Origin of the sequence: Stenotrophomonas sp. STM01, assembly GCF_014852135.1 — a bacterium.
GTDB classification, from domain to species: domain Bacteria; phylum Pseudomonadota; class Gammaproteobacteria; order Xanthomonadales; family Xanthomonadaceae; genus Stenotrophomonas; species Stenotrophomonas capsici.
Map to the genome: position 1 here is coordinate 1252328 of NZ_JACVBA010000001.1, position 55644 is coordinate 1307971.

Annotated in this window: 58 protein-coding genes (2 of these 58 only partly in view); 35 read left to right on the forward strand and 23 right to left on the reverse strand. The window is 68.6% G+C overall.

Features of this window, described 5'->3' with window-relative positions; all coding sequences use genetic code 11:
* Positions 1 to 398, forward strand: the 3' end of a protein-coding gene (locus tag IB227_RS18600) for an AraC family transcriptional regulator (RefSeq protein ID WP_192286619.1). 538 nt of this gene lie to the left of the window's left edge; 398 of the gene's 936 nt are visible here — the last part of the coding sequence; the start codon falls outside the window, past its left edge; the stop codon is at positions 396 to 398.
* Positions 399 to 546: 148 nt separating this feature from the next.
* Here the strand turns inward: IB227_RS18600 and IB227_RS05860 are convergent, their stop codons facing one another.
* Genes IB227_RS05860 through IB227_RS05870 form a run of 3 tightly spaced genes read right to left on the reverse strand, consistent with a single transcriptional unit; the run spans position 547 to position 2767 of the window.
* The gene (locus tag IB227_RS05860; RefSeq protein ID WP_192286620.1) at positions 547 to 1983 is read right to left on the reverse strand and encodes an NAD(P)(+) transhydrogenase (Re/Si-specific) subunit beta; all 1437 of its coding nucleotides are present in this window, start codon (positions 1981 to 1983) and stop codon (positions 547 to 549) included.
* A complete protein-coding gene (locus tag IB227_RS05865; RefSeq protein ID WP_192286621.1) occupies positions 1980 to 2468 on the reverse strand; it encodes a hypothetical protein in 489 nt (162 codons plus the stop codon). Before IB227_RS05865 ends, IB227_RS05860 begins: the two co-directional genes overlap by 4 nt.
* Entirely contained in the window at positions 2465 to 2767 is a 303-nt protein-coding gene (locus IB227_RS05870; protein WP_132864909.1) for an NAD(P) transhydrogenase subunit alpha, read from the reverse strand. The genes IB227_RS05865 and IB227_RS05870 overlap by 4 nt, the downstream gene beginning before the upstream one ends.
* 134 nt (positions 2768 to 2901) lie before the next feature.
* On the opposite strand from IB227_RS05870, the gene IB227_RS05875 reads away from it, so the two are divergent.
* The 3 genes from IB227_RS05875 to IB227_RS05885 are packed head-to-tail and all read left to right on the forward strand — an operon-like array spanning position 2902 to position 4240.
* Positions 2902 to 3450, forward strand: a complete 549-nt coding sequence (locus IB227_RS05875) for an RNA polymerase sigma factor (protein WP_192287283.1) — start codon at positions 2902 to 2904, stop codon at positions 3448 to 3450.
* Positions 3447 to 3809, forward strand: coding sequence for a hypothetical protein (locus tag IB227_RS05880; RefSeq protein ID WP_192286622.1), 363 nt, complete (start codon positions 3447 to 3449; stop codon positions 3807 to 3809). Before IB227_RS05875 ends, IB227_RS05880 begins: the two co-directional genes overlap by 4 nt.
* A 5-nt stretch (positions 3810 to 3814) precedes the next feature.
* The gene (locus IB227_RS05885; RefSeq protein ID WP_225591599.1) at positions 3815 to 4240 is read left to right on the forward strand and encodes a DUF3106 domain-containing protein; all 426 of its coding nucleotides are present in this window, start codon (positions 3815 to 3817) and stop codon (positions 4238 to 4240) included.
* Positions 4241 to 4367: 127 nt separating this feature from the next.
* On the opposite strand, the gene IB227_RS05890 is transcribed toward IB227_RS05885, so the two are convergent.
* Both IB227_RS05890 and IB227_RS05895 read right to left on the reverse strand, forming a co-directional pair.
* Positions 4368 to 5471, reverse strand: coding sequence for an NAD(P) transhydrogenase subunit alpha (locus IB227_RS05890; RefSeq protein WP_192286624.1), 1104 nt, complete (start codon positions 5469 to 5471; stop codon positions 4368 to 4370).
* A 66-nt stretch (positions 5472 to 5537) separates the two neighbouring features.
* A complete protein-coding gene (locus tag IB227_RS05895) occupies positions 5538 to 7868 on the reverse strand; it encodes a DUF1631 domain-containing protein (RefSeq protein WP_192286625.1) in 2331 nt (776 codons plus the stop codon).
* Positions 7869 to 8172: 304 nt separating this feature from the next.
* Here IB227_RS05895 and IB227_RS05900 point away from each other — a divergent pair, with 304 nt between their 5' ends.
* Genes IB227_RS05900 through IB227_RS05915 form a run of 4 tightly spaced genes read left to right on the forward strand, consistent with a single transcriptional unit; the run spans position 8173 to position 11015 of the window.
* Positions 8173 to 8748, forward strand: coding sequence for a nitroreductase (locus tag IB227_RS05900; RefSeq protein WP_132864915.1), 576 nt, complete (start codon positions 8173 to 8175; stop codon positions 8746 to 8748).
* A complete protein-coding gene (locus IB227_RS05905) occupies positions 8745 to 9683 on the forward strand; it encodes a 5'-3' exonuclease H3TH domain-containing protein (RefSeq protein ID WP_313254232.1) in 939 nt (312 codons plus the stop codon). Before IB227_RS05900 ends, IB227_RS05905 begins: the two co-directional genes overlap by 4 nt.
* Positions 9680 to 10231, forward strand: a complete 552-nt coding sequence (locus IB227_RS05910) for an NUDIX hydrolase (protein ID WP_192286626.1) — start codon at positions 9680 to 9682, stop codon at positions 10229 to 10231. The genes IB227_RS05905 and IB227_RS05910 overlap by 4 nt, the downstream gene beginning before the upstream one ends.
* Positions 10224 to 11015, forward strand: coding sequence for an N-formylglutamate amidohydrolase (locus tag IB227_RS05915; protein ID WP_192286627.1), 792 nt, complete (start codon positions 10224 to 10226; stop codon positions 11013 to 11015). Before IB227_RS05910 ends, IB227_RS05915 begins: the two co-directional genes overlap by 8 nt.
* A 101-nt stretch (positions 11016 to 11116) precedes the next feature.
* Here IB227_RS05915 and IB227_RS05920 read toward each other — a convergent pair whose 3' ends face one another.
* Both IB227_RS05920 and IB227_RS05925 read right to left on the reverse strand, forming a co-directional pair.
* Positions 11117 to 11836, reverse strand: coding sequence for a hypothetical protein (locus IB227_RS05920; protein WP_192286628.1), 720 nt, complete (start codon positions 11834 to 11836; stop codon positions 11117 to 11119).
* Positions 11837 to 11936: 100 nt separating this feature from the next.
* On the reverse strand, positions 11937 to 13340 hold the full coding sequence (locus IB227_RS05925; RefSeq protein WP_192286629.1) for an MFS transporter: 1404 nt from the start codon (positions 13338 to 13340) through the stop codon (positions 11937 to 11939).
* A 77-nt stretch (positions 13341 to 13417) separates the two neighbouring features.
* On the opposite strand from IB227_RS05925, the gene IB227_RS05930 reads away from it, so the two are divergent.
* Positions 13418 to 14332, forward strand: coding sequence for a LysR family transcriptional regulator (locus IB227_RS05930; protein ID WP_192286630.1), 915 nt, complete (start codon positions 13418 to 13420; stop codon positions 14330 to 14332).
* A gap of 63 nt (positions 14333 to 14395) precedes the next feature.
* On the opposite strand, the gene pip is transcribed toward IB227_RS05930, so the two are convergent.
* On the reverse strand, positions 14396 to 15340 hold the full coding sequence (gene pip, locus IB227_RS05935) for a prolyl aminopeptidase (RefSeq protein ID WP_192286631.1): 945 nt from the start codon (positions 15338 to 15340) through the stop codon (positions 14396 to 14398).
* Positions 15341 to 15487: 147 nt separating this feature from the next.
* Complete coding sequence (gene prmC / locus IB227_RS05940; protein WP_318639524.1) at positions 15488 to 16330, reverse strand: peptide chain release factor N(5)-glutamine methyltransferase; 843 nt, start codon at positions 16328 to 16330, stop codon at positions 15488 to 15490.
* Positions 16331 to 16623: 293 nt separating this feature from the next.
* Between prmC and ahpC the strand changes: the two genes are divergently transcribed.
* The 5 genes from ahpC (at position 16624) to IB227_RS05965 (ending at position 21743) form a co-directional block, all read left to right on the forward strand.
* Positions 16624 to 17187 carry an alkyl hydroperoxide reductase subunit C gene (ahpC, locus tag IB227_RS05945; RefSeq protein WP_132864922.1) on the forward strand — a complete coding sequence of 188 codons (564 nt, stop codon included), beginning with the start codon at positions 16624 to 16626 and terminating at the stop codon, positions 17185 to 17187.
* A gap of 222 nt (positions 17188 to 17409) precedes the next feature.
* A complete protein-coding gene (ahpF, locus tag IB227_RS05950; RefSeq protein WP_192286633.1) occupies positions 17410 to 19005 on the forward strand; it encodes an alkyl hydroperoxide reductase subunit F in 1596 nt (531 codons plus the stop codon).
* A gap of 84 nt (positions 19006 to 19089) precedes the next feature.
* Positions 19090 to 19998, forward strand: a complete 909-nt coding sequence (locus IB227_RS05955) for a LysR substrate-binding domain-containing protein (protein ID WP_132864924.1) — start codon at positions 19090 to 19092, stop codon at positions 19996 to 19998.
* A gap of 320 nt (positions 19999 to 20318) precedes the next feature.
* Positions 20319 to 20744: a nucleoside diphosphate kinase regulator gene (gene rnk, locus IB227_RS05960; RefSeq protein WP_132864925.1), complete on the forward strand. Its 426-nt coding sequence runs from the start codon at positions 20319 to 20321 to the stop codon at positions 20742 to 20744.
* A 33-nt stretch (positions 20745 to 20777) separates the two neighbouring features.
* Positions 20778 to 21743, forward strand: coding sequence for a transaldolase (locus IB227_RS05965; protein ID WP_192286634.1), 966 nt, complete (start codon positions 20778 to 20780; stop codon positions 21741 to 21743).
* A gap of 181 nt (positions 21744 to 21924) precedes the next feature.
* On the opposite strand, the gene IB227_RS05970 is transcribed toward IB227_RS05965, so the two are convergent.
* The 4 genes from IB227_RS05970 to IB227_RS05985 are packed head-to-tail and all read right to left on the reverse strand — an operon-like array spanning position 21925 to position 24068.
* Positions 21925 to 22434 carry an NAD(P)H-dependent oxidoreductase gene (locus IB227_RS05970; protein WP_192286635.1) on the reverse strand — a complete coding sequence of 170 codons (510 nt, stop codon included), beginning with the start codon at positions 22432 to 22434 and terminating at the stop codon, positions 21925 to 21927.
* A 3-nt stretch (positions 22435 to 22437) separates the two neighbouring features.
* Positions 22438 to 23088: a peptide-methionine (S)-S-oxide reductase MsrA gene (msrA, locus tag IB227_RS05975; RefSeq protein ID WP_192287284.1), complete on the reverse strand. Its 651-nt coding sequence runs from the start codon at positions 23086 to 23088 to the stop codon at positions 22438 to 22440.
* A gap of 31 nt (positions 23089 to 23119) precedes the next feature.
* Positions 23120 to 23386: a DUF2007 domain-containing protein gene (locus IB227_RS05980; RefSeq protein ID WP_192286636.1), complete on the reverse strand. Its 267-nt coding sequence runs from the start codon at positions 23384 to 23386 to the stop codon at positions 23120 to 23122.
* Positions 23387 to 23399: 13 nt separating this feature from the next.
* The gene (locus tag IB227_RS05985; RefSeq protein ID WP_192286637.1) at positions 23400 to 24068 is read right to left on the reverse strand and encodes a glutathione S-transferase family protein; all 669 of its coding nucleotides are present in this window, start codon (positions 24066 to 24068) and stop codon (positions 23400 to 23402) included.
* Positions 24069 to 24170: 102 nt separating this feature from the next.
* On the opposite strand from IB227_RS05985, the gene IB227_RS05990 reads away from it, so the two are divergent.
* The gene (locus tag IB227_RS05990) at positions 24171 to 25922 is read left to right on the forward strand and encodes a glutamine--tRNA ligase/YqeY domain fusion protein (protein ID WP_192286638.1); all 1752 of its coding nucleotides are present in this window, start codon (positions 24171 to 24173) and stop codon (positions 25920 to 25922) included.
* 79 nt (positions 25923 to 26001) lie between these two features.
* On the opposite strand, the gene IB227_RS05995 is transcribed toward IB227_RS05990, so the two are convergent.
* From IB227_RS05995 to IB227_RS06005, 3 genes are read right to left on the reverse strand one after another with little or no spacing between them, the layout of a single operon-like run.
* Positions 26002 to 27078 carry an ABC transporter substrate-binding protein gene (locus IB227_RS05995; RefSeq protein ID WP_192286639.1) on the reverse strand — a complete coding sequence of 359 codons (1077 nt, stop codon included), beginning with the start codon at positions 27076 to 27078 and terminating at the stop codon, positions 26002 to 26004.
* A complete protein-coding gene (locus IB227_RS06000) occupies positions 27075 to 28454 on the reverse strand; it encodes a sensor histidine kinase (RefSeq protein ID WP_192287285.1) in 1380 nt (459 codons plus the stop codon). The genes IB227_RS05995 and IB227_RS06000 overlap by 4 nt, the downstream gene beginning before the upstream one ends.
* Positions 28447 to 29136, reverse strand: coding sequence for a response regulator transcription factor (locus tag IB227_RS06005; RefSeq protein ID WP_132864932.1), 690 nt, complete (start codon positions 29134 to 29136; stop codon positions 28447 to 28449). The genes IB227_RS06000 and IB227_RS06005 overlap by 8 nt, the downstream gene beginning before the upstream one ends.
* A gap of 222 nt (positions 29137 to 29358) precedes the next feature.
* On the opposite strand from IB227_RS06005, the gene IB227_RS06010 reads away from it, so the two are divergent.
* The 10 genes from IB227_RS06010 (at position 29359) to IB227_RS06055 (ending at position 39848) form a co-directional block, all read left to right on the forward strand.
* Positions 29359 to 30504: a porin gene (locus tag IB227_RS06010; RefSeq protein ID WP_192287286.1), complete on the forward strand. Its 1146-nt coding sequence runs from the start codon at positions 29359 to 29361 to the stop codon at positions 30502 to 30504.
* A 31-nt stretch (positions 30505 to 30535) separates the two neighbouring features.
* Positions 30536 to 31873 (forward strand): CitMHS family transporter, encoded by a 1338-nt coding sequence (locus IB227_RS06015; RefSeq protein ID WP_192287287.1) that lies wholly within the window; start codon positions 30536 to 30538, stop codon positions 31871 to 31873.
* 31 nt (positions 31874 to 31904) lie between these two features.
* Positions 31905 to 32645 (forward strand): acetoacetyl-CoA reductase, encoded by a 741-nt coding sequence (gene phbB, locus IB227_RS06020; protein WP_192286640.1) that lies wholly within the window; start codon positions 31905 to 31907, stop codon positions 32643 to 32645.
* A 185-nt stretch (positions 32646 to 32830) separates the two neighbouring features.
* Positions 32831 to 35143, forward strand: coding sequence for a TonB-dependent receptor (locus IB227_RS06025; RefSeq protein ID WP_192286641.1), 2313 nt, complete (start codon positions 32831 to 32833; stop codon positions 35141 to 35143).
* Positions 35144 to 35346: 203 nt separating this feature from the next.
* Positions 35347 to 35907, forward strand: a complete 561-nt coding sequence (locus IB227_RS06030) for a nucleoside deaminase (protein WP_192286642.1) — start codon at positions 35347 to 35349, stop codon at positions 35905 to 35907.
* A 131-nt stretch (positions 35908 to 36038) separates the two neighbouring features.
* A complete protein-coding gene (rlmM, locus tag IB227_RS06035) occupies positions 36039 to 37088 on the forward strand; it encodes a 23S rRNA (cytidine(2498)-2'-O)-methyltransferase RlmM (RefSeq protein WP_192286643.1) in 1050 nt (349 codons plus the stop codon).
* A gap of 87 nt (positions 37089 to 37175) precedes the next feature.
* On the forward strand, positions 37176 to 37556 hold the full coding sequence (locus IB227_RS06040; RefSeq protein ID WP_225591601.1) for a hypothetical protein: 381 nt from the start codon (positions 37176 to 37178) through the stop codon (positions 37554 to 37556).
* 112 nt (positions 37557 to 37668) lie between these two features.
* On the forward strand, positions 37669 to 38583 hold the full coding sequence (locus IB227_RS06045; protein WP_192287288.1) for an SMP-30/gluconolactonase/LRE family protein: 915 nt from the start codon (positions 37669 to 37671) through the stop codon (positions 38581 to 38583).
* A gap of 31 nt (positions 38584 to 38614) precedes the next feature.
* On the forward strand, positions 38615 to 39337 hold the full coding sequence (locus IB227_RS06050) for a hypothetical protein (protein WP_192286645.1): 723 nt from the start codon (positions 38615 to 38617) through the stop codon (positions 39335 to 39337).
* A 106-nt stretch (positions 39338 to 39443) separates the two neighbouring features.
* Positions 39444 to 39848 (forward strand): EF-hand domain-containing protein, encoded by a 405-nt coding sequence (locus IB227_RS06055; RefSeq protein ID WP_192287289.1) that lies wholly within the window; start codon positions 39444 to 39446, stop codon positions 39846 to 39848.
* A gap of 110 nt (positions 39849 to 39958) precedes the next feature.
* On the opposite strand, the gene IB227_RS06060 is transcribed toward IB227_RS06055, so the two are convergent.
* Positions 39959 to 41137, reverse strand: a complete 1179-nt coding sequence (locus IB227_RS06060; RefSeq protein ID WP_192286646.1) for a UbiH/UbiF family hydroxylase — start codon at positions 41135 to 41137, stop codon at positions 39959 to 39961.
* Complete coding sequence (ubiH, locus tag IB227_RS06065) at positions 41134 to 42345, reverse strand: 2-octaprenyl-6-methoxyphenyl hydroxylase (RefSeq protein ID WP_192286647.1); 1212 nt, start codon at positions 42343 to 42345, stop codon at positions 41134 to 41136. Before ubiH ends, IB227_RS06060 begins: the two co-directional genes overlap by 4 nt.
* A gap of 115 nt (positions 42346 to 42460) precedes the next feature.
* Between ubiH and IB227_RS06070 the strand changes: the two genes are divergently transcribed.
* The 10 genes from IB227_RS06070 (at position 42461) to IB227_RS06115 (ending at position 52277) form a co-directional block, all read left to right on the forward strand.
* Positions 42461 to 43042 carry a hypothetical protein gene (locus IB227_RS06070; RefSeq protein ID WP_192286648.1) on the forward strand — a complete coding sequence of 194 codons (582 nt, stop codon included), beginning with the start codon at positions 42461 to 42463 and terminating at the stop codon, positions 43040 to 43042.
* 13 nt (positions 43043 to 43055) lie between these two features.
* Entirely contained in the window at positions 43056 to 43610 is a 555-nt protein-coding gene (locus IB227_RS06075) for a cob(I)yrinic acid a,c-diamide adenosyltransferase (protein ID WP_192286649.1), read from the forward strand.
* A gap of 62 nt (positions 43611 to 43672) precedes the next feature.
* Positions 43673 to 44596, forward strand: a complete 924-nt coding sequence (locus IB227_RS06080; protein ID WP_192286650.1) for a histone deacetylase family protein — start codon at positions 43673 to 43675, stop codon at positions 44594 to 44596.
* A 97-nt stretch (positions 44597 to 44693) separates the two neighbouring features.
* Positions 44694 to 47066: an LPS-assembly protein LptD gene (gene lptD, locus IB227_RS06085; protein ID WP_192286651.1), complete on the forward strand. Its 2373-nt coding sequence runs from the start codon at positions 44694 to 44696 to the stop codon at positions 47064 to 47066.
* Complete coding sequence (locus IB227_RS06090) at positions 47063 to 48412, forward strand: peptidylprolyl isomerase (protein ID WP_192286652.1); 1350 nt, start codon at positions 47063 to 47065, stop codon at positions 48410 to 48412. The genes lptD and IB227_RS06090 overlap by 4 nt, the downstream gene beginning before the upstream one ends.
* A gap of 3 nt (positions 48413 to 48415) precedes the next feature.
* Positions 48416 to 49396: a 4-hydroxythreonine-4-phosphate dehydrogenase PdxA gene (gene pdxA / locus IB227_RS06095; protein ID WP_192286653.1), complete on the forward strand. Its 981-nt coding sequence runs from the start codon at positions 48416 to 48418 to the stop codon at positions 49394 to 49396.
* A complete protein-coding gene (gene rsmA / locus IB227_RS06100; protein WP_192286654.1) occupies positions 49393 to 50205 on the forward strand; it encodes a 16S rRNA (adenine(1518)-N(6)/adenine(1519)-N(6))-dimethyltransferase RsmA in 813 nt (270 codons plus the stop codon). The genes pdxA and rsmA overlap by 4 nt, the downstream gene beginning before the upstream one ends.
* Positions 50206 to 50254: 49 nt before the next feature.
* Entirely contained in the window at positions 50255 to 50638 is a 384-nt protein-coding gene (gene apaG / locus IB227_RS06105; RefSeq protein WP_132864950.1) for a Co2+/Mg2+ efflux protein ApaG, read from the forward strand.
* Positions 50638 to 51648, forward strand: coding sequence for a symmetrical bis(5'-nucleosyl)-tetraphosphatase (locus tag IB227_RS06110; protein ID WP_132864951.1), 1011 nt, complete (start codon positions 50638 to 50640; stop codon positions 51646 to 51648). Before apaG ends, IB227_RS06110 begins: the two co-directional genes overlap by 1 nt.
* 26 nt (positions 51649 to 51674) lie before the next feature.
* Complete coding sequence (locus tag IB227_RS06115) at positions 51675 to 52277, forward strand: DUF1287 domain-containing protein (protein WP_192286655.1); 603 nt, start codon at positions 51675 to 51677, stop codon at positions 52275 to 52277.
* A gap of 238 nt (positions 52278 to 52515) precedes the next feature.
* Here IB227_RS06115 and IB227_RS06120 read toward each other — a convergent pair whose 3' ends face one another.
* The 5 genes from IB227_RS06120 to IB227_RS06140 form a co-directional block, all read right to left on the reverse strand.
* Positions 52516 to 53007, reverse strand: coding sequence for a dihydrofolate reductase (locus tag IB227_RS06120; RefSeq protein WP_192287290.1), 492 nt, complete (start codon positions 53005 to 53007; stop codon positions 52516 to 52518).
* Positions 53008 to 53054: 47 nt separating this feature from the next.
* Positions 53055 to 53849, reverse strand: coding sequence for a thymidylate synthase (locus IB227_RS06125; RefSeq protein ID WP_192286656.1), 795 nt, complete (start codon positions 53847 to 53849; stop codon positions 53055 to 53057).
* Positions 53846 to 54751, reverse strand: coding sequence for a prolipoprotein diacylglyceryl transferase (gene lgt / locus IB227_RS06130; protein ID WP_192286657.1), 906 nt, complete (start codon positions 54749 to 54751; stop codon positions 53846 to 53848). The genes IB227_RS06125 and lgt overlap by 4 nt, the downstream gene beginning before the upstream one ends.
* A 64-nt stretch (positions 54752 to 54815) precedes the next feature.
* Positions 54816 to 55307 carry a TPM domain-containing protein gene (locus tag IB227_RS06135; RefSeq protein WP_192286658.1) on the reverse strand — a complete coding sequence of 164 codons (492 nt, stop codon included), beginning with the start codon at positions 55305 to 55307 and terminating at the stop codon, positions 54816 to 54818.
* Positions 55307 to 55644 carry the 3' end of a TPM domain-containing protein gene (locus IB227_RS06140; protein ID WP_192286659.1) on the reverse strand. Its footprint extends 544 nt past the window's final position, so only the last 338 of its 882 coding nucleotides appear in the window; its start codon lies beyond the right edge, outside the window; it ends in the stop codon at positions 55307 to 55309. The genes IB227_RS06135 and IB227_RS06140 overlap by 1 nt, the downstream gene beginning before the upstream one ends.

Here is a 55644-nt window from a genome sequence, read left to right on the forward strand (position 1 = left end):
TGCTGCGCCTGCTCAAGGTGCAGCACCTGATCCGCTGCAACGTCGACGACCGGCTGGATCTTTCGCGACTGGCGGCGATCGCCAACTATTCGCCCACGCACCTGATCCGCGTCTACCGCGAGGTGTTCGGCGAAACGCCGAGCGAGTACGCCATCCGCCTGCGCCAGCAACGTGCGTGGGAGCTGGTCCAGGGCACCGGACTCTCCGTCTGCGAGATTGCCGAATCGCTCGGCTTCGAGAGCGAGAGCGCGTTCTGCCGGGCGTTCAAGCATGCCTTCGGTTGCACCACGTCCGAAGCGCGACGCCGCCAGGACGCCGGCCCGCTGCAAACCGCCCGACCACCATCCTGCGCGGATGCGGCATCTCCCGACCAACGGGCACCTGCCCTGGCGCCTTGACGCGGGCACGCTGCCTCACCACCGCCATGCGCGCCACATCACCGCGCGCCGGCCGACGCAGCGCGCATGCCGGCGATCGTGCTCCGGATGTTGCCGGCCACGCTGCACCGGATCGACCGCCAATGTTCCGGATGATGAAATGGCGGGCTCAGTGCCCGCCGTCGAGCGCCTTCAACTCACTGACCAGCGCGCTTGCCGCTTCGGCACCGTCGCCGTACAGCATGCGTGTGTTGTCGGCGTAGAACAGCGCGTTTTCGATGCCGGCAAAGCCGGTGCCCTTGCCGCGCTTGATGACGATGGTGTTCTTCGAATTGACCACGTCCAGGATCGGCATACCGTAGATCGGGCTGCTGGGATCGGTCTTGGCCACCGGGTTGACCACGTCGTTGGCACCGATCACCAGCGAGACGTCGGTGGTGGCGAACTCGGGGTTGATGTCGTCCATGTCGGCGATCAGGTCGTAGGGCACGCCGGCCTCGGCCAACAGCACGTTCATGTGCCCTGGCATGCGTCCGGCTACCGGGTGGATGGCGAACTTCACCTTGACCCCGCGCTCGATCAGCCGCTGCGCCAGCTCCCAGATCTTGTGCTGGGCCTGCGCCACCGCCATGCCGTAGCCGGGCACGATCACCACGCGCTCTGCGAAGGCCATCATCGCCGCCACGTCGGCCGCTTCGATCGGCTTCTGGCTGCCGCTGATCTCCGCGCCCTGGCCGCCGCCACCAAAGTTGGAGAACAGCACGCCACTGATCGGCCGGTTCATCGCCTTGGCCATCAACCGGGTCAGCAGGATGCCGGCCGCGCCGACCATCATGCCGGCGATGATCAATGCCTCGTTGCCGAGCACGTAGCCCTCGAAAGCCACCGCCAGGCCGGTGAAGGCGTTGTACAGCGAGATCACCACCGGCATGTCGGCACCGCCGATCGGCAAGGTCATCAGCACGCCCAGCGCCAGCGCCACCACGAAGAAGCTGATGATCGCCACCGGCTGCAGGCTCACCGCCGCCCACGCGCCCAGCCCCACCATCGCCACCGCCATCAACAGGTTGAACGCCTGCTGGCCGGGGAAGGTGACGCGCTTGTCCAGCCGGCCGTCCAGCTTGGCCCAGGCAATGATCGAGCCCGACAGCGATACCGCGCCGATCGCCGAGCCGATCACCGCCAGCGCCAGCACCGTCGCCGACGGCTGTCGTGCGGCAAGCGCGGCGATGGCCTCGGCACTCCAGTGGCTGGTATCGCGACCGGCAACATCGGAAAAACGCAGCAGTTCAACCGCGCCGATGGCCGCCGCCGAGCCGCCGCCCATGCCGTTGTACAGCGCCACCATCTGCGGCATGTCGGTGATGGCCACCTTCTTGGCCGACACCCAGGCCAGGCCGGTGCCCAGCAACAGCGCTACCGCGATCAGGCCCAGGTTGTGCAGCCCCGGCAGCAGGAAGGTGGCGGCGGTGGCGATCAACATGCCCGCTCCGGCCCAGTGGATGCCGCTGCGCGCGGTCCTGGGCGAGGCCATGCGCTGCAGGCCGAGCAGGAACAGCGTCGCAGCCACCAGGTAACTCACCTTCACCAGCACCGTCATGCTCATGCAGCCTTCTCCAGAACCGTTGTGTCTTGAGCGGCAACCTGCCGGTCACGGCGATGGTGTTCCCGCATCTCGATGGCCGTCTTCAGCAGGCCGATCATGCCCAGCCCGAACGCCACCAGCCCCAGCGACAACTGCGACAGCGCCGTCGACGCGGCCAACGCGGTACCCGCCAACCCGAGAAGGATCGGCAGCAACGCCTGCACGGTCAGCAGCCACAGCATCCAGTGGCCCTTGCGCGGGTCTTCCCAGACCTTGCGCGAGACTTCGTTCTGGGTACGGGTCGGATCCTGCAACGAGGACATGCCGATGCCCACGCCGGCGTACAACAGCGCGTTGTTCAGCGCCTCCAGCAGCCCGCCCAGGCCCTTGAAGAACGGCGATGCGACGTAGTACAGCGCAACCAGCATGGCCGGGTACTGCAGGTAGCTCAGCCACTGGAACACCTGCCGGGCGTCGAACCGGCGGGACGGCGATGACCCGGTCACCGGCCCTTCCCGTCCGGCTTCTTGGAACTCTTGAACATTTCCAGCATGCGCTCGGTGACCACGTAGCCACCGGCGGCGTTGCCCGCGCCCAGGGCCACGGCGATGAAGCCGATGGCCTTCTCCAGCGTGGTATCGGCGTGGCCGAGCACCACCATGGCACCGATCAGCACGATGCCGTGGATGAAGTTTGAACCGGACATCAACGGCGTGTGCAGGATCACCGGCACCCGCGAAATGATCACGTGGCCGGCGATCGCCGCCAGCATGAAGATGTACAACGCCACGAACCCGTCGCTCATTGCTGCTCTCTCCAGGGCTGGAACCGCCCGCACGGCATCATAACCACGGCGACCGAGCGGATGCGACGGTTGCGCTGTCAACCAATGCCCGGCCCGTGCGTTTACACCGTCAGACCCCGCCGGAACGCTACCCTGTGCTGGTGACCAGCCCGCCCCTGACGTCCACTGCCACGCCTGCCTCGCTGGAAGCCTTCCTCGCCGGCGTGGGGCCGCGCGCCTTCCGCTTCGCCGAGGCCGGGCTGCGCCAGCGCGAGGATGCGCTGGACGCCGTGCAGGACGCGATGGAGCGCATGCTCGGCTACGCTGACCAACCGCCGGAAGAATGGACGCCGCTGTTCTGGAGCATCCTGCGCCGGCGCATCATCGACCTGCAGCGGCGCCGCAGCTTCCGCCTGAAGTTCTGGGCCCCGCAGGACGACCAGGACCAGGACAGCGCGATCGACTGGGCCGACGAAGCCGCCGGCCCGGCCCGGCAGCATGAGCAGCAGCAGGACTATGCGCGGCTGGTGCGGGCCCTGCGGCAACTGCCGGCGCGGCAACGTGAGGCCTTCAGCCTGCGGGTCCTGCAGGAACTGGACGTTGCCACCACCGCCAGGGCGATGAGCTGTTCGGAAGGCTCGGTAAAAACCCACCTGTCGCGCGCGCGCGACGCATTGCAGAAACAACTGGAGGCCTCGCGGTGAACCGCCTGCCCACATCGCCGGATGATTTCGACCGCTCCCTGCGGCAACTGCAGCAGCAGGCCGAGGGCGCGCTGTCGCCCGCCACGCTCGCCCGGCTGCGCCAGGCACGGCAGCAGGCCGGGACGGCCAGCGCGCCCTGGCGTCGCCGTGGCCTGTGGCTGGCCACCGCCTGTTCGGCGGTGCTGGCCGTGACCTTCGCGCTACGCTTCAACGGCACCGATGCACCGGTGGCCGCACCGGCCACAGCCACGGCAGCGGCCACGGTCGACAGCGACGATGCGATCGATGCGCCCCTGCCGTTCGATGAGAGCCCCGAGCTGTACCTGTGGCTGGGCTCGGACAACCTGGCGATGGAATGACCCTGATGAACGCCCTGATCCCCCGCGTGTTGCCCCTGCTGCTGGTCCTGGCCGCGATCCCGGCGCTGGCCCAGCAATCCCCGCCATTGCCCGAATGGGACCAGCTGACGCCGGCCCAGCGCGAAACCCTGATCACGCCGATGCGTGACCGCTGGAACGCCTCGCCGGACCGCCGCCAGCGCATCTATGACCATGCCCGCAGCTGGCAGCAGATGACCCCGGAACAGCGTGAGCAGGCGCGCCGTGGCATGCACCGCTTCGAACACATGTCACCGCAGCAGCGCCGCGAGGCACAGGCGCTGTTCGCCAGGATGCGCGGCCTGGACAGGACCCAGCGCCAGCAGCTGCACGACCAGTGGGTGAAGATGACGCCCGAGCAACGCCGGCAATGGGTGGAAGCCAATCCGCCACCGGCCCGTCCGCAGCGGTAGAAGCGTCAAAGGCCCGCCCTCATCCGCCCCTTCGGGGCACCTTCTCCCGCTTGCGGGAGAAGGTGCCCCGAAGGGGCGGATGAGGGGGCTTTGGATTTCCGCCTCCCCCCACCCCGCGAGACCCACCTCACACCGGCGGGATCTCGCCGCCCGCCGGACGCTGCGGCCACACCGTCCTGATCAGCAGTTCGTCGCTCCAGTCCAGGCGCAGCGCGCCCTCCTTCAGGAACAGCGACACGAAGTTGTAGACGTTGCGCGCATACATCTCGCTGGCATGGATGGCCCCCATGCTGGCCAGGTCCAGCGGACCGGCCACGGTGACGCCCCCCACCTCGACGGTCTCACCCGGACGGGTGGCCTCGCAGTTGCCACCGGTCTCGGCGGCAAGATCGACGATCACGCTGCCCGGCCGCATGCCGGACACCATCGCCGCGGTGATGATCTTCGGCGCCGGGCGCCCGGGTACCGCGGCGGTACAGATCACCACATCCACACCCTTCAGGTGCTCGGCCAGCCGCCGCTGCTGCTCGGCACGCTCGTCCTCGGTCAGCTGGCGCGCATAACCGCCCTCGCCCGCCGCACTGACACCCAGGTCCAGGAACTTGCCGCCCAGCGATTCGATCTGCTCGCGGGTTTCCGGGCGCACGTCGAAGCCCTCCACCGCCGCGCCCAGCCGCTTGGCGGTCGCCACCGCCTGCAGGCCGGCCACGCCGGCACCGACCACCAGCACCTTGGACGGGCGGATCGTGCCGGCGGCGGTGGTCAGCATCGGGAAGAAGCGCGGGGTCAGCTGCGCGGCGATCAGCGTGGCCTTGTAGCCGGCCATGCCGGCCTGCGAGCTGAGCACGTCCATGGCCTGCGCGCGGGTGGTGCGCGGCAGGCGCTCCAGCGGGAAGCACTGTACCTGCTGGGCCTGCAACGCCGCCGTGCGTGCCGGCTCGGCCTGTGGATGCAGCATGCCGACCAGCACCACGCCGGCCTTGAAACGCTCGATCATCGCCACCGGCGGTGGCTGCACACACAGCACCAGGTCGGCGGTCTCCACGGCTTCGTCCAGTGTCGCCCCCGCTTCCAGATAGGCCTGGTCGGTGAAGCCGGCGGCCACACCGGCACCAGGCTGCACCTGCACGCTGGCGCCGGTGGCCAGCAGCTTCCTGACCGTCTCCGGCGTGGCGGCGACACGCCGCTCGCCCTGGGCGGTTTCCTTCAGAACACGTACATCAACGGCCATTCCAGTCCCCGATGCGCAGTGGATCAACTGCCCGGATCGTAGCAAAGCCCCGAACGTGCGCGGCGATCAGCCGACCGCGGCCGGCTGCGGCTCCAGGCGGTCGATCACGCCCTGCATGGCGCTGTCGAAGGCGCCATCGTCCACGTGCGGACGCAGGCGGCCCAGCCGCACCATCACCGCCAGTTCTTCCGGCGAGGCCACGCAGAAGCGGATGCCGCGGCGGTTGACGAACAGCAGGCGCGAGGAAATCGGGCTCACCCAGGACAACTTGCCGGCCTGCAGCTTGCCGTCCTTGTCGATGAAGTCCAGCCAGGTGCCGATCTCCATCCGACGGAAGCGCTCGGCATCACTGTCGTCGAAGTCCTCGGCCTTGGCCGTGCTGCCGAAGTCGATGGCCGGGGCTTCCTGCGCCGGCGGGGTCGGCAGCGCCACCTGCGGCAGTTCGGGCAGTGCGCGCTCCAGCTCCGGCCGCACTTCGGCGATCGACTGCAGGGTGTCGTGCAGGGCATCGATGGCCGCCGTCCCCGCATCGCCATGGACACCGACGCTGGCGAACACCTTGCGCAGCCCCGGCTGGCAGGACTGCAGCCACGGCTTGCCGACGATATGGCGGCGCGCCTCGGCCACTTCCTCCAGCACCTCGTCGGCCAGCTTCAGGGCCTCGGTGACGCCCTCGCCCTCTTCGCCTTCGCGCAGCAGGGTCAGGGTCAGGTGGTGGTTCCATGGCTGGCGCAGGAAATCGTCGATGGCCTTGGGCAGGCCCTGGTCGGCGACCCGACGTTCCAGCTCGAGGGCGGCGCGGCTGCGCGCGACCTCCAGTTTCTCCTGGCCACGCTGCGTTTCGGCGGCGCGGCGCTCGGCGATCTCGATGCGGCGGCGGTGCTGGGCCAGGAATTCACGGAACTCCTCCTCCAGCGTCAGGAAGATGGCCAGGTTCTCGTTGAACTCGGCCGTCAGCCTCTCGATGATTTCCTCGACCTTGCCCATCAGCGCGCGCTCGGACTGGCTCTCGCCCGCGTTGCCCTCGCAGGCCTCGGCCAGCGAGTTGAGCAGGCGCCGCGCCGGGTGGGTCTTCTGCACGAACATGCGGCGGTCGAGCATGGCGACCTTGACGAACGGCACCACCAGCCGGCCGATCAGCTCGCGCGAACGGCCTTCCAGGTCACGTTCGTCGAGCATCACGTCGAACAGCATGCCAACCAGGTCGATGGCATCCTCGTCCTGCGGATCCAGGTGCGCCTGCGCCGGGTCCACGCCCAGCCGGGTCGCGCCGGCCAGCACTTCACTCTTGAGCCGCTGCGCCAGTGATTCGCCGTCTTCGCCGACGGCCGCGCGCAGGGTGGCACTGGGCGTGGCCTGCAGCAGCGACAGCACCGACATCATCTCGCGCTGGTTCAAGGCGCGCTGCAGGCCTGGCTCACCGCCGTGGCCGGCGGCAGCGCCGCCGATGCCACTGGCGGCTGCGCCGCGCGCCTGCCGCGACTGCACCAGCAGCTCATGCAACGCCTCGAGCACCATGCCCTGTTGGGTGGCGCCATCGACCTCGAATCCGCCACCGCCCTGCGCGTATCCCTCGCCCGGGGCTTCGCCCATGCGGCCGAGGTTGGCGCGCTGCTGCGCGAAGCGCTCGGAGAAGCGTCGTGCCCAGCCCGGCGCCCCGCCCTGCGGGTCGAAGCCATCCTCGTCCGGGGCATCAGCGTCCGGTACCGCCGCCGGCCGCCGCGGCGGCTGGCGGCGCGGCGCACCCAGTTCAGGGGCTGCGCCGGCCTGGGCCAGGCGCTCGTCCAGTGCCTCGTACAACTTGCCGATACTGCCGGCCAACTCCCGTTCGCACAGCTTGAACAGCACCAGGCGCACTTCCGGGGTCAGGTCACACGGGGCGAAGGCCTCGTGCAGGGCGACGCCGATATGTTCGGGACTGATCGGATTGGTGTCGGCATTGAGTTCCTGACCGCCGGCAACCCAGCCCAGGCGATGGTCCAGCCGCGCCAGCACCTGCTTGTACTCGCGCAGTAGCACGGTGGCCAGGTTGCGCACCGCCAGCCGCGACTCCAGGACGTGTTCGGGCACCAGCGCCAGCCCACCCTCGCCGGCACCGGCCATGACGCTTTCCGCCGACTGCGGCGCACCCGATTCCAGCGCGGCCCAGGCCTGCTGCAGGTGGCTGGAGAAAAGACGGGAAACCTCGTCGCGGCGGCGGCGCAGCTCGCGCATGCCGTCGAGGAAGGCCATCTGCGAGGCGCCGGCACTTCCGGCCCGATCGAACAACGCATCGTCGAACCCGGCCAGGACCTTGTCGAACAGCTTGGACAGCGCCGGCAATGCCGCTTCACGCGCCACGGCCAGAAGGTTCTGGTTACGACCGGGCTGGCCCGGGACTTGCGGGTTGGACATCATGCGCAAAGGCTCCACACCCGTGAAGGCGCTGGACTTTTGATAGACGGGTTAGGACAAGCGGACGCGGCCCCTGTTTCCGCCCGTGGATGGTAGGGCGAGTAGCTGAACAGGGTCAGTGATGCAGTAAGCACTTCAAACCTCATGACCGGCATCCCGGTACGGCCGTCTATGCTAAGCGGGCCGCGGAATATTGGCGAATTTCACCGCCCTTCCAAGGCGATGATGGCAATCACAGTTTGCGCTACCCAAGGTGTCATCGTCCCGCCGTCTATAATCCCCGACCGTGTTTTGCCCCCGGTGAGTCATGTCCGACAACTGTTTCCTGCACGCCTTGAACCAGCGCGTTTCGGTTCCGTCCAAGCAACTGGGCGAACCCGCCCCGGACCCGGCCACCCTGCTGCGCATGCTTGAAGCCGCCGTGCGCGTACCCGACCACGGCAAGCTGGTCCCGTTCAGATTCCTGCAGATCCGCGGCGATGCCCGTCACGCTTTGGGCGCGTTCCTCGCCCGGCGCAGCCGTGAGCGCGACCCGCACGCCGCCGAAGCGGTGATCGAGAAGGACCGCCTGCGCTTCTCGCATGCGCCGCTGATCGTGACCGTCATCGCCCGCCTGCAACCCGACCACAAGGTGCCGGTGCAGGAACAACTGCTGACCGCCGGTTGCGTCTGCTTCGCGCTGCTGCAGGCCGCGCAGGGGTTCGGCTTCGGCGCGCAGTGGCTGACCGCCTGGATGGCCTATGACGCCGCAGTCGCCGACCACCTTGGCCTGGGCCAGGACGAGCACATCGTCGGCTTCATCCATGTCGGCACGCCGAAGCTGCAGGTGCCCGACCGTGACCGCCCGGACCCGGCCGCGCTGCTGCAGGACTACCGGCCGTGAGCACCGCCCCGGCCAGCGCGCCGCTGTACCTGGTCGACGCCAGCCTGTACGTGTTCCGCGCCTGGCATTCGATGCCGGACGAGTTCCAGGACAGCCAGGGCTGGCCGGTCAATGCCGTGCACGGCTTTGCCCGCTTCCTGCTGGACCTGCTCGAACGCGAACGCCCGCGGCATATCGCCGTGGCCTTCGACGAGGCACTGGACAGCTGCTTCCGCCACCGCATCTACCCGGCCTACAAGGCCAACCGCGACCCCGCCCCGGATGAACTGCGCCGCCAGTTCGCGCACTGCAAGGCGTTGTGCGCGGCGCTGGGCCTGGACGTGCTGGCCGACCGCGAGTACGAGGCCGACGACCTGATCGGCACCGCGCTGCACGCCGGCCGCGGGCATGGCCTGCGCGGGGTGATCGTCTCAGCCGACAAGGATCTCTCGCAGTTGCTGCTCGAGCACGACGAGCAATGGGACTACGCGCGCAACCAGCGCTGGGGCGCGGCCGGGGTGAAGGCGCGCCACGGCGTGCACGCGCACCAGATCGCCGACTACCTGGCGCTGTGCGGCGATGCGGTGGACAACATCCCCGGCGTGTCCGGCATCGGCACCAAGTCGGCGGCGGTGCTGCTGTCGCACTTCGGCAGCCTCGACGCCCTGCTCGAACGCATCGACGAAGTGCCGTTCCTGCGCCTGCGCGGTGCGGCGACCATGGCCGTGCGCTTGCGCGAGCAGCGCGAACTGGCCCTGCTGTTCCGCCAGCTGACCACCATCGCGGTGGACGCACCGCTGGCCACCGCGCGCCCCGGCTTCACCCGCGGCAACGCCGACGCGGACATGCTGGGCGGGCTGTGCGATGCACTGCGCTTCGGCCCGATGACCCGGCGCCGGTTGCTGTCGGCCGCGGGCATCGAAACGTCCTCTCCTTCCGCCAACGAGTTCGCATGAACCAGAACACCGCAGCCCCCCGCGTCGTCTACGAAGGCAAGTACCAGCGCATGGTCGTGCGCGGCACCTGGGAGTACAGCGAGCGCACCCACGCTGGTGGCCTGGCCGCGATCATCATCGCAGTCACCCCGCAGGACGAGGTGCTGTTCGTCGAACAGTTCCGCGTGCCGCTGCAGGCACGCACCATCGAGATGCCGGCGGGCCTGGTCGGCGACATCACCGCCGGCGAGTCCATCGAGGAGTCGGCGGTGCGCGAACTGGAAGAGGAAACCGGCTGGACCGCCGACCATGCCGAAGTGCTGATGATCGGCCCGACCTCGTCCGGCGCCAGCAGCGAGAAGATCGCCTTCGTGCGCGCCTCCGGCCTGCGCAGGGTCGGCGACGGCGGTGGCGACGACAGCGAGGACATCACCGTGCACAGCATCCCGCGTGCGCGTGCCGCGGCATGGCTGGTGGAGAAGATGGGCGAAGGCTACGAGCTGGACGCCAAGCTCTGGGCCGGCCTGTGGATGATCGAGCACCACCTCGACGGGAGGCCGCGTGGCTGATTCCGGAGAGCAGGCATTGCAGCCGCTGCTTGATGCCGGCGACCCGGCGATCTTCACCGTGCACCACCCGCACGGGCGCTCGCCGTTCGTGCTGCTGGCCGATCATGCCGGCCAGCAGGTGCCCGCGGCCTTGCACGACCTCGGCCTGCCGCAGACGGAGCTGGACCGGCATATCGGCTGGGACATCGGCATCGCCGGTACCACCCGCGCACTGGCCAAGCGGCTGGATGCCTGGGCGATCGATCAGACCTATTCGCGCCTGCTGATCGACTGCAACCGCCCGCTCGCCTCGCCGACGCTGATCCCCGAGGTCAGCGACGGCACGCTGATCCCCGGCAACGCCGGGCTGAGCGCCGCGCAGCGCCAGCAACGCATCGACGCCATCCATGCGCCCTACCACGCGCGCATCAGCGCCGAGCTGGACCGCCGCCGTGAGGCCGGCATCCCCACCGTGCTGGTGATGATGCACAGCTTCACCCCGGCGATGAACGGTTTCCAGCGCCCGTGGCACGCGGGTGTGCTTTACCACCAGGACACCCGCTTCGCACATGCACTGCTGCAGGCGTTGCGCGCCGAAGGCGACCTGGTGGTTGGCGACAACGAGCCGTATTCGGTCAACCGCAACAGCGACTACGCCGTGCCGGTGCATGGCGAAGGCCGCGGACTGGTGCACGTGGAGCTGGAGATCCGCCAGGACCTGATCGCCGATGCCGCCGGCCAACAGGCCTGGGCCGAACGGCTGGAACGCATCTTCCGCGCGTTGCAGCCCAGCCTGACCAGGTAGGAGCGCGTTCAAGGGCGAAGCAGGTGCGTCGTCAGATGTGGGGCTGACCGCGACCGGATGACCTGCCGGCTTCGCGGCCGAGGCCGCTGCTACGGGTGCGTTCAACGCGTGTAGTGGCGGGTGACCTCGAAACGCGCGCCCGGACGCGGCACCGGGCCTTCGGCCAGTATGTCCACGCGCAACACGCCAGCAGCCTCATCGCGGTAGCGATAGTTGACGCGGATGCCGTTGGAGGTGGTGACCTCCACGCGCAGCCCATCCGGCACATCATGCAGGCGGGCTTCCACGCCCGGGGCAATGCTCACCGCCGCACCCGACAAGGGCAGCATCACCACGTCAGTGGTGTCCTTGCGCCCGAACAGCACCGATTCACGGCTGTGGTACAGCACCAGCGTGTCTTCCAGCGGCGCGGCGAATTCCATCTCCGGGCGCAACATCGATGCCGGCGTCGCATGGCCCGCACCGGCAGCACCCGGACCGCTCGGACCATGGCCGCCTCGACCACCGCGGCCACCGCCCATCCCGCCGCCATCGGGGCCACCGCCCATGCCACCGGGTGGACCTCCACCCCCGCGGCCGCCAGGACCACGCGGACCCGCTTCCGCATCCGGCCCCGCATCACCTGTACCGGTTGGACGATCCGCGCCGCGCGCCGGCGAAGCCTGCCCCGCGGCCTTTTCCGCGGCCTTCTGTGCCTGGTGGTTGCCCGAGGCATCGGCCTTCCATTCCACCGGCGGATCACCGGCCACCTGCTGCGCTGCCGCCGGTGCGATCACCAGCACGCAGGCAAGCACCCATCCACCCTTTGCATGCAACACCACGATGCAGATCCTGTCCGGGAACACCGGCGACCATGCTGCACGGCGACCGACGGCGTGATGTGTCAAGGCCGACACATCACGCCAGCGACCGCTGCACCGTTCAGCCGGCCGATGGTGTCCCGTCGCAGGCCGGTTGGGGTCGCCGCGCCAGCATCACCAGCACCACGCCAAGCAGCGCGAATGCAGCTGCGCCGAACTCGGCGCGCACCAGGCCGGCCAGGGCCGGTGCCGTCCCCGCCTCGCCGCCCGCGGCGTTGGCCAGCATCACCAGCACCGCCAGTCCCAGCGCACCGCCAATCTGCTGGGCGGTGGCGGCCATGCCCGAGGCCACGCCCTGCTGTGCCGCCGGCACGCCCTGCCCGGCCACGATCCACATCGCCGTCCAGGTCATGCCCTGGCCGATGCTCAGCAGCACCACGCCCGGCAGCAACGGCCAGAAACCCGCTCCCTGCGGCAGCAATGCCGCAACCAGCGCGATACCCGCCGCGCCCAGTCCCAACCCCCATACCAACACCTGCTCCACCCGCAGCCGCTGCAGCGCGCGCTCGGCGATCCGGATGCCGAAGGTGCACACCGCGGTGGCCGGCAGGAATGCCAACCCGGCCTGCAACGGGCTCCAGCCATAGCCATCCTGGAAGTACAGCGCCAGGAAGTAGTACTGCACGCCATAGCTGCTCATGAACAGGAAGGTCAGCCCCATCGCCAGGCGCAGGCCGGGCAGGCGCAGCAGGCTGAACTGCATCAGCGGGTCACGGCTGCGTCGCTCGATCCACACGAAGACCGCCAGCAACACCGCCGCCAATGCCAGGTAAAGCACGGTGCGCGGTGCCAGCCAGCCCCATTCCGGCCCCTGCACCAGGGTGGCCACCAACAGACTGCCGCCGACGGTGACGGTCAGGCACCCGGCCAGGTCGAACGAACGCCCGCGCGGCATTTCGCCGTCACGTGGCAGCCAGGCCCCGCCCAGCACCGCGCAGGCCGTGGCGAACGGCACGATCACCCACAGCACCGAGGACCAGCCGAACACCTGGGTCAGCACGCCGCCCAGCAGGGTGCCCAGCGCCAGCCCGAGCGCGCTGGCCATGCTCCAGATCGCCAGCGCACGGTTGCGCACCGGGCCTTCGGCATACAGCGTGTTGATCAACGCCAGCGTGGCCGGGAACAGCAATGCCGCGCCCACGCCCTGCGCCGCCCGCGCGGCGACCAGCATACCGACGCTGCCGGCGAACCCGCCCAACAGCGAGGCCAGCGCGAACACGATCATGCCCAGCCGGTAGATGCGGCGCCGCCCCAGCAGATCGGCCGCGCGCCCACCCAGCAGCAGGCAGCCACCAAAGGCCACGGTGTAGCCGCTGACGATCCATTGCAGTTGTTGGGCGTTGACCTGCAACGCCCGGCCCATGTCGTGCAGGGCGACGAAGATGATGGTGGCGTCCAGCGCGATGATCAGCTGGGCCATCGCCAGCAGGCTCAGCGCCAGCCGGGGGTATCGAAGAGGGGGCATGACGGCCTCGCTCAAAAGGGGCTGGCAGTGTCATTGATGCGCATTAATTCATAAACCACCTCATGTCGATTTCTGCGATGATTTTTCGCATGAATGACATTCCCTTCGATCTCAACGCGGTGCGGATGCTGGTGCAGGTGGCCGAGGCCCGCAGCTTCACCGTGGCCGCCGGGCAACTGGGGCTGAGCCAGTCCGGGCTGTCACGGGCGATCAGCCGCCTGGAGGCCGGGCTGGGGGTCAAGCTGCTGCAGCGGAACACCCGCAACGTCGGCCTGACCCCGGACGGCCGCCAGTTCATCGACCAGGTCACGCCGCTGCTGTGCGGGCTGGAAGATGCGCGCCGCCAGCTCGGCGACCGCCCATGCACGCCCTCGGGCACGCTCAAGATCACCGCCCCGTCGATGTTCGGGCGCAAGGTGCTGGTGCCCCTGGCCGGGCAGCTGATGGCCAGGTACCCGCAGCTGCAGATCGAGGCGGTGCTGAATGACCGCCTGGTCGACCTGTTCGAGGAAGGTTTCGACGCGGCCCTGCGCACCGGCCCGGTCGCCGACCAGCGCATGATCGCGCGACGGCTGCGGCCGCTGCGCTGGGTGACGGTGGCCAGCCCGGCCTACCTGGCCCAGCACGGTGCGCCGGACAGCGTGCAGGCGTTGCGCGAACACCGCTGCCTGGCGGTGCGCAACCTGCGCAGCGGGCGGCTGGTGGACTGGCAGTTCCGTGATGCGGACGGCCAGCTGCGCGAGTTCACGCCGCCGGCGCGGATGGTGTTCGACAGCGGCGACCCGCTGGTGGAAGCCGCGCTGGCCGGCATCGGCATCGTGCAGGTGATGGACTTCGCGGTGGCCGATGCACTCGCCGATGGTCGCCTGCAGCGCGTGTTGCAGGCCGCCGAAGGGCGCAGCCGCGAGCTGTCGTTGATCTACCCGCCCTCGCGGCAATGCTCACCCAAGCTGCAGGTGTTGGCCGATGCACTGCTGGCCGGGGAATGGTGAGGCCGGCGGCGGAAACAGAACGGGCGGCCTGCGCCGCCCGTCCGTGCAACATGATCGAGAAACTCAGCCAGCAAAGGCGTCGGTGGCGCGCACCAGCGCATCCACGTTCTCGGCCTCGAACGCCGAGTGGCCCGAGGCCGGCGTGATCTGCAGCTGCGCCTTCGGCCACACCTTGTGCAGGTCCCAGGCATTGGCCAGCGGGCACACCACGTCGTAGCGGCCATGCACGATCACGCCCGGGATATGGGCGATCTTGTGCGCGTCGCGCAGCAGCTGGTCTTCCACCTCGAAGAAGCCGCCGTTGACGAAGTAGTGGTTCTCGATGCGCGCGAACGCCAGCGCGAACTGCGGGTCCTCGTGGCTGTTGATGAAGTCATCGTCCACGTGCAGGAAGCTGGTGGCGCCTTCCCACACGCTCCACGCCCTGGCCGCACCCAGACGGGTGGCCTCGTCATCGCTGGTCAGGCGGCGATGGAAGGCCGAGATCAGGTCGGCGCGTTCCACTTCCGGGATCGGCTTGAGGTAGTGCTCCCAGGCGTCCGGGAACAGGCGGTTGGCGCCTTCCTGGTAGAACCATTCCAGTTCCCAGCGGCGCAGCATGAAGATGCCGCGCAGCACCAGCTCGGTCACGCGCTGCGGATGGGTTTGCGCATAGGCCAGCGCCAGCGTCGAGCCCCAGCTGCCGCCGAACACCTGCCAGCGGTCGATGCCCAGCTGCGCGCGCAGCTTCTCGATGTCGGCCACCAGGTCCCAGGTGGTGTTGTCCACCAGGTCGGCATGCGGCGTGGAGCGGCCCGAACCGCGTTGGTCGAACAGGATGATCCGGTACTTGGACGGGTCGTGGAACTGGCGCATCTTCGGCGTGCAGCCGCCGCCGGGGCCACCGTGCAGCATCACCACCGGCTTGCCGTCCGGGTTGCCGCATTGTTCGAAGTACAGGGTGTGGCGGTCATCGACCTTGAGCGTGCCGGTTTCGTACGGCTCGATGGCGGGGTAAAGCGTGCGCATGGCGACCTCACGGGAACAGAAGCGGCAGTTTAGCGCAGCGCTGTTTTGTTCTTGTCGGCGCATGCCGGTGGAGCGCAGCCCTGCCGCGCCGGGCGTTGCCGGGAAGGTCGCTTGCCGAGCGTGGCTCGGCACTGCCGCTGCGGGGGACTATGCGGGCAGGCGGCCCAGCGTTACCCGGTCGCGCTGTTCCAGGTCCTGCACGGTCTGCGCGTCGACGAAGCCGGCCTGCTCCAGCAGCGCGCGGATCGCTTCCCCCTGGTCCCAACCGTGTTCCAGCAGCAACCAGCCTCCGGGCACCAGGTGCTCGGGCGCGCCGGCCACGATCTCGCGGATCGCATCCAGCCCGTCGGCACCCGATGCCAGGGCCGGTGGCGGCTCGAAGCGCAGGTCGCCCTGCGTCAGGTGCGGGTCACCGGCAGCGATGTACGGCGGGTTGCTGACGATCATGTCGAAACGGTCCGCCCCCAGCGCCACGAACCAATGCCCACGGCGGAACCAGACGTTCTCCAGGCCATGTGCCTGCGCGTTCTTCACGGCCACCGCCAAAGCCGGGCCAAGCACGTCGGTGGCCATCACCGTGGCCAACGGCCGCTCGCTGGCGATGGACAGGGCCACCGCACCGCTGCCGGTGCCCATGTCGGCCACCCGCACCATGTCGTCGTCGGGCAACCGGGCCAGCGCCTGCTCGACCAGCAGCTCGGTTTCCGGGCGCGGGATCAGGGTGGCGGTGTTGACCTGCAGGTCCAGCGTCCAGAACCCGCGCCGGCCGACCAGGTAGGCCAGCGGGTGGCCTTCGGCCCGGCGTGTGACCAGCAGCTCGAAGCGCTGCCGCGCGTCCGGGTCCACCGCGTCGGTGGCATGGGCGAACAGCCAGGCACGTTCCACGCCCAGCACGTGCAGCAGCAACTGCTCGGCCTCGTGGCGGGCATCGGCACCGGACAGGCGCCCGGCAGCTTCCCGCAACAGCTCGGCAACGTTCACCGTGGACACTTCACTACCTCTTCGCGGGATGTTTTCAGGACGGCGAGGATAGTCACCGCGCTCCGGCCTGCCTACCTCGGTCGGCATAACCGTTGCCTATGTGAATCGATTCATGTTCGTCCGGCCCCGGCTTGCGAACCGGGCAAAAGCCCCGATATCCGGACGTATCGGCGTTTCACGCCGCTGAACGATAGTCAAAATCTATTGATACGATGCATCCAATTCATTTGTTTTATTAGTTTTTGCCTATTAGTCTTCTTTCCAACGCTTCACCCCCGCCCCTTCAACCAAGAGGAAGTTCCATGTCCCTGATCAACACCCAGGTCCAGCCGTTCAAGGCCAACGCTTACCACAACGGCAAGTTCATCGAAGTCACCGAGGCCTCGCTGAAGGGCAAGTGGTCCGTCCTGATCTTCATGCCGGCAGCGTTCACCTTCAACTGCCCGACCGAGATCGAAGACGCCGCCGAGCACTACGCCGAGTTCCAGAAGGCCGGCGCCGAGGTCTACATCGTCACCACCGACACCCACTTCTCGCACAAGGTGTGGCACGAAACCTCGCCGGCCGTCGGCAAGGCCCAGTTCCCGCTGGTCGGCGACCCGACCCACCAGCTGACCAACGCCTTCGGCGTGCACATTCCGGAAGAAGGCCTGGCCCTGCGTGGCACCTTCGTGATCAACCCGGAAGGCGTGATCAAGACCCTGGAGATCCACTCCAACGAGATCGCCCGTGACGTGTCCGAGACCCTGCGCAAGCTGAAGGCTGCCCAGTTCACCGCCGCCAACCCGAACCAGGTCTGCCCGGCCAAGTGGAAGGAAGGCGAGAAGACCCTGACCCCGTCGCTGGACCTGGTCGGCAAGATCTAAGCCACAACACGCCGGCGGGGATGCGCCAGGCCTCTGGCCCATCTCCCCGGCACTCCCACCCCGCCTTCGCGGCGGGCGTGGGGGTGAACCGCAGCGTGTTGATGCCAGCCAGCATCACGCAAGCAAGCCCGACAGCCCGCTGCGGTTCACCCCTACTTTTCCGGCGCGTTGCCCAGGCAACCGCGTCCTCCCCCCGTTTTGCCTCGTTCAAGGAGTTGCGCCGTGCTTGACGACACCCTCAAGACCCAGTTGCAGCAGTACATGGGCCTGCTGCGCCAACCGTTGCGCCTGATCGCCTCGCTCGATGACAGCGCCGCCGCCCAGGAAATGCGTGGCCTGCTGGACGACATCGTCGCCGCCGGCAACGGCAAGATCACGCTGGACGCCTCCGGCACCGACGCCCGTCGTCCCTCGTTCGTGGTTGCCCGCGAAGGCCAGGACCATGGCGTGCGTTTCGCCGGCCTGCCGCTGGGCCACGAATTCGAATCGCTGGTGCTGACCCTGCTGTGGACCGGTGGCCATCCGCCCAAGGTCGCCGAGGAGGTGCTGGACAGCATCAAGGCGATCCATGGCACGTTCGACTTCGACGTCTATATGTCGCTGACCTGCCACAACTGCCCGGACGTGGTGCAGGCGCTGGCGCTGATGGCCATCGTCAACCCGAACATCCGCACCACCGTGATCGAAGGCGGTGCCTTCCAGCAGGAAGTGGAGCAGCGCCAGGTGATGGCCGTGCCGATGGTGTTCCAGGGCGGCCAGATGTTCGACTCCGGACGCATGAGCCTGGAGCAGATCATCGCCAAGCTCGACACCGGCGCGGCCGCCCGCGATGCCGAGAAGATCAAGGCCAAGGACGCGTTCGACGTGCTGGTGGTCGGTGGTGGCCCGGCCGGCTCGGCCGCGGCGATCTACGCCGCCCGCAAGGGCATCCGCACCGGCGTGGCCGCCGAGCGTTTCGGTGGCCAGGTGCTGGACACCATGGCCATCGAGAACTTCATCTCGGTGCAGCACACCGAGGGCCCGAAGCTGGCCAGCGCGCTGGAAGCCCACGTGCGTGAGTACGAGGTGGACATCATGAACCTGCAGCGCGCCACCGAACTGGTGCCGGCCGGTGCCGATGGCCTGGTCGAAGTGAAGCTGGAGAACGGTGCCTCGCTGAAGTCCAGGGCGGTGATCCTGTCCACCGGCGCACGCTGGCGGCAGATGAACGTCCCGGGCGAGGACGCGTACCGCAACAAGGGCGTGGCCTACTGCCCGCACTGCGACGGCCCGCTGTTCAAGGGCAAGCGCGTGGCGGTGATTGGCGGCGGCAACTCCGGCGTCGAGGCGGCCATCGACCTGGCCGGCATCGTCAGCCACGTCACCGTGTTCGAGTTCGACAGCAAGCTGCGCGCCGACCAGGTGCTGCAGGCCAAGCTCAACAGCCTGCCCAACGTGAAGGTGGTGCTCAACGCACAGACCACCGAGGTGCTGGGCGACGGCCAGAAGGTCAACGGGCTGGTCTACACCGACCGCGTCGGTGGCGATTCGCACCACGTCGAGCTGGAAGGCATCTTCGTGCAGATCGGCCTGCTGCCGAACACCGAGTGGCTGCGTGGCACGGTGGAACTGAGCAACCGCGGCGAGATCGTCATCGACGACCGCGGCCAGACCAACGTGCCGGGCGTGTTCGCTGCCGGTGACTGCACCACGGTGCCGTACAAGCAGATCATCATCGCCATGGGCGCCGGCTCGACCGCCGCGCTGAGCGCGTTCGACCACCTGATCCGTACCCCGGCCCCGGCGGTTGCCAAGGCCGAAGTGGCTGAAACCGCCTGATTTTCAGGCGTCTGCCCGAACAGGAGCGAGGGGAACACTGCCCTTCGCTCCTGTTGCCGTTGCGTCCATTGACCGGAGTCCGCCATGAACCTGCGTGACCTGAAGTACCTGGTGGCACTGGCCGAGCACAAGCACTTCGGCCGCGCGGCGGCGGCGTGTTTCGTCAGCCAGCCGACGCTGTCCACCCAGATCAAGAAGCTGGAAGAGGAGCTGGGCGTGCCGCTGGTCGAGCGTGCGCCGCGCAAGGTGATGCTGACCCCGGCCGGGCGCGAGGCCGCGATGCGCGCGCGCGGCATCGTCGCCGAGGTCGAGCAGATGAAGGAAGCCGCGCGCCGCAGCCGCGACCCGGAAGCCGGCACGGTACGGCTGGGCATCTTCCCCACGCTCGGCCCCTACCTGCTGCCGCACGTGGTGCCGGCGATCCGCCAGCGCTTCCCGCAGCTGGAGATGCTGCTGGTCGAGGAAAAGAGCGACGTGCTGATGGCACAGCTGCGCAATGGCCAGCTCGACGCCGCGCTGCTGGCGCTGCCGGTCAACGATGAGCAGCTGCACACCGAGTTCCTGTTCGAGGAACCGTTCGTGCTGGCCGCGCCGGAAGGCCACCCGCTGGCCGCACACGACACGCTGCGGCTGGACGACCTGTCCGACCAGCGCCTGCTGCTGCTGCAGGACGGCCATTGCCTGCGCGACCAGGCGCTGGATGTCTGCCACCTGGCCGGCGCGCTGGAGAAGTCCGAGTTCCAGGCCACCAGCCTGGAAACCCTGCGGCAGATGGTGGCCGCCAACGTCGGCGTCACGCTGTTGCCGATGCTCGCGGTCAAGCCACCGGTGGCGCGCTCGGAGAACATCCAGCTGGTGCCCTTCCAGGGCGACCCCCAGCCCAACCGGCGCATCGCCATGGTCTGGCGGCGCAGCTCGGCGATGGGCGCCTTCCTGGAGCAGTTCGCGCAGTTGTTCAAGCAGCTGCCGGCGGGGTTGTTGCGGTTGCACTGAGGGTTGGGGCTTTACCCCTCGCCCTCCTCCCCTGCGCGATGCGCGAGGGAGGGGGCAGAAGCGGCGTTGGCTGCAATCTCAAGGACCACGCGGAACCGCTCCCTCCCTTTGGCGCAGCCAAGGGGAGAGTTGGGGAGGGGTACAGCCCCAACCCGCAATCTGAACACTCCCCGGCCCCACATTGCATCCCGGCCGTGGCGGCCCCATCATCCTGAAAGGGTCGCAAGCGACCCCTGACATCTGCACAATAGTGCCCGGGCGGCGCCGGCAAGGCGTCGCCTTTTGCTTGCATTTTTTCTTCAACAGATAAGGAACATCCCATGACCAGCCACAGCGGTCTCCCGCCATCGATCATCGTTTCCACCCGCGACATGGCCCGCCTCGAGGCCCTGCTCGACTCCCCGGCCCTGAGCCGGCACCCGGCCGCCGTCGCCCTCTCGCAGGAGCTTGAACGCGCCCAGGTGTTGCCGCCGGAGGAAATCCCGGCCGGTATCGTCACCATGCACTCCCGCGTGGACTGCGAAGACGAACTGCACGACGAGAAGCATTCCCTGACCCTGGTCTATCCGCACGAGGCGGATTTCGACAAGGGCCGCGTGTCCGTGCTGGCACCGGTTGGCAGCGCCCTGCTGGGCCTGTCGGTCGGCCAGACCATCGACTGGACCGCCCCCGGTGGCCGCCAGCTGCGCCTGCGCGTGATCGCCGTCCACTACCAGCCCGAAGCTGCGGGCGATTTCCACCGCTGAGCGCCTCGCGCCGGCCTGTACCAGGAACCTGCAATGACCCAGCCCCGCTCCAAGCTCACCCAGCTGCGCGAACTGTCCGTCGTCGTCGCCGACACCGGTGACTACGAGGCCATCAAGCGCCTGCGTCCGGTGGACTGCACCACCAACCCGACCCTGGTGAAGAAAGCCCTCGACCTGCCGGTCTATGCCGCGTTGATCGAGCGCGAGCTGCGGTGGGGCCGCAGCCAGCCCGGCGACGTGCAGGACGTGGCCAAGGCCGTGGTCGACCGCCTGACCGTGGGCGTGGGCACGATGCTGGCCGAGCTGGTGCCCGGCCGCGTCTCCACCGAAGTGGACGCCGACCAGGCGCATGACACCGCCGCTACCATCGCCAAGGCGCGCGAGTTCATCGCCATGTACGAAGCGGCCGGCGTGCCGCGTAGCAAGGTGCTGATCAAGATCGCCGCCACCTGGGCCGGCGTGGAGGCAGCGCGCGTGCTGCAGGCCGAAGGCATCGACTGCAACCTGACCCTGATCTTCAACCCGACCCAGGCGCTGGCCTGCTCGGAAGCCGGTGCGTTCCTGATCTCGCCGTTCGTCGGCCGCATCCTGGACTGGTACGTGGCCAACGGCCAGGCGCCGGCCAGCATCGACGAAGACCCGGGCGTGGTGTTCGTGCGCGGCGTGTACGCCGAGTTCAAGCGCCGTGGCTCGCCGACGGTGGTGATGGGTGCCTCGTTCCGCTCGACCGCGCAGATCGAAGCGCTGGCCGGCTGCGACCGCCTGACCATCTCGCCGGACCTGCTGGAGAAGCTGGACGCCGACTTCGGCGAGCTGCCGCGCAAGCTGGTGGCCGGTGCGGCCGAAGCCGTCAACGTGGCCGCCATCGATGAAGCCAAGTTCGACGCCGACCTGGCCGCCGACCCGATGGCCGCCGAGAAGCTGGCCACCGGCATCGACGCGTTCGCCAAGGACCTGCAGACGCTGCGCCAGCGCATTGCCGACGAACTGGCGAAGTAAGTAGACCCACACGTAGTACCTGGAAACATCCCTTCTCCCTGCAGGGGAGAAGGTGCCCCGAAGGGGCGGATGAGGGCGTTTCTGCGTTGCCGTGGCGCTTGCGCACTTTCAAAGCGCCCTCACCCCAACCCCTCTCCCGTTCACGGGAGAGGGGCTGAGCACAAGCAGGCGCTCGAACGCGCTAGAACACGCCCAGCTCCAGGCCCGCCGCCAGCAACGCACCGAGCTCGCGGCCACGCGCCAGCGCAGAGGCCGGCACCTGCTTGGCCGCCAGAATCGCCTCCGCCGTCTGTGCCTGCGTACACACCAACACCGGCTCGGCCACTTCCTTCAGGCGCAGCCCCAGCGCTATCCGCCGCAACTGCGCGATCGTTGGCTGCCCGTCCGAACCGACACACACCAGCAGCGCATACGGCTTGCCTTCGCAGCGCCCCAGCAACGGGTAATAGCTGCGGTCGAAGAAGTCCTTCATCGCCCCGCTCATCGAGGCCAGCGTCTCGGGCGTGGCGAACACCACTGCATCGGCCGCCAGCACATCCGCCGCGCCGGCATCGGCCGCACGCAACGCACTCACGTCCACGGCATCATCCGTCGCCGCGCGTGCGCCTTCCAGCAACGCACCGACCATGGCCTCGGTCGCACCGGTGAAGCTGTGCCACACCACCAGCAGACGCCGCGGCGTGGCCCCCATCGCTCAGACGTCCAGCCCGATCGGGCAGCTCACGCCAGTGCCACCGATGCCGCAATAGCCGTTCGGGTTCTTGGCCAGGTATTGCTGGTGGTAGTCCTCGGCGTAGAAGAACGCCGGTGCCGGATAGGCGATCTCGGTGGTGATCGGCCCGTAGCCGGCCGCTTCCAGCTGCTGCTGGTAGGCCGCGCGGCTGGCGATGGCCGCGTCGTACTGCGCCTGCGTATGGCAGTAGAGCGCCGAGCGGTACTGGGTGCCGGTGTCGTTGCCCTGGCGCATGCCCTGGGTAGGGTCGTGGTTCTCCCAGAACGTGCGCAACACGGTCTCCAGGGGCACCTGCGCGGGGTCGAACACGACACGCACGACCTCGGTGTGGCCCGTGAGCCCGGAGCAGACCTCCTCGTAGGTCGGGTTGGGGGTGAGCCCGCCCTGGTAGCCCACTGCGGTGGTCACCACGCCCGGCAGCTGCCAGAACTTGCGCTCTGCACCCCAGAAGCAACCCAGGCCCACGTCCAGCACCTGCAACCCGGCCAGGTTGCCCTGCAACGGCTGGCCGTTGACGAAATGCACGTTGTGCAGCGGCAGCGGGACCTCGCGCCCCGGCAATGCCTCTTCCGGGCGCGGCAGGCGCTGCTTGAACGCACCGATACCCAGCAAACCTTGGCCGATTCCCAACATGGTCAGTTCCTCAGGCCGGGAGCAGTCCCGGCGCCTCATCTGCATCGGAAATGGGGTCGCCCGGGCCCTCGTCCAAGGCCAGTGCGGCCACGATGTCCTCGGCCTGCGGCTGGGCCGAATCCGGCACGCAGACGCGCAGCAGGCCGAACAGCGGCAGTTCGCCGCCGGCGCCCAGCAGCGACTCGCCGAACACGAACGCCGGGATGCCGGCGTCCTCCAGCGCGTGCTTGACCAGATGGGCGTCGAACAGGTTATTGGTCTGGTAGATCTGCTGCATCAGTGTTCTCCCTTCACAGCGGCACGCGCAGTGCATCGGTGGCGGCCAGTCGCTCGGTTTCCGCCGCGCCGGCCTGGCGCCATTCGCGCAGCGCCGGCAAGGCCAGCAACGCGCGATGGTACGGTTCCGCACCGCCATCCACGGGCACCCCGTAGCCATCGAAACGTACCGCCACCGGTGCAAACATCGCATCAACGATGCCGAACTGCCCGAACAGGAAGTCACCGCCGGTACCGTAGGTCCCGCGCAGTTCGGCCCACAGCGCGCAGATCCGGCCGATGTCGGCCTGGGCCGCGGCATCCCAGCGGTAGCCGTCCGGCTGCCGCCGGCTGTTCATTGGCAACTGGGTGCGCAGGGCGGTGAAACCTGAATGCATCTCGGCCGCCGCCGCCCGCGCCACGGCCCGCTGGGCCCGGTCGGACGGCCAACCACGCCCGTCCAGCCAACGCTCGTTGGCGTACTCGCAGATGGCCAGCGAGTCCCACACGTGCAGGCCGCCGTCACGCAGGGCCGGCACCTTGCCGGTCGGCGAGTGACGCAGGGCCTGGCGGGTGAAATCCGGGCTGTCCAGCGCCAGCCGCACCTCGTCGAAGGCCACGCCGAAATGGCGCAGCAGCAGCCACGGGCGCAGCGACCAGGACGAGTAGTTCTTGTTGCCTATCACCAGAACGGGGCGGTCCATCGTTACGGTCCACGGGGCGGGAACCCCCAGCATAGCCCCGTCCCGGCAGCCGAGGCCGGGCTCGGCTAAACTTGCGGCTTATTTCAATACGTTGCGTCCCCCATGTCCGAGAACACGCCTGCCGCCGGTGCCACGCCGGAGAACGCTCCCGCCGAGAAGCGCGACTTCATCCGCCAGATCGTCCGCGAGGACCTGGCCAGCGGCAAGCACACGGCCATCAAGACCCGCTTCCCGCCCGAGCCCAACGGCTACCTGCACATCGGCCATGCCAAGTCGATCTGCCTGAACTTCGGCATCGCCGGCGAGTTCAGCGGCGTGTGCAACCTGCGCTTCGACGACACCAACCCGGCCAAGGAAGACCCCGAGTACGTCAACGCCATCCAGGACGACGTGCGCTGGCTGGGCTTCGAGTGGAACGAGCTGCGCCATGCCTCGGACTACTTTGATGCCTACTACCTGGCTGCGCAGAAGCTGATCCGCGACGGCAAGGCCTACGTCTGCGACCTGTCGGCCGAGGAAGTGCGCGCCTACCGTGGTAGCCTCACCGAACCGGGCCGCCCGTCGCCGTACCGCGAGCGCAGCGTCGAGGAGAACCTGGACCTGTTCGCGCGCATGCGTGCCGGCGAGTTCCCCGATGGCGCCCGCACCCTGCGCGCCAAGATCGACATGGCCAGCGGCAACATCAACCTGCGCGACCCGGCGATCTACCGCATCAAGCACGTCGAGCACCAGAACACCGGCGATGCCTGGCCGATCTACCCGATGTACGACTTCGCGCATGCGCTGGGCGATTCGCTGGAAGGCATCACCCATTCGCTGTGCACGCTGGAGTTCGAGGACCACCGCCCGCTGTACGACTGGTGCGTGGACAACGTCGACTTCGCCCACGACAACGCGCTGACCCAGCCGCTGGTCGACAAGGGCCTGCCGCGTGAAGCCGCCAAGCCGCGCCAGATCGAGTTCTCGCGCCTGAACATCAACTACACGGTGATGAGCAAGCGCAAGCTGATGGCGCTGGTCACCGAGCAGCTGGTCGACGGCTGGGACGACCCGCGCATGCCGACCCTGCAGGGCCTGCGCCGCCGCGGCTACACCCCGGCGGCGATGCGCCTGTTCGCCGAACGCGTGGGCATCTCCAAGCAGAACTCGATGATCGACTTCAGCGTGCTGGAAGGCGCGCTGCGCGAGGACCTGGACAGTGCCGCCGCACGCCGCATGGCGGTGATCGATCCAGTCAAGCTGGTGCTCACCAACCTGCCCGAAGGCCATGAAGAAACCCTGACCTTCAGCAACCATCCGAAGGACGAAAGCTTCGGCACCCGCGAAGTACCGTTCGCACGCGAGCTGTGGATCGAGCGCGAGGATTTCGCCGAAGTCCCGCCGAAGGGCTGGAAGCGGCTGGTACCGGGCGGCGAAGTGCGCCTGCGCGGCGCCGGCATCGCCCGCGTCGATGAGGTGGTGAAGAACGACGCCGGTCAGATCATCGAGCTGCGCGGCTGGCTGGACCCGGAATCGCGTCCGGGCATGGAAGGCGCCAACCGCAAGGTCAAGGGCACCATCCACTGGGTCAGCGCCCGGCACGCGGTGGAAGCGGAAGTGCGCCTGTATGACCGCTTGTTCTCGGTCGCCGACCCGGACGATGAATCCGAAGGCAAGACCTACCGCGATTACCTCAACCCGGAATCGCGCAAGGTCGTCACCGGCTATGTCGAGCCGGCCGCGGCCATTGCCGCGCCCGAGCAGGCCTTCCAGTTCGAGCGTACCGGCTACTTCGTCGCCGACCGCCGCGACCACACGGCCGGCAAGCCGGTGTTCAACCGCAGCGTGACCCTGCGCGATACCTGGGCGGGCTGATCCAACGCCGCTGCAATGAAAACGCCGGGCAATGCCCGGCGTTCTTGTTTTCCCCCTCCTGGCCGTCGCTGGCTGCACGCTACCGTTGCACGTCGACAGCCTGCGGCTGACCTGCGGGTTCCACGCTGCTGCGCCAGGCATCCAGGAACTGCCGCCGCTTGAGCGCGTCCAGGTACACCAGCAGGCCCGGCCCCAACTGGATCGGCCGGCGGTTGCGGCCGGGCGTGCCATCGCGCCCTGCCGCACCCACGATCGGCATCAGCCGCGCCTCGCGTGAGAGCACCAGCTGTCCGCGTGGGGACAGCAGGTAATCCAGGAAGCTGCGTGCCTCGGCCGGGTTGCGGCTGCTGCGTGGGATCATCGCCGTGCGCAGCACCACCAGCGTGTAGTCCTCCGGCTCGACGATACCCAGCGGCGCACCTGCATCGATGCGTGCCTGCGCATACGACCCCAGCACGTTGTAGGCCAGCGACAACTCGCCGCTGCTGACCTTGTCCAGCAGCACGCCGGTGCGCTCCTCGCGGACCACCGCGTTGTCCCCCAGCGCCCCCAGCAAGGCGCCGGCGATGCTGCCGCGATGCGCGTCCTGGGTGGCCAGCAGGTACCCCACGCTGCTGCGTTCGATGTCATACGTACCGACCTTGCCGCGCAACGGCGCGCCTTCACCGCGCAGCAGCGCCAGCAACTGGCGGCGGGTATGCGGGACCCGTGCCGGCGGCAGCGCGCGGGTGTTGTAGACGATGGTCACCGGCTCGTAGCTGATGCCATAGGCTTCGTGCCGCCACTGCGCCCAGGCCGGCACCGCGTCGGTCCACACCGACTGGTGCGGCAGCGCATGACCGTCATTGACCAGTTGCGTCTGCAGGTCCATGCCGCTGGAAATCAACAGGTCCGGCCCGTTCGATCCCTTGCCGGTGCGCAGGAAACGCGCATGCAGGTCCTGGGTGATGATGTCCTCGTAGATCACCTCGGTGCCCGGATGCAGGCGCTGGTAGTCGGCGATCACTCGCGCGAACACCTCGATATCGGTGGTGCCGTGGATGCGCAGCTGTGCGGTGGCCGCGCCCTTGGCCGGGAAGCGTTGCACATCCCCCGGCGCGGCCCGGGCCGGCAGCACCAACAGGCACCACAACATCATGATCAACAGGAACTTCATGCATTGCTCCTGGGCAGGCGCAGGGTGGCGACCAGGCCGCCTTCCGGCCGGTTGGCCAGATCGATCCGGCCGCCATGGCTGTCGATCACCCGCTTGACGATGGCCAGGCCCAGCCCGGCGCCGCCGGCCGGCGCGTGCTCGCCGCGGCCAAAGCGCTCGAACACCCGCTCGGCGTCGGCCGCCGCGATGCCCGGGCCGTGGTCGGCGATGGTCAGCACCGCATCGGCCGCCTCCACGGTCAACGCGATCTGCAGCGCGCCGGCACCGCCGTACTTCACCGCGTTGTCGATCAGGTTCTTGATCGCCTCGCGCAGCAGCAGGGCGTCGCCGTTGACCGACACCACCGCGTTGGTCATCGCCAGCTGCACCCGCGGCGCCGGGCCCGCCTGCGGCAAGGCCTCGTGCAGGGCCTGGTGCACGACGTCGGCCAGGTCCACCGTGGCGAAGCTGCGCAGGTGCGAACGGTGGATCACGCTGGCATCGCTGAGCAGCTGGTTGAGCAGACGGCTCATGTGGGTGGCGTTGCGCTCGATCGCCTGCAGGCTGCGCCGCGTCTCCCGCGGGTCGTCCTCGTCCAGCGCCAGCTGCGCCTGCGCGCGCAAGGCGGCCAAGGGCGTGCGCATCTGGTGCGCGGCGTCGGCCATGAACGCACGCAGGGTCTCGTTGCTGCTGGACAGGCGCTCCATGAAACGGTTCAGCGCACCGACCATCTGGTCCATCTCGCGTGGCACCCGCGCGTCCAGCGGCTTCAGGTCCGACGGCTCGCGCCGCGACAACTCGCGCTCCACCCGCACCAACGGGCGGAACGCACGGTGCACGCCGAACGCGACCAGCGCCAGGGCAAGTGCCGACAGCACCCCGATCGCCAGCAGCGCGCGGTTGACCATCTCCTGTGCCAGCGCTTCGCGGGCACGGCGGGTCTGCCCCACCTGCACCTGCACTTCGCCCTGCGCCGAGGCGGCGGCAAAGCTGCGCGCGACCACCACGAAGCGCACCGTCTCGCCGCTGTAGGCGGCATCGAACAGCTGCGGCCGGCCATCGGCGAGCTGCGGCGATGCCGGCAGGTCCGGGTAGCCGGTGATCAGCGCACCACGGCTATCGGCGATGCGATAGAACACGCGGTCCTCCTCGGCCATCGACAGCAGGTCCAGCGCTGCATACGGCAGGTCCACCTGCCATTGCCCGTCCACCAGCGCCACCGAATCGGCGATGGACAGCGCCGAGGACACCAGCAGGTGGTCATAGGAGCGGTTGGCGGCGCGCTGCCCGTACTCGCGCGCGGCGAACAGCAACACCACCGCGAACACCGCCAGCAGGCCGCCGAGGTACAGCAACAGCGTGCGCCGCAGCGAACCCGGCGCGCGCTCCTCAGTCATCGCCATCCACCGCGCCCTCGCCGGGCTCCAGCAGGTAGCCCACGCCACGCACGGTGGTGATGCGCAACGGCGCGCCGGCCAGCTTGCGGCGCAGGCGACCGATGTACAGCTCGATCGCATTGGGCCCGGCCTCGTCATCAAAACCGAACAGGCCATTGCCGATCTCGTCCTTGCTCACCACCTGCCCGAGCCGCCCGACCAGGATCTCCAGCAGGCGGTACTCGCGGTTCGGCAGCTCGATCGGCTCGCCATCGACGCTGACGCGATGGGCCGCATTGTCGAACTGGAAGCTGCCCACCTGCACCACCTCGCTGGCATTGCCGCGGGCACGACGCAGCAGCACCCGGCAGCGCGCCTCGAACTCGCGGAAATCAAACGGCTTGCCGAGGTAGTCATCGGCGCCCACGTCCAGGGCCTGCACGCGGTCCTCGATGCCATCGCGCGCGGTCAGCATCAGCACCGGGGTGCTGTCGCCGCGCTCGCGCATGCCGGCCAGCACGCGCAGGCCGTCGAGCTTGGGCAGGCCGATGTCCAGCACCACCAGGTCGAAACTCTGGTAGCGCAGCACGCTGGCCGCGCCCAGGCCGTCGGACTGCCAGTCCACCGCATGCCCGCTGCGGCGCATGCGACGGATGATCGCATCGGCCAGGTCCGGGTTGTCTTCGACCAGCAACAGGCGCATGGGCAGGAGCAGCAGGAAGGTGCGGGCATGCTAACGCGCCGCCCCCCGTCCACGCAGCAGGAATGCCACCGCGCTGCGCCGCACAAGGCGCTGACAGGCGGATGACAGCTTGGCCGCACCAGACTCTGGTCCAACGCACCATCCGGTGCCCACGCCGCGCGCCTGGCGCGCAACCTGGGAGGGTTTGTGGCAAACAACAACACGTGGCGGCAACGCGCCGCCGTGCTGGCGCTGGCTGCCTGCACGGCACCGGCCTTGGCCGCCGACGGCGAGGACGACGGCCCGGTCACCGCCACGCTCGGCGGCCGCCTGCACCTGGACTTCGCCAGCTTCGACAACGACCCGCGCGGCACCCCGAACAAGGACGACACCGAGATCCGTCGCGCATGGGTCGACGTATCCGGCCGCTTCTTCGTGGTCGACTACAAGCTGGAAGCCGACTTCTCCGGCGACCGCGTCGAGGCCAAGGACGTCTACGTCAGCCGCGGCTTCGGCAATGCCGGCAAGCTCACCGTGGGCCAGTTCAAGCAGTACTACTCGCTGGACGACCGCACCAGTTCCAACTACGGACCGCTGCTGGAGCGTGGCAATGCCGCCACCACACTGGCGCCGCTGTATCGCCTGGGTGCGTCGTGGCAGGCCAACCCGGGCGATTTCACCTGGGCGGCCAGCATCTACAGCCTGGAGAGCATCGACGCCTGGCAGGTGAAGGGCCGTGCGGCCGGTGGCCGCGTCACCTGGGCCCCGGCGCCGCAGGCAGGCGATGTGTTGCACCTGGGCCTGTCGCTGGCGCGCGAAGCCTATGACAATCCCGGTGCCAACGGCGTGCCGGCGCTGCGCATCCGTCCGCGCCCGGCCGGCCACCTGTCCGATGAAAGCCGCTTGACCCTGGTCAGCTTCGCCGACGGCCGTGACACCGACGTCAACAAATGGTCGCTGGAGTATGCGCAGGTGCGCGGCCCCTGGTCGTGGCAGGGCGAATTCAGCGGCGCCACCTTCGATGACGGTGCGCAACGCGGCAACGTGATGGCCGGCTACGGCCTGGTCAGCTGGTTCGTTACCGGAGAGACCCGCGCGTATGACCGCAAGACCGGCCGTTTCGCGCGCATCAACGACATCCACCACAAGGCCGGCGCGTTCGAGCTGGCCCTGCGCTACGACCAGATGCGCGGCGCGCAGCATCTGGACGGCCAGCCCGACCTGCGCCGCGGCAGCACCGAGGCATGGACGCTGGGCGGCAACTGGTACCTGCGCGACAACCTGCGCTTCATGCTCAACCTGATCGAAAGCCGCAACCGCGACCGCCTGGCCGGCGCTACCGTCGACCGCACCCGCGCGGTCACCGGCCGGCTGCAGTTCGACTTCTGATTCCCTTTCCCACGTCCTGACCCTTAGGAGTCTGCAGATGATGCTGACCATCCTCGGCTTCGGCATGGTGCTCACGTTCATGTACCTCATCATGAGCAAGCGCCTGTCGCCGCTGGTAGCCCTGATCACCGTCCCCATCGTGTTCGCCCTGATCGGCGGCTTCGGCCACGGGCTGGACGAGATGATGCTCGAGGGCATCAAGAAGATCGCGCCCACCGGCGTGATGCTGATGTTCGCCATCCTGTACTTCGGGGTGATGATCGATGCCGGCCTGTTCGACCCGCTGGTGCGGATCATCCTGCGCGTGGTCAAGGGCGATCCCTTGAAGATCGTGATGGGCACGGCGGTGCTGGCGATGCTGATCTCGCTCGACGGCGACGGCTCGACCACCTACATGATCACCGTCTCGGCGATGCTGCCGCTGTACCGGCGGCTGGGCATGAACGCCCTGAACATGACCTGCGTGACCATCCTCGCCGGCGGCGTGATGAACCTCACCCCTTGGGGTGGGCCGACCGCACGTGCGGCCACCGCCCTGCACGTGGACCCGGCCGACGTGTTCGTGCCGATGATCCCGTCGATGGTGCTGGCCTGCGCCGGCATCCTCGTGCTGGCCTGGTACCTGGGCATCAGCGAGCGTCGCCGCCTGGGCGTGGTCAGCCTGCCGGAGGGCGGCAACTGGATGGACACCAGCGTCTCGGACGACGGCGATGCCCTGCCGACCGTGGAGGATGCCGAGGACACCAAGCGCCCGCGCCTGCTGTGGGTCAACTTCGCGCTGACGCTGGCGCTGATGGCCGCGCTGGTGATCGGGCTGTTGCCGATGCCGGTGCTGTTCATGGTCGGCTTCGCCATCGCGCTGGTGATCAACTACCCGAACCTGGCCGAGCAGCGCCGTCGCGTGGTCAACCACGCCGGCAACGTGCTGTCGGTGGTGTCGCTGATCTTCGCCGCGGGCATCTTCACCGGCATCCTCTCCAACACCGGCATGGTCGAGGCGATGTCACGCAGCTTCCTGGCGGTGATCCCCGACGCCTGGGGTCCGTACCTGGCGGTGATCACCGGGCTGGCGTCGATGCCGTTCACCTTCTTCATGTCCAACGACGCCTTCTACTTCGGCGTGCTGCCGATCCTGTCCGAAGCGGCGGGCCACTACGGCATCACCCCGGTGGAGATGGCCCGTGCCTCGCTGGCCGGCCAGCCGGTGCACCTGCTCAGCCCGTTGGTGCCGTCCACCTACCTGCTGGTGGGCCTTGCCAAGGTCGATTTCGCCGACCACCAGAAGTTCACCCTGAAGTGGGCGGTGCTGATCTCGTTGGTGCTGATGATCGGCAGCCTGCTGCTGGGCCTGTACCCGCTGGCCGCCTGATCGGCCCCCTGCCCTCGAAACGGAGCTCACCATGACTCTTCGCATCGCCTACGTCACCAGCGGCATGGGCAGTGTCGGCACCGCCATCTGCCAGAGCCTGGCCCGTGCCGGCCATACCGTGGTCGCCGGTTGCGCGCCCAATTCCCCACGCAAGGCCAACTGGTTGCGCGAGCAACGCGAGCAGGGCTTCGACTTCATCGCCTCCGAGGGCAACGCCACCGACTGGGCTTCGACCAGCGCGGCGTTCGCCAAGGTGCGCGCCGAGGTCGGCGAGATCGACGTGCTGGTCAACAACGCCGGCGGCAGCCGCGACGTGCTGTTCCGGCAGATGAGCCCGGAAGACTGGAACGCGGTGATCGCCTCCAACGTCAACGCTCTGTTCAACATCACCAAGCAGGTGGTCGAAGGCATGAGCCAGCGTGGCTGGGGCCGCATCATCAACATCGGCTCGGTCAGCGCGCACAAGGGCCAGATCGGGCAGGTGAACTACGCAACCGCCAAGGCCGCCATGCACGGGTTCACCCGCGCCCTGGCCGCCGAAGTCGCCGCGCGCGGCGTCACCGTCAACACGCTCTCGCCGGGCTACATCGCCAGCCAGGCGATCAGCAGCTTCCCGCCGGACGTGCTCGACCGGCTGGCCGCCTCGGTGCCGGTGCGTCGCCTTGGCCGCCCGGAGGAAGTCGCCGCGCTGTGCACCTGGCTGGCATCGGATGACGCGGCCTACGTGACCGGCGCCGACTATGCGGTCAACGGCGGACTGCACATGGACTGATCCTGCTTCATTGCCCCCCCGGCACGCCGCGCTGCTCCTCAGCGCGGCTTTTTTCTGCGTGTTCATGGACTGCGGAAGTGGCGCATCGCGCGTTCACCGCGCTGCCGTAAACAAGCTTTCATGTTGGTTTTCCATAGTGGCCGCGCACCTGTTTCACCGCGCCCTCCCCCACGCCACGGACCGACATGCAGACCCGACACCTGAGCCTTGCCATCCTTGCCGCGCTGACTTCCGCGCCGCTGTACGCCGCCACCCCCGAGGACGTGGGCGAACGCACCGACGCCACCGCGGCAACCGCCGCCAGCGCCAGCGCGCAGACCCTGGACGCGGTCTCGGTGATCGGACGCGGCGAAACCCGCCAGGTGCAACGCATCAGCGAAGTCGACAAGCAGGTGCTGCCGCCCGGCAGCAGTGGCCAGAAGATCCTCGACCGCCTGCCCGGTGTCTCGGTGCAGTCCAACGACGCCTTCGGCGCCAACGAGGAATCACAGACCATCAGCCTGCGTGGCTTCGACAAGAATCGCCTGGGCTATACGCTGGACGGCATCCCGCTCGGCGACAACAGCTACGGCAACTACAACGGGCTGAGTATCGCCCGCGCCATCATCGGCGAGAACCTGGCCGGTGCCGAGCTGGCGCAGGGCATCGGCTCGCTGGGCGTTGCCTCCACCAGCAACCTGGGCGGCACCATCCAGTACTTCTCCAGCGACCCCTCCAGCGTGTTCGGTGGCCGCGCCAGCATCACCATGGGCGAGGACAACCAGCGCCGCGGCTACCTGCGCGTGGACACCGGTGAATACAACGGCTTTGCCGCCTACGTGTCCGGCGTGCACCAGGACGCGGACATGTGGGCCGCACCCTACCAGAACCAGACCACCCGACAGTTCAATGCCAAGGCGGTGTGGAATGTCGGCGACCATCGCTTCGGTGCATTCGTCGCCACCTCGCGGGTGAGCCAGGCCAACTACGCCTACCTGTCCAAGAGCATGCTCGAGCGCGGCCTGGGCTGGGACTGGAACATCTATGCCCCGGATTGGGACCGCGCGGTCGCCGCCGCCTACTGCGCCCCGGCCACCTTCAACGCCGACCGTTGTGCGTTCGTCGATGGCGTCAGGAGCATCGACGATGCGTACTACCAGAGCCGCGCCCTGCGCGATGACAACCTGTACGCCATCGACGCCGACCTGCGCGTGGCCGAGCAGGGCCGCCTGAAGCTGCTCGCCTACCACCACGAGAACCGTGGCCAGGGCCATTGGTGGGCACCGGGCCAGCCCTCCTATCCGGGCACCGACAAGATGCTGCCCATCTCCATCCGCAGCACCAACTACACCATCAACCGCCAGGGCGTGACCGCCGCACTGTCCTGGACGCTGGGTATCCACGAGCTGGAAGCCGGGCTGTGGTGGGAACAGAACGACCACAACGTCGAGCGCAACTTCTACTACATCAGCGGCCCGTTCCTGGACGACGTCTACCTCAACCACCCGGACCGCCGCCTGTTCGACCAGGACTACGACATCCGCACGCGCCAGTTCTACGTGCAGGACCGCATGCGCTTCATGGACGACCGCCTGGTCGTGGACCTGGGCATCAAGAGCCCGAACACGCGGATGCGCGCCGTCGCCAGGCCGGGCACCGAGACCAAGCTCGCCTCCGGCACCCTGACCGCCAAGGAATCGGTGCTGCCGCAGCTGGGCGTCGGCTTCAAGCTCACCCCGAACAACGAGCTGTTCGCCTCGTATGCGGAGAACATCGCCGCCTTCGTCGGTGGCGGCAGCGGCGGCCCGCTGCAGGTGTCGCCGGAATCGTTCGCCGCCAGCGCCGGGCTGGAGCCGGAGAAGTCCAGGACGCTGGAAGCCGGCTTCCGCACCTTCGGCGAGAGGCACCAGGCCTCGCTCGCCGCCTATGCGGTGAAATTCGACAACCGCCTGCTCTCGCTCAACCCGTGTTCGAGCATCGAAGTCGGCACCCGCCCGGAATGCGTCACCCGTTTCATCAACGTCGGCTCGGTGAAGAGCCACGGCGCGGAGCTGACCTTCATCCTAAAGCCCGTCGATGGCCTGCAGTGGTACAACGCGCTGTCGTGGAACAAGTCCACCTACGAGGACGACTACCTCTCCGGCGGCCAGGTGGTGCCGGTGGCCGGCAAGATCACTGTCGATACGCCGCAGCGGATGGCCTCCAGCGAACTGAGCTGGAACCACGACGGCTGGTTCGCCAGCCTGCGCGGCAAGTACACCGGCAAGCGCTACTACACCTACACCAACGACCAGTCGGTGCCGGGCGTGACCACCTTCGACGCCGGCTTCGGCTACACCTTCGGCCCCGGACTGGGCCTGCAGGACCTGAAGGTGTCGATGAACGTGACCAACCTGACCAACAAGCGCTACGCCGGCCAGCTCAGCTCGTTCGCCCCGACCGACCCGACCGGCACCCGCTACGCCATCCACGCCAGCGCGCCGCGCCAGGTGTTCATGACGCTCAGCGCCGGGTTCTAGGCCAAACGACCAGCCGGCAGACGGCCCGGCCTGAATCCCCTCCCTTCTGCGTCGCAGAAGGGAGGGTTGCGGCGGGAACACGCCCGAGCCGCCCACGCGGCAGACCCGCTCTCCTCAGATGAACAGCCCCCGCCCCCGTCGGTGAGCCCCCGGCCCCAGTCCTATACACTGGCCGCCGTTTTTGCCTCTGGTTGGTCATCGTCATGCTTCACGCGCAGGTTCACCTCACCCTTCCCGTCTGGATCCACGACGCCGTCGATTGCGACCGCGCGTATACCGGCGACGAGGCCAAGGTGGCCCTGGCCGTGGAGCTGTCGCGGCTGAACGTCGAGCACGGCACCGGCGGCCCGTTCGGTGCGGTGGTGTTCGGCCCGGATGACAGGGTCATCGCCGCCGCGGTGAACCGCGTGGTGCCGCACGCCACCTCGCTGGCACACGCCGAGAACATGGCCTACATGCTGGCCCAGCAGAAGCTCAACACGCCGCGCCTGAACGCGCTGCTGGCCCCCATCACCCTGGCCACCTCCTCGCAGCCCTGCTGCCAGTGCTATGGCGCCACCGTGTGGGCCGGCATCGACCGCCTGTTGATCGGCGCCAGCGCCGCCGACGTGGAAGCGCTCACCCAGTTCGATGAAGGCCCGCTGCCGGCCAACTGGGTCGGCGAGCTGAACAAGCGCGGCATCGAGGTCGTGCAGGGCCTGCAGCGTGACGCCGCACGCGCGGTACTGGCCCACTACGGCCAGAACGAAGGCGCACGCTACTGATTCCCGACGCCCCGCTCCCACCGGATGCGGGGTTGCGATGAACCGCTGACGCGACCTGCCAGCAGCGTCGCCAGTGCCTTCGCCCACCGCTGCACCACCGCCACTCCACCTGCCCTCCACCAAGGACTTCCATGACCGGCCTGCTGTGCTACTGCCGCCAGGGTTTTGAACCCGAACTCGCTGGCGAGTTGAACGAACGCGCCGGCGCGGCGGGCATCGCCGGCTATGCGCGCACGCAGCGCAACGACGGCTACGTGGTGTTCGTCACCGACCAGGCCGCCGAACTGGACCAGCGCCTGGCATGGCGCGAGCTGATCTTCGCGCGCCAGAAACTGCGCGTGCTGGCCGAGTTGCCGCAGCTGGACCCGTCCGACCGCATCACCCCGATCATCGCCGCACTGGAAGGCCAGGCGCGTTTTGGTGACCTGTGGGTCGAGCACCCCGATTCGGATGCCGGCAAGCCGCTGGCCGGGCTGGCGCGCAGCTTCGGCAACGCGCTGCGCCCGGCGCTGCGCAAGGCCGGCCTGCTCACCGACAAACCCAACACCAAGCTGCCGCGCCTGCACGTGGTGTTCGTCGACGGAACGCATGCCTTCGTCAGCGTCGCCGACACGCGGGACAGCGCACCGTGGCTGCTCGGCATCCCGCGCCTGAAGCTGCTGCCCGACGCGCCCTCGCGTTCGGCCCTGAAGCTGGAAGAGGCGCTGATGACCCTGCTCACCCCGGAAGAACGGGAGGCGCTGGTCAAGCCGGGCATGCGCGCGGCCGACCTCGGCGCGGCACCGGGCGGCTGGACCTGGGTGCTGACCCGCCAGCACGTCCAGGTGCTGAGCATCGACAACGGCCCGTTGCGCCAGCACGTGCTCGATACCGGGCTGGTCGAACACCTGCGCGCCGACGGCTTCCATTGGCAGCCGGAGACGCCGTTGGACTGGATGGTCTGCGACATGGTCGAACAACCCCGTCGCGTCGCCGAGCGCATGGCCACCTGGCTGCGCCAGGGCTGGTGCCGGCACGCCATCTTCAACCTCAAACTGCCGATGAAGAAGCGCTGGGACGAAACCCGCCTGTGCCTGGACCTGTTCGCCGAGCAGGCCGGCAAGCCGCTGACCCTGCGCGCCAAGCAGCTGTATCACGACCGCGAGGAAATCACGGTCTTCGTCACGCCCGCCTCGCGCTGAGCGTCGCGGGCCCGGGCCGCCTGCCCCCAACAGGCGGGCGAGCGCGCAGCGGCTACCATGGCGGCGTGCCCTGAAACGGAGTCCGCCATGTTGCGTTCGTTCCTGTTGCTCGTCGCCCTGCTCGCCGGCAGCGCCTGCAGCGCCCCGGCCACCACCCATCCCCCTGTCACGGCGCCCACGCCGGTACCCCAGACAACGGCGGTGGTGATCGACCAGAGCTGCCGCACCGATGCCGACTGCACGGTGAAGGATGTCGGCAATTGCTGCGGCTATTACCCGGCCTGCGTCAACGTCAACAGCCCCACCGACCCGAAGGGCGTGCAGGCCAGCTGCCAGGCACGCGGCATGATGAGCGTCTGCGGCTTCAGGGAGATCAGCGGCTGCAGCTGCGTGCAGGGCAAGTGCGCCGCCCGGGAGGCCGAGGCCGATTCACTGCGGCGGCCGCTGCAGATGGACGGCCAACGCTGAGCGGGAATGCCACGCGGTTGCCTCCGCAACCACCGCCCGCGTGCACGACGTGCTCTGGCACACTGCCCCGGATCGTGAACCCGAGGATGCCGCCATCGCCCGCCCTGCCCGCCTGTCCCGCGTCGTTGCTTCCCTGAGCCTGCTGCTGGCCGGCAGCGCCTGTGCCGCCGCGCCGTTCCTCGTGCGCGACCATGTGGGCGACGGCGTGTTCACCGCCGGCATCGAGGGCCCGGCCACCGGCCCGGACGGCGCGCTGTACGTGGTCAACATCGGCAAGGACGGCACCGTCGGCCGGGTGAACGCCGACGGCATCGCGGAGACCTTCCTCACCCTGCCCACGGGCAGCGTGGGCAACGGCATCCGCTTCGGCGCCGATGGCCGCATGTTCATCGCCGACTACGCCGGCCACAACGTGCTGCAGGTGGACCCGTCCACGCGCGCGGTCACGGTGTTCGCGCACCTGCCCGATGCCCACCAGCCCAACGACATCGCGCGGGCACCGGATGGCACGCTGTACGCCAGCGACCCGGACTGGGCACGCCCGGACAACGGCCAGCTGTGGCGGATCGACCGCGACGGCACCGTACACCTGCTCGAACGCGGCATGGGCACCACCAACGGCGTGGAAGTCAGCCCGGACGGCGCCCGGCTGTACGTCAACGAAAGCGTGCAACGCAACGTATGGGTCTACGACCGCGCCGCCGACGGCAGCATCGCCAACAAGCGCCTGCTGGTCCGCTTCGCCGACCATGGCATGGACGGCATGCGCTGCGACGTGGACGGCAACCTCTACATCGCCCGCTACGACGCCGGCGTGGTCGCGATCGTGTCCCCGGCCGGCGAGCTGCTGCGCGAGGTGCCACTCACCGGCCGCAAGCCGACCAACGTGGCCTTTGGCGGCACTGACGGCCGCCAGGTCTTCGTGACCCTGCAGGACCGTGGCGCGGTGGAAACCTTCCTGGCCGAGCGACCCGGGCGTGAATACGGCGGGGCACCGCTCCAGTCTCAGCCTGTGCCATCGCGATAAGGCATCCTGTAGTCCTTCCGGGAGGACCACGATGCAAGCAATCGAACTGAAGGATCCGGCGGCGTTCGGCAATGAATTCCTGCGGCTGACGCTGCTGCAGGGCTTCCAGTCGCTGACCAAGCGTGACCTGGAACTGTTGATCTTCGTGCTGCTCGAACGCGACGGCAGCATCGACCGCAGCGAGTCCAATGCCGCGGTGGCGCTGCGCCTGCGGGTCACCCCGGCCAAGGTCAAGGGACTGCGCCGCGACGGCTACGCCCGCTGGCGGGCGCTGGTGCCCGAGGAGGGCGAGGCCGCGCTGCAGCGCATCGTCGCCGGCGTGCTGACCGAAGCCAACCTGCGCTCGGGAGCCAAGCACGTCAGCGAGCGCAGCCGCAAGGAAGGCTTCCTGGCCATCCGCATCGAGCACCCGGATGACGCGCAGCAGTTCGAGCAGGCGATCCTCGACGTCGGCGCGATCCCGGTCTACGAACGCAACCGTGAGGTGGTGGCGGTGCGTTTCGACACGCTGGTGCAGATCGCCGAGCGCTGGAATTACCTGCAGCCCGATCCCCAGGCCACGCTGGCGGCATTGAAGAAGCTGGCACCGGCCTCCGAAGAGGTCGCCGACCTGCTGAAGAAGGACGTCAAGCAGCTGCGCTGGGACGACGCACGCCGCGCACTCAACAGCCTCGGCGCAAAGGCGGTCAGCTCTACCGTCGAGGGCGGCCTGCGCGGGCTGCTGAAGCTGGTGTTCCCCTTCATTCCGGGCTGAGCGGCCGGCATCGGGTTCACCGGCCCGCACCTGCGGGCTACCATCACCGCAGCGGCGCGCGTCCCGCGCGTGCCGGCTGCCTCCCCTGGATCACGTGAGCCGTTTGATGACCTGCCCGTTTCCCGCCCGCCTTGCCCTGTCGCTGTTGCTGGGCGCTGGCACCTTCGCCGCGTTTGCCCAGCAGCGCCCTGCCCCGGCCGTCAGCACGCCGCTGACCGAGGTGCCGGTCAACGTGCGCGAACAGCCGCTGTCCAGTGGCCGCGTCACCCATGCCGTGCAGGTGCGTACCGAACCCGGCCAGGCCCCGGTGACGATCCGCTCGATCCAGCCGGACACCGTGGCCGGCAACTACCGCATCGATTTCACCGCGCTGGACCTCGATGCCGATGGCTTCATCAGCCGCGCCGAAGCACAGGCCAACCCGGTGCTGGCCGATGAGTTCAATGCGCTGGACACGGCCCGTCGCGGCAAGCTGTCACGCGAGCAGCTCGCCGGCTGGCTGAAGCCGTAGCCGCGCCCCTGAGCCTGAGGCCGGCCATCGGACCGTCCCCGGGGTTCGCGGCCGAGAGGAAATCCCTGCGCGCTGCCTGTTGTCTATCGGCTTCGCGGCCGAGGCCGCGCCTACAGGCCCGAGGCGCGCTTCCAGAACAGTGACAACAACGGCGGCATCCTGCCGGCCATGCCCAGCAGGGCGCCACGGGCCAACGTCAGGTGCATCTCGTCGTTGGAGAACACCTTGTTGATCGCATCGAAGCTGTAGGCGGCCACGGTGTTCTCGCTGCGCCGCGTGCGCGCCCAGCGTTGCAGGCGGTGCGGCGTACTCCACTCCTGGCGACGTTGCCGGGCATCACGCACCAGCTCACGCAGGCCGGCCACGTCGCGCAGGCCCAGGTTCACGCCCTGCCCGGCCAGCGGGTGCACCACGTGCGCGGCATCACCCAACGTCAGCACGCGCCCGGCGACATAGCCCTTGGCCAACTGCCGGCGCAACGGGAACGCAGCGCGCGGAGAGGCCACCTTCATCTGCCCCAGCCGGCCGGCGAAGGCGTTGGTCAACTCCCGCTCGAACGCCGCATCCTCCAGCGCCAGCACCCGTTCTGCCTCGGCATCGGGCAAGGTCCATACGATCGAGCTGCGGTACTTGTCGTAGGGCAGCACCGCGAGCGGGCCGGTATCAAGGAAACGCTGCCAGGCCGTTGCTTCGTTCGGCCGCTCGCTGTCGATGTAGCCCACCACGCCGCGCTGGCCGTAGTCGTGCCGGCTCACGTCCAGCCCGGCCAACGTGCGCAGGGTGGATTCGGCCCCATCAGCGGCAATGGCAATGGCCGCCTCGATGCGGCGGCCATCGTCCAGGCGCAGGCGCACGCTGCCGGCGTCCTGCTCCATTTCCACCACCTTGGCCGGGCAGTACACCTGCACGCCGGCGGCCGGCAGCGCCGCCCACAGGCGGTCCACCAGCAGGCCGTTCTCGACGATCCAGCCCAGCTCGCGCCGGCCCAGCGTGTCCGCATCGAAGGTCAGGTCACCGCCGCCGCCCGCGTCCCACACGCGCATGCGCCGGTAGGCGCAGACATGCCCACGCTCGACCTGCGACCAGACCCCCAGCGCATCCAGCAGCGCCGCGTTGTCGGCGGCGAAGGCGAACACGCGCAGGTCCGGCCGCTGCGCCGACCACGGCGGCGGCTCGCGACCTTCCACCAGCGCCACCTGCAAGCCTTCCTTCGCCAATGCCAGCGCACAGGCACCGCCAACCACGCCACCGCCGACCACCACTGCATCCCATTGCCCGCGACGGCTCATCGCGCTTCACTCCTGCACAACTCGGGCACCTGCCCACGGAATCCCATCGCACCGCCCACCAGGAACGATTGCAGCGGCGCGGCCTGCGCGGCGGCCACCAGGCCCAGGCTGCGCAACGGCCGCATCAGCGGCGAGGCATTGCTGGTCAAGCGGGCCAGGCCGTCGGAGAAGGCCAGGGTCTGCTCGCGGTCCGGGCCGCGGCGCTGCACATAGGCCTGCAGCAGTGCATCAGCGCCCGGGTCCATTGCGCCATCGGCAATCAGTTCGGCCAGGGTCAGCGCATCGCGCAGGCCCAGGTTGAAGCCCTGCGCGCCCAGCGGATGGATGGTCTGCGCGGCATTGCCGAGCAGCAGCGCGCGTTCGCCAACCAGCTTCCTGGCCAGCACCTGGATCAACGGGTACGCACTGCGCGGCCCGCTCTCCAGCAGCCGCCCGGCGCGCCAACCCACCGCGTCCTGCAGGCGCGCCAGCCAGGCGCGCTCATCCAGGGCCAGCACCGCATCGGCCTGGTCGCGGGCCACGCCATGGACCACGCCGTAGTGGCGGTCCCCGCGCGGCAGCAGGGCGGTCGGGCCGGTATCGGTGAAGCGTTCGTAGGCACTGCCGTCCGGTGCCTTGGCCGCGCGGACGCGGGCCACGAACAGGGTCTGCGCGTAGTCGTGCTCGGTCACCTCGATGCCCAGTGCTTCACGCACCGCGCTGCGGGTACCGTCGGCTCCGACCACCAGTCGGGCCCGCAGGCGACGTTCGCCGTCCGCCTCGGCGATGACCACCTCCCGGTAGCCATCGCTGCCGGCGCCCAGCCCGACGAACCTGGCCGGGCGATAGCGGGTCAGCTGCTGCAGCTCGCCCAGCCGGGCTTCCAGTGCATCGCCAAAATCACGCGCCACCACCACCTGGCCGAACGCCTCGCGGCCGTAATCCTCCGCGCGCATCACCACCCGGCCGAAATCCCCGGCGCGGCTGACATGGATGCGGCGGATCGGCCCGCCCGGGTTGCCCAGCCGCTGCATCACGCCCAGCGCGGTCAACGCGTTGACCGTGGCCGCGGCGAAACTGAGGTTGCGCTGGTCGAACACCGCCGGCAACGCCCCACCCGGCGTGGCTTCGACCAGGCCCACGTCCAGCCCCAGCCGGTCCAGCGCAATGGCCAGGCTGGCCCCGACCAGGCCACCACCCACAATCACTACGTCATGGTTCTTGCTCATCCCGCCATGATACGGGCTCGCCCGCCCGCTTCGACCCCGGCCCGTCCGCCGCCGGACGCCGGTTCACCCCCAGTCCGGCTAGAATGGCCTCCTGATTAACGGGAACCGACCATCCATGACCGCCAACGTCCAACGTGCCTTCATCCTGTCCCTGCTCGTGCTGCTGATGGCCGGCACCCGCATCAACCATTTCGCGCCGATCCCCGACGCCTCCTGGGCGGTGTTCTTCATCGGCGGCTTCTACCTGCGCGACTGGACCCGCTGGGCCTTCCCGCTGCTGATGGCACTGGCGGTGGTGGTCGACTGGGCGGTGATCAGCAACCAGGGCATGAGCTTCTGGCAGCACTACTGCGTCTCGGCCGCCTACTGGATGCTGGTGCCGGCCTACTTCGCGATGTGGGCCGGCGGCATGCTGTTGCGCCGCTTCCACAAGGCTGCCAGCTGGCAGTCGCTGGGCCTGCTGGTGGCCAGCCTGGTCGGCTCGGTCGCGCTGTGCCACCTGATCGCGCAGGGCAGCTTCTACTGGATCAGCGCCTCGGTCGCCGACCCGACCGTCGCCGGCTGGGCCAAGAACTACGCCGACTGGCTGCTGCCCTACCTGCGCACCGCCGCCCTGTACACCGGCGCCGCCGCCCTGGTCCACGTCGTCGTGGAAGCCGTTGCCAAGCAGCCGGCCACCGGCTGCGTCGCCCACTGAGGGCGGCGTCGGCATGGGCAACCGTCTCTCCAGGATCTATACCCGCACCGGTGACGATGGCAGCACCGGCCTTGGCGATGGCAGCCGCACCGGCAAGGATTCGCTGCGGGTCAACGCCTACGGCACCGTCGACGAGGCCAACTCGGCCATCGGCGTGCTGCTGGCGGTCACCCTGCCCGACGACGTGCGGGCACTGCTGACCACCATCCAGCACCAGCTGTTCGACCTGGGCGGGGAGCTGTGCATCCCCGGCCACGCCGCCATCCACGCCGCCGACATCGACGCGCTGGAGCAGCACCTGGACCGCTACAACGACGACCTGCCGGCACTGAAGGACTTCATCCTGCCGGCCGGCGGCGAAGCGGCTGCCCGCTGCCACCTGGCGCGCACCATCGTGCGCCGCGCCGAGCGCGAGACGGTGGCCCTGGCCCGCCAGGAAGACATCCGTGGCGAGGCGGTGCGCTATCTGAACCGCCTGTCCGACCTGCTGTTCGTGCTGGCCCGGGTGCTGGCCCGCGCCGACGGCCATGGTGAAGTGCTCTGGAACCACGAACGCCGGCGCGGCTGATCCCTCCTTCCCCCTCCCAGGACGCCGCGCAACGCGCGGCGCCGACGGTCCAGAGTGCGGCCATGCTGGTATTCACCCACCCCGCCTGCCTTGAACACGACCCCGGCATCGACCATCCGGAGTCCCCGGAGCGCCTGCACGCGGTGATCTCGGCGCTGCGCGCCGAATTCCCGGACCAGCTGGAATGGCGGCAGGCACCGGCGGCCAAGCTCGGCGAGCTGGCGCGGGTACACAGCCGCGAACTGATCGACGACATGCTGCGCGCCCAGGTCGCCCCGCTGCGCCGCATCGACCTGGACACCTTCACCTCGCCCGGCTCGGCCAGCGCCGCCCTGCACGCCGCCGGCGCCGGGGTCGCCGCCGTGGACGCGGTGATGCTGGAGGACGACCGCCGCCACGTGTTCTGCGCGGTGCGCCCGCCCGGCCACCATGCCACCGCCGATACCGCGATGGGCTTCTGCCTGTTCAACAACATCGCCGTGGCCGCGGCCTATGCCCGCGACAAGTACGGCCTGGAACGCATCGCCATCGTCGATTTCGACGTCCACCACGGCAACGGCACCCAGGCCATCTTCGAGGCCGACCCCAAGGTGGCCTACTACAGCACCCACCAGTCGGGCCTGTTCCCGTTCTCCGGCAGCATGCGCGAGCGCGGCGTGGGCAACGTGTGCAACATCCTGCTGCCGCCGGGCAGCGGCGGCTTCCGCTTCCGCAACACCTGGGCCGACGACATGCTGCCGCAGATCGAAGCCTTCCAACCCCAGCTGTTGTTCATTTCCGCCGGCTTCGACGCCCACATGCGCGACCCGCAGGCCGACCTGATGGTCGAGACCGAGGATTTCGGCTGGCTGACCCGTGAGCTGGTCACCCTGGCCGATCGCCACGGCAGCGGACGGGTGGTATCGATGCTGGAGGGCGGCTACGACCTGCAGGCCCTGCGCGAATGCAGCGTCGCCCATGTCCAGGCCCTGCTGCCATCGGCCTGATGGATGAACCCGACCCGGCTCCGCCGGGTGCCCTTCATTGCCCCCATGCAGGCGATGCGGCAAGCTAGCGACCGTTTTCCCCCAGAATCCGAACCGCGTGCGCCGAGCCTTCCGCCTGCTTCCCCTGCCCCTGGGTATCGCCATCTGTCTGCCCGCGATGGCCGATGACAAGCCCGTGAACTGGGGGCTGTGCCCGGCCACCGAGTCCCTGCCCGCCTTCGAGGAGGCCCCCCAGGCCGACCCGAAAAGCGCGGCCAACCGCGAGCAGTTGCCGACTGACATCGAAGGCAACGAGCTGACCGGCACCACCGTGATCCCCGAATACCAGGGCAACGTGGTGCTCAAGCGCGGCGACCAGTTCATGGGCACCGACAGCCTGCGCCTGGACACCGAAAGCGGTAACTACATCGCCGAGGGCAACGTCCGCTATTCGGACTCCTCGATCCGCATGGTCGCCGAGCGGGCCGAAGGCAACCAGGAAACCGACACCCACAAGATCAGCAACATCCAGTACCAGCTGGTCTCGCGGCGCGGCAACGGTGGTGCCGAGTCGATCGACCTGCAGGGCTCGGTCGGCCAGATGCACCATTCCACCTACACCACCTGCGACCCCTCGCAGCCGGTGTGGAAGCTGGTGGCCCCGCAGATCGAGGTGGACAACGAGGAAGGCTTCGGCACCGCCCGCAATGCCGTGCTGCGCATCGGCAAGGTGCCGGTGCTGTACGCGCCGTGGTTCAAGTTCCCGATCGACGACCGCCGCCAGACCGGCCTGCTGTATCCCAAGCTGAGCATGTCCGGCCGCAATGGCTTCGACTACGAGCAGCCGATCTACTTCAACCTGGCACCGAACTACGACGACACGCTGAGCCCGCGCTACATGAGCAAGCGCGGCCTGATGCTGGAGAACGAGTTCCGCTACCTGTACAGCGGCGGCAAGGGCCAGCTGGAGACGGCCTACCTGCCCAACGACTCGCTGCGCGACAAGGACCGCGGGCGCATCCAGTACAGCGGGTACCACAACATCGACAGCCACTGGCAGGCCCGTGCCAACCTGGGCTGGGTCAGCGACGAGCGCTACGTGGAGGACTTCTCCAACCGCCTGCTCGGCATCACCTCGTCCAACCTGCAGAGCACCATCGGCCTGTACGGCTCCGGCCGCAGCTGGACCGCCGGGGTGATGGCCGACCACTGGCAGCTGACCGACTACACCCTGACCGAGAGCTCCTTGGCCTACAACCGTGAGCCGCGCTTCTTCGGCACCTGGGACGAGAGTTTCGGCCGCTGGTTCGAAGCTGGCGTCTACGCCGAGGCGGTGCGCTTCACCCACGACGACGTCCACCTCAAGACCCAGAACGCCGATGGCGAGTACGAACGCACCGGTGTCGTAAGGCCGATGTACGGCGGCTCGCGCCTGGACATCAAGCCCTACGTGTCGATGCCGCTGGCCGGTGCCTCCTGGTACATCACCCCGACCCTGGCCTGGCGCTACACCGCCTACCAGTTGGACCGCGGGATGGTCGCCAACGGCGCGGACCGCACCCCGACCCGCAGCCTGCCGATCACCACCGTGGACGCCGGCCTGTTCTTCGACCGCGAGACCTCGCTCGGGGGCAAGTCCTACCTGAACACGCTGGAGCCGCGGATCTTCTACCTGAACACCCCGTACCGCGAGCAGAGCAACCTGCCGTTGTTCGATACCCGTGCGTTCACCTTCAGCTGGGGCCAGCTGTTCCGCGACAGCCGCTACACCGGCGCCGACCGCCAGAACGACGCCAACCAGCTGACCACTGCCCTGACCACGCGCCTGATCCGCCAGGAGGATGGCCGCGAGAAGCTGTCGGCGAGCATTGGCCAGATCACCTATTTCGACGACTCCCGCGTCACCCTGAACAGTGGCGAGGCGCCGGTCGAGCAGGGCAACTCGGCGTGGGTGGCCGACGTCAACTGGGCGCTCACCGACCGCTGGACGCTGGGCAGCACCTACCAGTGGAACCCGAAATACGGCAAGGAAGACCTGGCCAGCGTCCGCGCCCGCTACCTGATGCCGGGCGACGGCGTGGTCAACCTGAGCTACCGCTACCGCCGCAACCCGAACAACGGTACCGACCAGCTCGAACAGGCCGACCTGTCCTTCCTGTACCCGATCAACCCCACCTGGAGCGTGGTCGGCCGCTATTACTACTCCCTGCTGGACAACAAGCCGCTGGAAATCATCGGCGGCGTGCAGTGGGACAGCTGCTGCCTGACGGTCCGCGCCCTGGCCCGTCGCTACGTCCGCAACCGCGACGGCGACCTGGACAACTCCTTCCAGATCGAGTTCGTGCTCAAGGGCCTGAGCTCGGTCGGGCAGGACACAGACCGCACCTTGCGCCGTGCTATTCTCGGCTACAACCGAGACGACCTGTACCTCGTTCCGCCGAGCAACATCGAGGCGAACGATGACGACTACGATCCGAACCAGATTCCATGACCAAGACCCTTTCTGCAGTCCTCGCCAGCGTGCTGGCGCTTTCCGGCGTGTCCGCCCCGGCCGTTGCCCAGCAGCAGCCGCTGGATCGCATCGCCGCCATCGTTGATGAGGACGTGATCCTGCAGAGTGAGCTGCAGCGGGCGGTCAACAACATCAAGGGCCAGTACGCCGGCCGCGAAGCCCAGCTGCCGCCCGAAGCGGTGCTGGAGCGCCAGGTGCTCGAGCGCCTGGTGCTGGTCAAGCTGCAGGTCGCCCGTGCCGAGGGCAGCGGCATCCGCGTCGGCGACGAGGAGCTCAACCACGCCATCGGCAGCATCGCCCAGCAGAACGGCACCACCGTGGACGGCCTGCGCCAGCGCCTGGCCCAGGACGGCATCGGCTTCACCGACTTCCGCAACTCGGTGCGTGAGGAAATCATCACCCAGCGCCTGCGCCAGAGCTTCGCGCAGAGCCGCATCAGCGTCAGCGAAGGCGAAGTGGACGCGGCCCTGGCCCAGCAGAACGCCGGCGGCGCGCAGTACCACCTGGCGCACATCCTGGTCGCCCTGCCCGAAGGCGCCAACGCCGAGCAGATCGCCACCGGCCAGAGCAAGGTGGACGGCATCAAGAACCTGCTGGACAAGGGCGAGCTGGACTTCGCCGCGGCGGCAGTGCGCTACTCCGACAGCCCCAACGCGCTGGAAAGCGGCGACCTGGGCTGGCGCAGCCTGGATGAAATCCCCAGCGCATTCTCCAACCAGATCAAGAACATGAAGGCCGGCGACGTGCTCGGCCCGATCCGCGGCCCCAGCGGCTTCCAGTTGCTCAAGCTGGTGGAAGTGCGTGAAGCCGGGGCCGGCGGCGGCTCCGCCGCGCAGGTCACCGAGTTCCACGCCCGCCACATCCTGGTGCGCATCACCGACCAGGTGGACGAGGCGGCAGCCAAGGCCAGGATCGACACCCTGCGCGCCCGCATCGCCGGCGGCGCCGACTTCCAGGCCGTGGCCAAGGAGTCCTCCGACGATGCCAACAGCCGTGGCCAGGGCGGTGACCTGGGCTGGTTCCCGGCCGATGCCTTCGGCCCGGACTTCGGCAAGCAGATCGAAGGCGTCAGCGATGGTGGCGTGACCGCACCGTTCCGCACCGATGCCGGCTGGCACATCGTGCAGCGCGTGGGTACACGCCAGACCGATGTCACCGACGACAACAAGCGCGCGCAGATCCGTGACCAGATCGGTCGCCGCAAGCTCGACGATGAGTACAACCGCTTCCTGCAGGAGCTGCGTGGCGATGCCTATGTCAGCTTCCGCAGCGGCGACCGCGCCGAAGGCACCGCCGAGCCGGCCGCCGAACCGGCCAAGCCGTAAGCCATGATTCCCCAGCTCGCTCTGGTCCCGGGCGAGCCCTCCGGGATCGGCCCGGAACTGTGTATCCGCCTTGCCCAACAGCCGCGCAGTGATTGCCGGCTGTTGGCGTTTGCGGACCCGCAAACCCTGCGCGACGCCGCTGCCGCGCTGCAGCTGCCGCTGCAACTGCTGCCCGAACACGCCCGGGCCCAACAGCCCGGTGACCTACGCCTGCGCCCGGTCGCCAATGCCGTCCCCAGCCGCTTTGGACACGCCGACCCACGCAACGCGCGCGCGGTGATCGATGCCTTGCACGGGGCCGGGCAAGCCTGCCTGGACGGCACGCTCGATGGCGTGGTGACCGGCCCGGTGCACAAGGCCGTCATCAACGACGGCGGCATCGCCTACAGCGGCACCACCGAGTTGCTGGCCCAGCAGGCCGGGGTCGAGGTGGTGATGATGCTGGCCAACGACATCGTCCGCGTCGCGCTGGCCACCACCCACCTGCCGCTGCGCGAGGTCGCCGACGCGATCACCGCAGACGGCCTGCGCAAGGTCATCCTCACCACCCATCGCGCGCTGCGCCGTGACTTCGGCCTGCCCGAGCCCCGCATCGCAGTGCTCGGGCTGAACCCGCACGCCGGCGAGGATGGCCATCTGGGCCGCGAGGAGCTGGACGTGATGATCCCGCTGCTGGACCAGCTGCGCGCCGAGGGCATCGCCCTGATCGGCCCGCTGCCGGCCGATACCGCCTTCCTGCCGGCCAAGCTGGCCGGCTTCGACGCCGTGCTGGCCATGTACCACGACCAAGGCTTGCCGGTGCTCAAGTACAGCGGCTTCGAACAGGCCACCAACATCACCCTCGGCCTGCCCTACCCGCGCGTGGCGGTGGACCACGGCACCGCGCTGGACCTGGCCGGCAAGGGCATCGCCGACCCCTCCAGCCTGTTCGCCGCCACGGAACTGTGCGCCAGGCTGGCCGCACAACGTAAAATCACCGCATGAATTCCTCCCATTCCCCGCGCACCGGCGCAGGTTTCACCGCGCCGGCAAAGAAGCAGCTGGGCCAGCACTTCCTGGCCGACACGCATTACGTCGAAAAGATCGTGATGGCGGTCAACCCGAAGGACGGCGACCGCCTGGTCGAGATCGGCCCGGGCCAGGGTGCCATCACCTTCCCGCTGCTGCGCCGCCACCCGAAGCTGACCGTCATCGAGTTCGACCGCGACCTGATCGCACCGTTGACCGAGGCCGCCGCGCCCCTGGGTGAGCTGACCATCGTCCACCGCGACGTGCTGCAGGTCGATTTCACCGCGCTGGCCGCTGGCGGAAAGATCCGCCTGGTCGGCAACCTGCCCTACAACATTTCCTCGCCGATCCTGTTCCATGCACTGGAGCACGCCGCGGCGATCTCGGACATGACCTTCATGCTGCAGAAGGAAGTGGTCGACCGCATGGCCGCCGGCCCGGGCAGCAAGGTCTATGGCCGCCTGAGCGTGATGCTGCAGGCCTGGTGCGAGGTGACGTCGCTGTTCGTGGTGCCGCCAGGCGCGTTCCGGCCACCGCCGAAGGTGGACTCTGCCGTGGCCCGGCTGGTGCCGCGCGACCCCGCCACAATCGGCATCGATGACCCCAAACGCTTCGCCGAGGTAGTCAAGGCCGCCTTCGGGCAACGCCGCAAGACGCTGCGCAACGCCCTCAACGGCGTCATCGACGAAGCCGGCTTCGCCGCCGCCGGGGTCCGCAGCGACGCCCGCGCCGAACAGCTGGAAGTGGCCGATTTCATCCGACTTGCGAACGTACCGCACGCCTGAGTGCGACATCTGCGCAAACCGATCACCTGCTTTTGCTTACACTCCCCCCATGGAAGAATCCCGCCACTACGCGATCGAGATCGAGGTTTCCCCTCGTTTCATCGACGACCAGTCGGCCCCTGAAGACGGGCGCTTCGCGTTCGCCTACACGATCCGCATCCAGAACCGCGGCAGCGTCCCCGCGCGGCTGATCAGCCGCCATTGGCGCATCACCGACGGCGAGGGCCGGGTCGAGCACGTCGACGGCGACGGCGTGGTCGGCGAACAGCCACGGCTGCGCCCGGGCGAGGAGTTCAGCTATACCTCCGGCGTCATGATCGGCACCGAGTACGGCACCATGCAGGGCCACTACGACATGCTCGCCGACGACGGCACCGAGTTCGCCGCGCCGATCGCACCGTTCGTGCTGTCCATCCCAAGGACGCTGCACTGATGGCGACCTGGGCAATCGGCGACCTGCAGGGCTGTTACGACGTCACCCAGTCGCTGCTGGAGAAGATCAACTTCGACCCCGCCGTAGACCGGCTCTGGTTCTGCGGCGACCTGGTCAACCGTGGCGGGCAATCGCTGGAGACCCTGCGCCTGGTGCATTCGCTGCGCGAGCAGAGCGTGGTGGTGCTGGGCAACCATGACCTGTCGCTGCTGGCCATCGGCGCCCGCAGCGAAGAGGAGCAGCGCAAGGTCAACCCGGACCTGCAGCGCATCGTGCTGGCCGAGGACCGCGACACCCTGCTCGACTGGCTGCGCCTGCAGAAGCTGGTGCACGCCGACCGCGAACTGGGCTGGATGATGTTCCATGCCGGGCTGGCGCCGAAGTGGACCGTCGCCCTGGCCGAGAAGCATGCCCGCGAGGTCGAGCAGCAACTGCACGGCAACGGCTACCGCAAGCTGTTCCGCAACATGTACGGCGACAAGCCGGCCTGGTCGCCGGGGCTGAGCGGCTATGACCGCTCGCGCGCGATCATCAACATCTTCACCCGCATGCGCTACTGCACCCCCAGTGGCCGCATCGGCATGGAGGACAAGGGCACGCCCGGCACCCAACCGCAGGGCATGTACCCCTGGTTCGAAGTACCCGGCCGCGTGGAGCGCGAGCTGAAGATGGTCTGCGGCCACTGGTCGGCGCTGGGCCTGACCATCACCCAGGGCGTGCACGCCATCGATACCGGTGCGGTCTGGGGCGGCAAGCTCACCGCGCTGCAGCTGGACAGCGAGGACCTGCGCGTGGTGCAGGTGCCGGGCCGTGACGTACCCGCGCCGGTCCCCGGTGCGCATCCGCCGCGCAAACCCAAGCCGGAGCGCCCGGCCGAGCCCCGCGGCGAGCAGCCCGCGCGCGGCGAACCGCGCCGTCGCCCGCGCCGTCGGCGACCGGGTGCGGGTAATGGCGGTGGCAACAATGCCGGCACCCACGGCGCTCCGCCCACCGTCGGGCCGGGTGAATGATCCGCGGGCCATCAGCCCTGCTGCTGATGGCCTCCGTCCTGCTCGGCGCCTGCCGGCAGGAAGTCCCCCACTCCACTGAACTGCCGCCTGCGCGTGCCCACGCACCGGCGGTCACGTCCGTACCGCTGGTGGCCGCGGCACGTGCGCAGGTCGGCGTGACCGTGCGTTACGACCCGGCCTACTTCGCATTGGCCTATCCCGAAGGCGATCCTCCACGGGACCGTGGGGTGTGCACCGACGTGGTGGTACGCGCATTGCGCGGGGTCGGCATCGACCTGCAGGCACGCATCCATGCGGACATGCGCGCGCACTTTTCCGAGTACCCCCCGCTATGGGGCCTGTCGCGCACGGACCGCAACATCGACCACCGGCGCGTACCCAACCAGATGCGCTGGATGCAGCGCCAGGGTTGGGAATTGCCGATCAGCACGCAACCGGGCGACTACGCTCCCGGCGACATCGTCGCGTGGAAGCTCAACGGTAATGGCCTGCTGCACGTGGGCATCGTGTCCGATCGCCTGCTGGACGATGGCACGCCGCTGGTGCTGCACAACATCGCGCGCGGTACGCAGGAGGAAGACCTGTTGTTCCGGCACACGATCATTGGGCATTACCGGATGCCGGGTTAAGGCAAAGGCTTACCCCTCCCCAGCCCTCCCCTTGGCTGCGCCAAAGGGAGGGGGCGTATCCTGCGAGCGTTCAGATCATCGCCGTGCGAGCGTCGTTCGGATCACCGCCCTGCGAGCGCTCAGACCCTCGCGCAGCCGCTGTTGCCCCCTCCCTTTGGCGCAGCCAAGGGGAGGGTTGGGGAGGGGTTCGTTGTTCCGGCAACCTGAAACGGCGCCGGCTTCGCGGCCGAGGCTACGCCTACCGACGGATGTAGTGGGCGAAGCGGAACGCGTAGGCGTGCCGCGCATCGGGCGCGTGCAGCTGGCTGTCCACTTCCTGCCACTGGGCCGGGTCCACGGCCGGGAAATGCGTATCGGCCACCACCTCGGCGTCCACCCAGGTCAGGTACAGGTCGGTGGCCTGATCGATCAGCAATCGGTAGATCTCACCCCCGCCGATCACGCACAGTTCGGACGCGCCTTGCGCCAGCGCGATGGCCTGCGCCTGCTGCAGCGATGCCACCGCCTGCATGCCCTCGAACGGCACCTGGCCGCTGCGGGTCAGCACCAGGTTGGTCCGTCCCGGCAGCGCGCGACCGAGCGACTGCGCGGTCCTGCGCCCCATCAGGATCGGCTTGCCCAGCGTGAGCGCCTTGAAGTGCCTGAAATCATCCGGCAGGTGCCACGGCATGCAGTTGTCCTGGCCGATGCCGCGATTGCGGTCCAGCGCGGCAATCATCGAAAGCCGCAGCTGCACCGGGGTTGCCGCTTCGCCGTTCCCCGCTCCCATCCCCAGGCTCACACTGCCACCGGTGCCTTGATCGCCGGGTGCGGGTCATAGCCGTCGATGCGGATGTCCTCGAAACGGAAACCGAACAGGTCGGTGACCTCCGGGTTCAACCACAGCGTCGGCAGCGCGCGCGGCGCACGCGACAACTGTTCGCGCGCCTGCTCGTAGTGATTGGAATACAGGTGCGCATCACCCAGCGTGTGCACGAAGTCACCCACGCCCAGGCCGGTGGCCTGCGCCACCATGTGGGTCAGCAACGCGTAGCTGGCGATGTTGAACGGCACGCCGAGGAAGATGTCGCCGCTGCGCTGGTACAACTGGCAGCTGAGCTTGCCGTCGACCACGTAGAACTGGAACAGGTTGTGGCAGGGCATCAGCGCCATCTGCGACAACTCGCCCACGTTCCACGCGCTGACCACCAGCCGGCGCGAATCCGGGTTGCGCTTGATCTCCTCGACCAACCACTGCATCTGGTCGATCTCGCGCCCGTCGGCGGTGGCCCAGCTGCGCCACTGCTTGCCGTAGACCGGGCCGAGGTCGCCATTGGCATCGGCCCACTCGTCCCAGATCCGCACGTTGTTGTCCTTCAGGTAGGCGATGTTGGTATCGCCCTTCAGGAACCACAGCAGCTCGTGGATGATCGAGCGCAGGTGCAGCTTCTTGGTGGTGACCAGCGGGAAGCCTTCGTTGAGGTCGAAGCGCATCTGCCAACCAAACACGCTGCGCGTGCCGGTGCCGGTGCGATCGGACTTCTCGCTGCCGTGCTCGAGCACGTGCCGCAGCAGATCCAGGTAGGGCTTCACGCTTTTTCCTCCAGCGGCAGGACCGGCTGCAGCACCGGGGCACGGCGCGACATCACCAGCAGGATCACGCCCAGCGCGATCAGCGGCAGGCTCAGGATCTGGCCGCGGGTCAGCCAGTCAAACGCCACGTAGACGCCGTTGTCGGGCATGCGCACGAACTCGACCAGGAAACGGAAGGCGCCGTACATCAACGCGAACAGGCCGGACACGGTGTAACGCGGGCGCGGCTTCATCGAGTACAGCCACAGCACCACGAACATCACCAGCCCTTCCAGCACCGCTTCATACAACTGCGAGGGATGGCGCGCGTACTGGGTGAGCAGCCCGGCGGCGAAGTCCTGCTTGATCTGCGCGGCCGACATCAGCTGCTCCATCGTCGGCAGGCCCGCCGGCACGTCCTTCAACGGCGAATGCGGGAACACCACGCCCCAGCCGGAATGGGTGAACTTGCCCCACAACTCACCGCCAACGAAATTGCCCAGCCGGCCGAAGCCCAGGCCCAGCGGCACCAGCGGCGCGACGAAATCAATGGTGTCGAAGAAGTGCTGGCGCTGCTTGCGCGTCCACCACCAGCCGGCGATCAGCACGCCGAGCAGGCCGCCATGGAAGCTCATGCCGCCTTCCCATACGCGCAGCAGCAGCAACGGGTTATGCAGGAACTCGGCGGTGGCATAGAACAGCATGTAGCCGATGCGCCCGCCCAGCACCACGCCGAGCATGGCGTAGAACAGCAGGTCCGAAAAACCGTTCATGCTCACGCCCGGCAGGCGCCCGGCGAGGATCCGCTGCCGGCCCAGCCACCAGGCGGCGCCGAAGCCCAGCAGATACATGATGCCGTACCAGTGCACCGAGATCGGCCCCAGGCTGAAGGCGATGGGGTCTATGTCATGGAGATAGATCATGAAGGCACTGTCTGGCGAACGAAGTCCTATTCTCGGGGCTGCATTCCCTGCGTCAACCGCCCACTCAGCCAAGCAGCTGCGGGCGGTCAGGCAACTCGTTGCCGCGTGGTCGGTCCGGGTCGGCGGGAAAGTGCCGGGCCAGCAGCTGCGAGACCTCGGCCACGGCGGCCAACACGGCCGCCTCGCGGTCGCCACTGCCCAGTTGCATGCGCAGGTGCTCGCAGACCTGCTGCCACTGCCCGGCCTCGATGCGGCCCGACAGGCCGCGGTCGGGCACGATCTCGATGGCGTGGTCGGCCAGCAGCAGGTAGATCAGCACTCCGTTGTTGGCCTCGGTGTCCCAGGTGCGCAGCACCGCGAAGGCATGCTCGGCGCGCTGCCGGGCATCCACGCCCCGCCACAGCATCGGCAAGGACAGGTCCGATTCCACAGCGAACATCACCTGGCCGCCGTGCTGGCGCTCACCGTCGGCGATGGCCCGGGCGATCCGCTCCAGGCTGGCTTCCGGGAAGACCGCATGGGCCGAGGGCGAGAACACATGGCGCAACCAGCGCATCACCAGCTCCCCGAGGCGCCACCGCCTCCCGATCGCCCGCCGCCGCCGGACCAGCCACCACCGCCGCCGAAGCCTCCGCCACCGCCAAAGCCCCCGCTCCCCCAGCCCCCGCCCCCGCCGCGGGCGAAGCCGCCCGAAGCCCTGCCGAAGGAGAAGAACAGCGCGGCGAAGGCCGCCATCACGCCATTGGCCAGCGTCAGCAGCAGCGCACCGGCAAGCCCGGCCAGCACCGCGGCAAGCAAGCCGCGCACGGCCTTGGGCTGCCGCGCCAACAGCAGGCGCATCAGCACCGCGGCAACCACGCCGATGCCGATCGCGAACAGGAAGCTGTCCTCGC

Bases quoted from the DNA above. Each gene is read 5' to 3' on its own strand.
- IB227_RS06060 (WP_192286646.1), bottom strand. From the start codon at position 41,137: ATGAGCCGTCGCGGGCAATGGGATGCAGTGGTGGTCGGCGGTGGCGTG.
- rnk (WP_132864925.1), top strand. From the start codon at position 20,319: ATGACCAGCCACAGCGGTCTCCCGCCATCGATCATCGTTTCCACCCGC.
- pdxA (WP_192286653.1), top strand. From the start codon at position 48,416: ATGATTCCCCAGCTCGCTCTGGTCCCGGGCGAGCCCTCCGGGATCGGC.
- IB227_RS06000 (WP_192287285.1), bottom strand. From the start codon at position 28,454: ATGACTGAGGAGCGCGCGCCGGGTTCGCTGCGGCGCACGCTGTTGCTG.
- apaG (WP_132864950.1), top strand. From the start codon at position 50,255: ATGGAAGAATCCCGCCACTACGCGATCGAGATCGAGGTTTCCCCTCGT.
- IB227_RS05955 (WP_132864924.1), top strand. From the start codon at position 19,090: ATGAACCTGCGTGACCTGAAGTACCTGGTGGCACTGGCCGAGCACAAG.
- IB227_RS05890 (WP_192286624.1), bottom strand. From the start codon at position 5,471: ATGGCCGTTGATGTACGTGTTCTGAAGGAAACCGCCCAGGGCGAGCGG.
- IB227_RS06070 (WP_192286648.1), top strand. From the start codon at position 42,461: ATGACCGCCAACGTCCAACGTGCCTTCATCCTGTCCCTGCTCGTGCTG.
- IB227_RS06110 (WP_132864951.1), top strand. From the start codon at position 50,638: ATGGCGACCTGGGCAATCGGCGACCTGCAGGGCTGTTACGACGTCACC.
- IB227_RS05870 (WP_132864909.1), bottom strand. From the start codon at position 2,767: ATGAGCGACGGGTTCGTGGCGTTGTACATCTTCATGCTGGCGGCGATC.
- IB227_RS05860 (WP_192286620.1), bottom strand. From the start codon at position 1,983: ATGAGCATGACGGTGCTGGTGAAGGTGAGTTACCTGGTGGCTGCGACG.
- IB227_RS05895 (WP_192286625.1), bottom strand. From the start codon at position 7,868: ATGATGTCCAACCCGCAAGTCCCGGGCCAGCCCGGTCGTAACCAGAAC.
- IB227_RS05925 (WP_192286629.1), bottom strand. From the start codon at position 13,340: ATGCCCCCTCTTCGATACCCCCGGCTGGCGCTGAGCCTGCTGGCGATG.
- IB227_RS06055 (WP_192287289.1), top strand. From the start codon at position 39,444: ATGACCTGCCCGTTTCCCGCCCGCCTTGCCCTGTCGCTGTTGCTGGGC.
- IB227_RS06030 (WP_192286642.1), top strand. From the start codon at position 35,347: ATGCTTCACGCGCAGGTTCACCTCACCCTTCCCGTCTGGATCCACGAC.
- IB227_RS05900 (WP_132864915.1), top strand. From the start codon at position 8,173: ATGTCCGACAACTGTTTCCTGCACGCCTTGAACCAGCGCGTTTCGGTT.
- IB227_RS05930 (WP_192286630.1), top strand. From the start codon at position 13,418: ATGATTTTTCGCATGAATGACATTCCCTTCGATCTCAACGCGGTGCGG.
- IB227_RS06005 (WP_132864932.1), bottom strand. From the start codon at position 29,136: ATGCGCCTGTTGCTGGTCGAAGACAACCCGGACCTGGCCGATGCGATC.
- IB227_RS05995 (WP_192286639.1), bottom strand. From the start codon at position 27,078: ATGAAGTTCCTGTTGATCATGATGTTGTGGTGCCTGTTGGTGCTGCCG.
- ahpC (WP_132864922.1), top strand. From the start codon at position 16,624: ATGTCCCTGATCAACACCCAGGTCCAGCCGTTCAAGGCCAACGCTTAC.
- rlmM (WP_192286643.1), top strand. From the start codon at position 36,039: ATGACCGGCCTGCTGTGCTACTGCCGCCAGGGTTTTGAACCCGAACTC.
- IB227_RS06115 (WP_192286655.1), top strand. From the start codon at position 51,675: ATGGCCTCCGTCCTGCTCGGCGCCTGCCGGCAGGAAGTCCCCCACTCC.
- pip (WP_192286631.1), bottom strand. From the start codon at position 15,340: ATGCGCACGCTTTACCCCGCCATCGAGCCGTACGAAACCGGCACGCTC.
- IB227_RS06040 (WP_225591601.1), top strand. From the start codon at position 37,176: ATGTTGCGTTCGTTCCTGTTGCTCGTCGCCCTGCTCGCCGGCAGCGCC.
- IB227_RS05970 (WP_192286635.1), bottom strand. From the start codon at position 22,434: ATGGGGGCCACGCCGCGGCGTCTGCTGGTGGTGTGGCACAGCTTCACC.
- IB227_RS06050 (WP_192286645.1), top strand. From the start codon at position 38,615: ATGCAAGCAATCGAACTGAAGGATCCGGCGGCGTTCGGCAATGAATTC.
- IB227_RS05885 (WP_225591599.1), top strand. From the start codon at position 3,815: ATGAACGCCCTGATCCCCCGCGTGTTGCCCCTGCTGCTGGTCCTGGCC.
- IB227_RS06075 (WP_192286649.1), top strand. From the start codon at position 43,056: ATGGGCAACCGTCTCTCCAGGATCTATACCCGCACCGGTGACGATGGC.
- IB227_RS05980 (WP_192286636.1), bottom strand. From the start codon at position 23,386: ATGCAGCAGATCTACCAGACCAATAACCTGTTCGACGCCCATCTGGTC.
- rsmA (WP_192286654.1), top strand. From the start codon at position 49,393: ATGAATTCCTCCCATTCCCCGCGCACCGGCGCAGGTTTCACCGCGCCG.
- IB227_RS05990 (WP_192286638.1), top strand. From the start codon at position 24,171: ATGTCCGAGAACACGCCTGCCGCCGGTGCCACGCCGGAGAACGCTCCC.
- IB227_RS06080 (WP_192286650.1), top strand. From the start codon at position 43,673: ATGCTGGTATTCACCCACCCCGCCTGCCTTGAACACGACCCCGGCATC.
- IB227_RS05965 (WP_192286634.1), top strand. From the start codon at position 20,778: ATGACCCAGCCCCGCTCCAAGCTCACCCAGCTGCGCGAACTGTCCGTC.
- phbB (WP_192286640.1), top strand. From the start codon at position 31,905: ATGACTCTTCGCATCGCCTACGTCACCAGCGGCATGGGCAGTGTCGGC.
- IB227_RS05910 (WP_192286626.1), top strand. From the start codon at position 9,680: ATGAACCAGAACACCGCAGCCCCCCGCGTCGTCTACGAAGGCAAGTAC.
- lgt (WP_192286657.1), bottom strand. From the start codon at position 54,751: ATGATCTATCTCCATGACATAGACCCCATCGCCTTCAGCCTGGGGCCG.
- IB227_RS06135 (WP_192286658.1), bottom strand. From the start codon at position 55,307: ATGCGCTGGTTGCGCCATGTGTTCTCGCCCTCGGCCCATGCGGTCTTC.
- IB227_RS06090 (WP_192286652.1), top strand. From the start codon at position 47,063: ATGACCAAGACCCTTTCTGCAGTCCTCGCCAGCGTGCTGGCGCTTTCC.
- IB227_RS05985 (WP_192286637.1), bottom strand. From the start codon at position 24,068: ATGGACCGCCCCGTTCTGGTGATAGGCAACAAGAACTACTCGTCCTGG.
- IB227_RS06025 (WP_192286641.1), top strand. From the start codon at position 32,831: ATGCAGACCCGACACCTGAGCCTTGCCATCCTTGCCGCGCTGACTTCC.
- ubiH (WP_192286647.1), bottom strand. From the start codon at position 42,345: ATGAGCAAGAACCATGACGTAGTGATTGTGGGTGGTGGCCTGGTCGGG.